The following is a 44,427-nucleotide window of genomic DNA, read 5'->3' as shown; positions in this document are numbered from 1 at the left end:
TGGAATGGTAACACTAAACTAGACACTTTTTTTAAGGTGTGTTTCTTTAAACTGAACGGGACTTAAATATCCCAATGTTTCGTGAATTCTGAAATGGTTAAACCAATGGACATAATCATATAGTTCAGAACGTAACTGTTCGAGTGTTTCAAATGTTCGTCCTCTCACAAACTCTGTTTTTAAGATTTTGTAAGTCGCTTCTGCCACTGCGTTATCATAGGGACATCCTTTCATACTTAATGACCGCTTAATTTCAAAAGTTTCAAGCGTTTCATCCAAATGCTTATTTTTAAATTCGCTGCCTCGGTCTGTATGAAATAAGGTGATCAATCGCAGATCATGTTGCACAGTAGACAGTGCTTTACTCACCAGTTTGGCATCTTTTTTCGGTCCTACACTGTGTCCAATCAACTCACGGTTATATAAATCAATCAATAAGCAGATATAGTTCCAGGAATCCTTGACACGTACATACGTCAGGTCACTGACAACGACAGCCAGCTCTTCTTGTTGGTGAAAGCTCCGATCTAACTCGTTACCCACTTTTTCTTCGTTACATTGGGCTTTATGGGGTTTGAACTGGGCTAATGTATAAGACGATATCAATCCTTCTTCCTTCATAATCCGTCCGATTCGGCGGCGGGACACACGATGGTCTTGCTTTTTCAATTCAATCTTAATCTTGCGCGCTCCATAGTTCTGGCGGCTTTTCTGAAAGATTTCAATGATCAGTGACCGAATACGCTCTTCCTGCTGATTATCCTGTATTTTCGCTTCATAATAATAAGAAGAACGGGAAATGTTGAGGACGATGCACATTGCTGATACCGAGTATTTGTGACGGTTATTTCGAATCACTTTTACTTTCGTCCCATGATCAGCGCGGCTTGCTTTAAAATGTCATTTTCCATTTGTAGCTGTTTCAGTTCTTTGCGTATCTTCATTAATTCAGTTTGTTCAGGTGTACGATTGTCTGCTTCCTTAAAGGAACCAGCCGTTCTGCTTTGCTTCACCCACTTATCTAGGGCAGACGGGGTCAGCTCATATTCAGCGATAATCTCTTTTCGTGGTTTTCCATTCTCATATAGTAATACAATTTGTTTCTTGAAATCTTCGGTAAATGTTCGTCTCGATCTGGTCATATACAACGCTCCTTAACTGAATAGGTAATGGCAGACTTGTTAAATAGAGTGTTCACACCGTCACTTGACATGGAGCCTCTACTGGCATGGCTGAAAAGCCAGACTGCCAGTTTATCAAACTGGCAAGCCACGTCAGGCTACCATGCCAGAACCTCCATATAAAGTGACTAGTACAGCTTTTTCCATCTTATAAGGAAGCTATACTCAAAATGAGGATTTTGTCCGCCACACCTTAATTTTTTTGTCCAGTTAAGTGTTGCCTATCCAATTAGTTGCTTAATATAAAACTCTAACTTTTGGGGGTCACCTCATTTTTTATGTCCTTTTTTCTTACCGGGGGGTCAGAAAATTAAAGGAGATGAGTTGAATGGAGGAAGGCGCATTGCTAATCCAAGCCAGCAATTTAGAAATTGTCCAAGCATATCTATTCGGGAACGTGAAATATTTGGATCTGCTAGTTATCGCAGTTATATGCGATATTTTTACAGGGGTCCTTGTAGCCATTAAGGAAAAACGTTTGAGAAGCAGGACGGCTTTTTATGGATATGCTCGTAAACTGGGCATTTTCATTATCATTATCTTGGCAAATATCATCGATAAAATAATGGGGCTGAATGGATCGATCGCATTTGTGACGGTCCTTTTTTATATTGCCAATGAAGGATTGTCCATCTTAGAAAATCTTGCGATAGTCGGGCTTAAAATACCGTCTGTCATCACAGAAAAATTGCACGTTATTGAATCAGAACCAGATAAAAAGGAGGAAAAATAATATGGTAAAAATCTTTCTAGATCCAGGACACGGTGGCAGCGACCCAGGTGCAGTAGGTAACGGTATTCAGGAGAAAGACATCACTCTGGCGATTGCCACGCGTATCAAAAATCTCCTGGCTAAATATAATGTGGAAGTAAAAATGAGCCGGACCAGCGACACGTTCCCATCTCTCTCTGACCGTACTAATGCGGCGAATGCTTGGGGAGCTACATTCTTCATGTCCGTCCACGTAAACTCTGGCGGTGGGACGGGCTTTGAAACTTTTGTTTATCCAGGCAGCGGGGCGCCAACTACAACCTATCAAAATTTGATCCATGCCGAAATCATGAAGCTGCTTGATTTTAATGACCGTGGCAAAAAACAATCCAACCTGCATGTGCTGCGTGAATCTAATATGCCGGCCATATTAACAGAGAATGGCTTTATTGATAACGCTACAGATGCGGCAAAGCTTAAGAATGGAGCATATCTGGATAAAATCGCTCAGGGCCATGTGAACGGTCTAGTGAAAGCTTTTGGCCTGACTCTTAAGAACATAGCAGTTTCTGAGGAAGAGGCTGCTGACAATAAGCTATATCGTGTAACCACAGGAACCTTTAAAGATGTAGATAGTCAAAAGCAAGCCATTAAAAACTTGCTTACACTGTTTAAAAATGCCTATCCATACGATACAAATGGGCTGCGGGCAATCACTGGCACCTTCGTTGGCAAAGCTTCAGCTGAGACGGCCGCGGCTAAGATCAAAGCCAAATTTGGCTATCTCACATATATAAAAGCAGAGTAACAAAGCAAAAGCCCTTCCTTAATTGGAGGGGCCTTATTAAGAAGAACTTATACATCAAATTCAAGCGTGGGGCTGGCTTTTTAAATAAAGGTTGGTTTAAAGATGGGAACGGCCTAGATAATAATTACACGATAAAAATGGGGTTAAAGTTAAGGATAAAAAAATACACTATTATTTTCGTAATATTTACTTTTGTAATCTATAGTGATACTCTATCAATATGAATTGTAAAAAAATGTAAAGGGGGTTTGTATTGTATGTTGAAGTTTAAGAGTGTCCTATTTTTAAGTGCAGTAATCTTATTGTTTTCTCTTTTTATGGTTAACACTAATTCTTTCGCATCTGAGCAATCTAGTAATGGAGAGACCTCAGTATCTAGTAGTATTAAATCTGATGACTCTCAATCGTCGGAGGAAGAGGAAAATAACTCGGAAGATCCATCGGTAGAGGTAACCGGATTAGTTGGTGGAGGAGTATTAAAATGTGAAGGTGATGGATATGCTGCAGCATTATGTAATATTAGTTTAACTTCAGTTGAGCCTCTTTCATATGGTAACATTACAATCACATATTACAAGGTAGAAAGTAATGGCTCTCTAACAAACGTTGGTTACCATATTCTTGAACATTATCCTCAAGGAAGTAGTCATTCTTTTTATGACCAAGATTCAAAAATATTGCCTGGTGGCGGAAAATATCAGGCAAAAGCTACGGGTTGGTTGGAAACAAGTTATGGTAAGTCATTGACTGTTAGTAGTATATGGTCAACAAAATTCACAGTTGAAAATTAAACTCTTGGAAATTGGTAATAAGTTTATTAAGTAAAGTATCTATTGAACGTTCGAGGTGTTGAATGGAAATATTAATCAAACAATATATGGGCAGCCCTTCTAATTATGAAGTTTACCTTAATAATAATGATGAGGTTTTAACTTCGGTTAAAGGGTTGAGCTTTTTAGAAGTAGTACTTAGAATAAATTACTTAATCAAAGAGAACAAAGTATCAACATCAGATTTGATAAAGTATAAATTTTATAATAATTCAAGTGAAGAAGTCCTTAACAATCAAATATCAGTAAGTCAATTTATAAAAAGAAACTAAAAATAACCTGATGTCCACTTACAACTAATGTCTTGAAAAAAGCCCTTCCGAAATTGGATGGGCTTTACTTCTTTTTCTTTCTTTAGCCCCTTTACTTTTATTTATATCAGAATAATTTAGGTAATTTGTAGTATTTTTTCTTTTTTGTAAATCTGAACAATATTGTTTTAAAAAAATAAAGTAACATTTAAATATTTTAGGAAGAAGGAGGCAACTTAAAATTTGTTATTATGCGTGTAACGGAGCGATTTAACAGCATAAGATTTTGCTAAAAAAGAAGAAGCCCCTGATATCATTCTCTTTCTTTTACATATTTATAAGTTTATTTCAACTTATGTATTTATAAGTATTTTTTAGATAAATAGAGTAATATAAAGGATATAGATAAATATTTTGGGAATTTAACTTTATTAAAAGTATATGAACATTTTTGTAAAATAGAAATAACTGTTACCATAAAGAAGGAAACGTTCCAATAACATCCAAGGGAGAGGTTGAAAAATGAAAAAAGTTTTAAAAAGTTTGATTGCTGCTGCTTTTTTATTCATCTTTACTGGTAGTGCATTCTCACTTAATGCAAGTGCTGCAACAGAAAGTCTAGATCAAATATTAAAAAGTAAAGGCTATTCTGATGAAGAAATTAGCATGATGTCTGATATTGTTAAAGAAAGACAGGCTAATTCAAAAAATAAACGAGCTGATTATAGTCTTGAAGTTACTGAATACTATAACAGCCCTGACGGTAAAAAATACGAAGTTACAGACAAAAACAGAGAACAAATTAGACAAATTATGGCGAGAGATATGCAAAATTATGCAAATAAAAATGGAATCTCAGTAATGTATTTACCATCACCGATTAGCGGAATAGCTCCTCTTTCTGCTGGAGATTCATACCAAGACAGTAAATTATCTGTTTCTGCAATGGTTGATAAAGTACCATCAAGTAATCCAACAAAGGAATATCAATATAAAGCAATGATGGATTTTTATTGGAATGCAGTACCTTCGATTGCTTTAACAGATACTATGGCCTTATCATGGGATAGAAATTTCACAGGATTAGCTAGTACATTAGACGGGTACCATACTACTCCAACTACCATGAATGTGTAATGCAAAATAAAAGTGCAGACTTGTGCAACGTTTTTGTACAGAGTCTAGCACTTTTTTTAGTGCCATAAAAAAAAGACTTGCCAGTCACCCCAAGTCCCTCTACTGTATAGGTGTCTAATCAAACAGTGGAGGTAAGAAAGGATGCTAGCAATGTCTGAGGTTCATTGTATCAAATTAATGAGAAATCAAAAAGGGTTATCTATTTCCAAAATCGCAAAAACCATGAATATCAATTGGCGGACCGCAAAAAAATATGCGGATAAAGATCAGGTACCCACTTCTAAAATTCAATCTAAAAAAGGAATGATGTATGAAGAACGTTGGGGAGAGATGGTATGTGATTGGTTGGAAGAAGATGCTCGCTTAAAAAAGAAACTTCGTAGAACAAATAAACAACTTTTTCAAGAATTATTGAAGTATGGCTTTCCCGGTTCTTATCGAACCGTTTGCCAATTTATTTCGGATTGGAGGGCGACTGAAGAGAGTCAAAAGGATAAAGGATATGAGCGATTGAATCATCCAATTGGAGAAGCTCAGGTTGATTTTGGAATCATGGAGGCTGTGCTGGAGGGGGAAATAGTCGATATACATGCATTAATTATGTCTTTCCCCTATAGTAATGTGGCTTTCTCTGTCCCACTTCCTTCAGAAAATCAAGAATGCTTTTTAAGTGGATTAAAGCAATTGTTTGAACAAGCAGGTGGCGTACCAAAAAGTATACGAATTGATAATCTAACGCCAGCTGTCAAAAAAGTAAGGGATTCAAATGGAGAAGCTCAATTAACAGATGAATTGATGGCTTTTCAAAACCATTATGGATTTGACGTACAAGTATGTAATCCCCGAAGTGGACATGAAAAAGGAAGCGTGGAAAGAAAGGTTGGTTATATACGATACAACTTTTTTAGCGTCCCTCCAGTAATAAAGGATTTTGATGACTTGACTGAACAATTAAAAGAAGTATTACAGAAAGATCGACAAAGAGAACATTATAAGAAACAAGAATCAATAGAGTATCTGTGGGAAGAAGAACAAAAGAAGTTATATAAGCTGCCAGAAGAAGATTATCCTGTGTTTAAGGAAACATTGATTAAAGTAAATAAATACAATGAATTCAAATTGGATCAACATCTTATTCATATTCCTAAAGCCAAAAATTATTATCCTTTATACTGTATTCTATATTGGGATCAATATCGGATTGTGACCGGTAATGGAGAAATATTACTAACGGACTTCCGTCCGTACATGAAGAAGAGAAGATTAATCCCATGGAGTGACATATTGAAAGATTGGATGCATAAACCGCGTGTTATTGGACATTCACGATATAAGGAATACTTACCGGCTAGGATTCGTGAGTATCTTTTGGTTCCCTCATTAGCTATTCGTAAACAACGAATCAATGAAATAATTAGTCTGTTATTACAGCATGATATGAAAGAAATTGAAGAACATTTTTATGAGTATATTGGCCAACGGGATAACGAAATCAATCATCCTTATGAAGTGGAGTGGTCTAGCTATGATGCTTTACAACCTACTCCGGAAGGAGTGCAACAAGAGTGAATGAGGCCATTTTAAAGTTATGTAGGCAATTAAAATTGCCTTATATGGCAGAAGGATATGAAGACATTCCTTTTACGACTCGGGAAGAATTCATTTATCACCTTTTATTAAAAGAACAAGTCGGAAGAGAACAAGCAAAAGCGATAAGAAATATAAAAAAAGCTCGTTTTATTGATCATAAAGTATTAGAGACCTATCAATGGCACAAGGATATCCATTTACCGGCCCATCTGACAAAAGAGGAACTAATGGATCTATCATTTGTTTCGAGGAAAGAAAATGTGATTCTAGTAGGAGCTCCTGGAACAGGGAAAACCCACTTAGCTTCCGCCTTAGGTAGACGTGCGTGCGAAAAAGGATATGATGTGAGATTTTATAGGGTATCTCATTTAGTAGAGGAATTAGAGAAAACGTTAGCAAATGGTCGATTTGCTTCTTTCCGACGAAAATTAGAGAAAGTAGATGTATTGATATTAGATGAAATGGGCTATGTCCCTTTTGGCACAGAAGGTGCCGAATTACTGTTTCAACTCATTTCAGAGTGCTATGAACAAAAAAGTTTAATTATTACTTCTAACTTGGAGTTTAGCCAATGGAATCGAATCTTTTCCGATTCCCGATTAACAGCAGCTTTAGTAGATCGTTTAATTCATCACGCTCATATTGTTTCATATACCGGAAGTAGTTTCCGTTTGGCTAATGCCTTATCAAAAAAAGCATAAAAAATACTGGGTGGCAATACTCTGTATTTTCCGCTGCAATACTCTGCACTTTTTTCTTGCAAAATACAACGAATCACAGAATGGACCTTAGCCAAGAGTTATACGGAATTGTTGGTGAATACTTCTTAGGGAAATCAACGTGGCAAGCAGGAGGAATTTCACAAGATATAAGAGTCCCAATAAGTAAAAATGGATTAACATCAAAATTTCAAGGTAAATATGTCCACGTATTAATTCCTTTTACCGGTAGTGTTAGTCTAGGACCAGCATCTGTTGATGTTCCTTCAGCTTGGTCAACTCAAGAATTTGTATTAGATTTCAACTTAAAAATTGGTTCATAAACAATAAGATAATTTATAAGGGTAACTATTATAGTTGCCCTTATAAATATTTAATCCCTAGTGAACGTTTAAAATATGTAACTTGAATAATAAAAAAAAATTGCCCATCTCGTAAATAGAAGGGCTTTTTTATTTATTGACAGCTATTATAATAATTAAGTGAAATATAGTATGTTTATCTTACATTTAATTATATTTAGTAGATTTACCAAGGAGGTATAAAATAACTTGAAGAGAATATTTATTGCCACTTCTTTTGTGTTAATTTTTTTAATTTGTTTTTCTATGTTTATCGTTAAGAGCTATACCATTGAAAATAATAATCAAGATATTCAAAAAAGTTTAACTGAATGGGAGAAGAAAAATGATTCAACAAAAACAGATATAAAAAAGATAGATAAAATAATCGATGTACCTAATGTAAAAGAAGAAAACCCAAAATTATTAAAAGTTGTTCAATTAGGTGATTCAAATATCTATGTAGCACACTATCTACTAAGAGATCAAACAGCATTTGCTGTAATGAAAAAAGGGTTAAATGGAAAATTAAAAATAAAATTTAGTAAAACTGGTAGTAGTAGGCCTATGTATGATTCATACGATAGTATTAAAACAAATAAGGGTTATTTTTTGGTAATTAGCGGAAAAAAAGAAAATAATATTAAAAATATAAACGCTAAAATCCATGATATTGATATGAATTATAAGTTAAAAATCCCGGATGATAAGTATTACTTAATAGTTAAGAAAATGCCTGAAAGTATTAAAAAGAGACCAAACGTAGAATTACTTTTTTAACTTGAGAATAAAGTAGTAAAATATAAATAAGATCAAAAAATTGCCCTCTCAATGTGAGAAGGGCATTCTTCTTGTTCAATTGTTCAATGCTACTTCACAGTTAGAATTTGAGTCTTTTCCTTATTCCGTAGCTTTTTTGATTTCATACTTTGCTTCAGTATAAGTTACCGGTGTTTTAGAAGGATTGTTATCTTCAAACTGAACGGCAGCAATTGTATAATTACCCGGCTTTAAAAAATTGCCTTCTAATCCTTCTGAACTTTGAGTTAAACTTGCGTATTGCTCTGTATGGTGATGTTTTTTATTGATATAAACAAAAGTTTCTTTATCTCCCTGAAAGTTCTCGTAATCAACTCCGATACTTTCTGATAAGGAATCTTTGTTTACAAATAAAACTGGAACGTTACCATCCTTTGAATTGCCGGCAGGTGTGCTAACAGTTATAGTTGCATTCCCAATTGGTTTAGTGTTTTCAGGAAAAGGAATTTTACTATCTTCATCCTTACTATTTTGCTTGTTTTCTACTTTTGAATCAGTTGCTTTTTCCTTTGTCTCTTCTCCATCACAGGCAGCAAGAGCAGTAGCAATAATAATAGTCATGCATAGAAGTAATAATTTACTCTTCATTCTTTCTCCTCCCATTCATACAGATCATCTACTTTAACCCCTAATATATCGGCAAGATCGAATAACTCTTTAACGCTAGGAAAGCTTTTTCCAGTACACCAATTTGATATGGTGTTAGGTGTTTTTTCGTAGCGATTGCTCAGAGCTATCCTTGTGTATCCTGCCTTATTCATCAGCCAACCGATATTTACCTTTTTTAGTTCCTTCATTTACATCACCCTATGTATATTTCTCTATACAAGCTATAATTCCTTTTCGTGTCAATTACATCGTTGTTAATCCAAATTAAATTTTGCTGTACACGCATTAAATTAGGCCGGTATCCATACATTGAAGTATACAAAGAAAAGGGAGCGTGAAGCGAATGCTATTAGTGGGGGCATTTGGAGCAACAATGTTGGGAATCAGTTTATTGGAAAGCTCAGGCATGGAAATTAACCACGGCCTTTTGACTTTAACCATGGAAACGGCAAAAATCGGAGGACTTATTTATTTGATCAAAATGGCAGCTGGGATGTTCCTTTAATTGATTACACAATTCAATTATTTGAAAATTTCGCTCTCGCGTATGACGGGAATGGAAAGGTGGGGAGATCAGTATCTGTCGAAGGTAAAATGTAAGGCTTAGTACAAGATCAATCTAGTGGTATATAAAGGACTGTAAATTACATTGTAAATTACAGCTGATGAAAATTACCTTGAACACTACAAGGAGGATTACAATGATAGAAATCTTAGCTTTGCCGGTGCTTGCCCTTACAGCAGCGCTTGTCCCAAAACGGAGGATGAAGGACAAGGTAAAGATCCAACAGGTCTTTGAGAATCGTGGGCTTGGCATAAAAAAAGATGATGAAATGCTATATCCGATCCTGCTCAATGATACCCACAAGGATACACACTCCACTTATATTTACTCACTTCCACTCGGCTTATCCTCAGACCATTTCGAAGCACTCCTGCCGGCGATTGAAGAAGGAATCAATAAAGACTGTGCCACTGAGTTTGCGGACGGCGTAATGAAGCTGAAGGCATATAGGGAGGCCTTACCTAAGAGCTGGAATTATGATGATGGATTACTGCGACCAGGTAAGTGGCTGGTGCCGATCGGCAAAAACCAAGAAGGGATCCTTTACCACGATTTTGAAAAATACCCTCACATGCTTGTGGGCGGCGTTACCCGGTTCGGCAAGACGGTTTTCATCAAAGAAGCTTTCTACACACTTTTGTTAAACCAAATGGAACATGCCGAATTTTATTTTTTGGACCTTAAAGGCGGCTTGGAGTTTGGGAAGTATATCGGCCTGCCTCAAGTGAAAGGAGTGGCTGCTGATCTATATGGATCGGTTGAGCTTCTGTCCACCATTCACGAGGATTTAAAACGGCGAGAAAAGCTGTTCAGAAAGAACGGCTACACCAATATTATCGATACGCCAATCAAAAAACGCACCTTTATTATTGTCGATGAGGGTGCCGAATTGTCGCCAAACCTTTTAACAGGGGAACTAAAGAAATACGCTAATTACTGCCAGCAGACGTTATCTGAGATAGCGCGAATTGGCGAAGGTATTGGGTACCGAATGCTTTTCTGTACGCAGTATCCCGTGAAAGAAGCCGTGCCTATGCAGATAAAAATGAATATTGTCGCCAGATTATCCTTTATAGCTGCAGCACAAATATCCAGCCGTGTGATTTTAGACGAAAACGGGGCAGAGGAACTGCCAGCCATCCCCGGACGCGCCATTTATAAGGTTGAGAAAAAGCGCACTGTCCAGGTGCCGTATATCACCGATAAATACATGTTTGAGAAAATGGGGGAGAGAGAACATGACATCCTTAATGCAGCAGTCCCGAACGGAGATGTTGTTAACGACGATAGACCAGTTGGGTATGGCCACGATCAGGCATCTTCGTGGAATACACGATCTTAAGAGCTACCGGAATGCCTGTTTCGCACTGAAGAAGATTGAGCCATACACATCGACAACCTTCTATAATAAAGAGAAAGTATTTTATCTGAATCGGGCGGGGCGGTCATTAATCGGATCATATAGGGAAGTGAAGAAATCATCCAACATGGAACATACCCTTTTGAGGAACGATGCCTATCTATATTTAAGATGCCCCGTTGACTGGCAAATTGAATCTGTATTGGAGTACACGGTAGAGCAACCGAAGACCCTTGGGATTATCATAAAGGGCATGTCTGTTACATCTAAGCATAGAATTGTGGCAGATGCCATTTATAGAAGGAACGGGTATTCGCATGTGGTAGAAATCGATAACACGCGTGATATGAAGGACAATCGGAAGAAGCTGCAGGAATACAAGGAGTGCTTTAAGCAGCTGGACACACCGAGACTTGAAATCTTCACGACTACTCTGGATCGTAAGCGGAAATTTGAAAAGTGGCTGCTGGAGTTTAAGTTGAGGGGAGAAGTGGTTTTATTGGTTCTTTTTCAAGTGTTGGGGTAGAGAACATTTCTCTGCCCCTTTATCCTACTGAATTGCCTATTGATTTATAGTGGTGATGCAGGAGGATTCGCGCCCTAAAACGAGCGAAGTTCCGGAACCCAAAGGCATTCCGTTTCATGACCTTTGTCAAGTTGTTCAACCCTTCCACAAACCCATTGGAGTACCCAAATTCAAAACGGTTAAGGATTTCCGTTTCCCAATTTCGATAGGTCTGGACGGTTTTCACGAACTCAGGAATCCTGCTTTCTTCCACCTTTTCATAAAACGCATGCAGCGCTTCTTTTGTCTTCTCGATATGGCCTGGCCCCCGCCGTTTGGCTTCGTTAAACCACTCATAAAAGGCCTCTTTCAACCCATACGCTATTTTTAATTCAGGGGACAGCGCAAAGTATCTTTCCAGATACCATTTATCTGTTTTTGTAAGCTTGTGGGAAGCTTTATGAAAGACGTAACGGACCTTCTTACACTTTTTACGGTCGTATGCATGCCACTCGTTTTGTTCCCTCACACGGATCTTGTCGAGCGCCCAATTCATATACCGGACGAAATGAAACCCATCCGCCACGATCACAGGACCGTCCAAGGCCTGTTTGACAGCTGCCTTGAAGGCGTGGCTCATATCCATGACAACCACTTCCACCTTGGCCCCATGTTTCCGCAAGTACTCTTTAATTGTGTCTTTCCGTCTGTTTGGCAGGATGTCGATCGGTTCGCGGGTCACGGCATTGGCAATGATCAATTGATATTTTTCCTTTCCGGAATCCCCTTTGAATTCGTCGATGGCAATCGCTTTGGGCAAGGCCTTCTCTCCCTTGATTGATTGGGGGATAATCCGGTCAAAACGCCGTATGATCGTACTGACGGATGTATGGTATTGGGCCGCAATTTCGGTGAATGTCTTGGCTTTGACGGTACGGATCTGGACCTGTTGATTCCATTCCTTCGAATGGTGTTGATACCTCTCCACAAAAGGATTTTCCTCATAGAAACGTTTCCCGCACAAGCAGGCATATCTCCTTTTCCGATAGATAATCATGGTGGGGCGTTCCGCCATTTTCAGATGCTTAATCTTTTGGATACGGTAGTCATGGACACGCTTGGTCTCCTTCGAACAGGAAGGGCAGGCATGGTCCTTAATCGGCATTTCAATATATATTTGGTAGATTCCTTCATTGATGTCGGTTTTGATGATGGTTGCCCCTTCAAGTCCGGGCAGAATCATGTTAAAATGCAAGAGCACACATCTCCTTTTCTATCTTGTTTCTCGTCAATTCAAGTATAAGAAATTAGGAGCTTGTGTGCTCTTTTTTTGCCCATTTTTAAGTGGACACCCCAACATTTAGTATAGAACCAAAGTTTTTCGTATCTGAATGAAGTGGAAAAGCGGGTAGTTTTATCCATAGTACTAATTAATAGTTGCGTTATCAACTATTTATAATTATATTAATATAGTGTTTGAGGAACCGACATACGATATTAAATCCATAAAAACCGCCTAAATAGTTGCGCTAACAACTGTTTTTAATCAAATTTTTCCATGAAAGGTAACCAGACAATATGAATAACAACCACGATGAGAAGATGGGACGTTATATTGCACAAATTTATTGCAAAGGTTCAGCGATTATTTCTAAAGAGCTTCAGGAATTCGGAATTGGCTCCGGACAATACAGGTTTCTTTTGCAGCTTTACCGCCAGGACGGCATCAGTCAAGAGGAGCTATCGAAGCTGCTTTTAGTGGACAAAGCGACCGTCGCCAGAGCAATGAAAAAATTAGAAGAGGAGAACTTAGTTTATCGGGTTCGTGATCAAAAAGATAATCGCTATTATAAAGTTTTTATTACAGAAAAAGCATTGGACATTAAAGAAGAAGTATTTAATAAAGTTCATGCTTGGGACGAAACCATCAAACAGAGTTTAACTAAAGAAGAAGAAGCACAAATGATTTATTTATTGCAAAAAATCACGAATAGCTTAATGAGAGGAGAAAACAATTGNGGTTCTTTTTCAAGTGTTGGGGTAGAGAACATTTCTCTGCCCCTTTATCCTAATGAATTGCCTATTGATTTATAGTGGTGATGCAGGAGGATTCGTGCCCTAAAACGAGCGAAGTTCCTGAACCCAAAGGCATTCCGTTTCATGACCTTTGTCAAGTTGTTCAACCCTTCCACAAACCCATTGGAGTACCCAAATTCAAAACGGTTAAGGATTTCCGTTTCCCAATTTCGATAGGTCTGGACGGTTTTCACGAACTCAGGAATCCTGCTTTCTTCCACCTTTTCATAAAACGCATGCAGCGCTTCTTTTGTCTTCTCGATATGGCCTGGCCCCCGCCGTTTGGCTTCGTTAAACCACTCATAAAAGGCCTCTTTCAACCCATACGCTATTTTTAATTCAGGGGACAGCGCAAAGTATCTTTCCAGATACCATTTATCTGTTTTTGTAAGCTTGTGGGAAGCTTTATGAAAGACGTAACGGACCTTCTTACACTTTTTACGGTCGTATGCATGCCACTCGTTTTGTTCCCTCACACGGATCTTGTCGAGCGCCCAATTCATATACCGGACGAAATGAAACCCATCCGCCACAATCACAGGACCGTCCAAGGCCTGTTTGACAGCTGCCTTGAAGGCGTGGCTCATATCCATGACAACCACTTCCACCTTGGCCCCATGTTTCCGCAAGTACTCTTTAATTGTGTCTTTCCGTCTGTTTGGCAAGATGTCGATCGGTTCGCGGGTCACAGCGTTGGCAATGATCAATTGATATTTTTCCTTTCCGGAATCCCCTTTGAATTCGTCGATGGCAATCGCTTTGGGCAATGCCTTCTCTCCCTTGATTGATTGGGGGATAATCCGGTCAAAACGCCGTATGATCGTACTGACGGATGTATGGTATTGAGCCGCAATTTCGGTGAATGTCTTGGCTTTGACGGTACGAATCTGGACCTGTTGATTCCATTCCTTCGAATGGTGTTGATACCTCTCCACAAAAGGATTTTCCTCATAGAAACGTTTCCCGCACAAGCAGGCATATCTCCTTTTCCGATAGATAATCATGGTGGGGCGTTCCGCCATTTTCAGATGCTTAATCTTTTGGATACGGTAGTCATGGACACGCTTGGTCTCCTTCGAACAGGAAGGGCAGGCATGGTCCTTAATCGGCATTTCAATATATATTTGGTAGATTCCTTCATTGATGTCGGTTTTGATGATGGTTGCCCCTTCAAGTCCGGGCAGAATCATGTTAAAATGCAAGAGCACACATCTCCTTTTCTATCTTGTTTCTCGTCAATTCAAGTATAAGAAATTAGGAGCTTGTGTGCTCTTTTTTTGCCCATTTTTAAGTGGACACCCCAACATTTAGTATAGAACCAAAGTTTTTCGTATCTGAATGAAGTGGAAAAGCGGGTAGTTTTATCCATAGTACTAATTAATAGTTGCGTTATCAACTATTTATAATTATATTAATATAGTGTTTGAGGAACCGACATACGATATTAAATCCATAAAAACCGCCTAAATAGTTGCGCTAACAACTGTTTTTAATCAAATTTTTCCATGAAAGGTAACCAGACAATATGAATAACAACCACGATGAGAAGATGGGACGTTATATTGCACAAATTTATTGCAAAGGTTCAGCGATTATTTCTAAAGAGCTTCAGGAATTCGGAATTGGCTCCGGACAATACAGGTTTCTTTTGCAGCTTTACCGCCAGGACGGCATCAGTCAAGAGGAGCTATCGAAGCTGCTTTTAGTGGACAAAGCGACCGTCGCCAGAGCAATGAAAAAATTAGAAGAGGAGAACTTAGTTTATCGGGTTCGTGATCAAAAAGATAATCGCTATTATAAAGTTTTTATTACAGAAAAAGCATTGGACATTAAAGAAGAAGTATTTAATAAAGTTCATGCTTGGGACGAAACCATCAAACAGAGTTTAACTAAAGAAGAAGAAGCACAAATGATTTATTTATTGCAAAAAATCACGAATAGCTTAATGAGAGGAGAAAACAATTGATTAATCAAAACGTATTAGGTACAGAATCAATAGCAAAACTACTAATGAAGTATTCGATTCCTGCCATAATCGGAATGATTGTGAATGCACTATACAATATTGTCGATCGTGTTTTTATTGGGCATATCCCTGATGTCGGTTCAATGGCAATTACAGGTGNGGTTCTTTTTCAAGTGTTGGGGTAGAGAACATTTCTCTGCCCCTTTATCCTAATGAATTGCCTATTGATTTATAGTGGTGATGCAGGAGGATTCGTGCCCTAAAACGAGCGAAGTTCCTGAACCCAAAGGCATTCCGTTTCATGACCTTTGTCAAGTTGTTCAACCCTTCCACAAACCCATTGGAGTACCCAAATTCAAAACGGTTAAGGATTTCCGTTTCCCAATTTCGATAGGTCTGGACGGTTTTCACGAACTCAGGAATCCTGCTTTCTTCCACCTTTTCATAAAACGCATGCAGCGCTTCTTTTGTCTTCTCGATATGGCCTGGCCCCCGCCGTTTGGCTTCGTTAAACCACTCATAAAAGGCCTCTTTCAACCCATACGCTATTTTTAATTCAGGGGACAGCGCAAAGTATCTTTCCAGATACCATTTATCTGTTTTTGTAAGCTTGTGGGAAGCTTTATGAAAGACGTAACGGACCTTCTTACACTTTTTACGGTCGTATGCATGCCACTCGTTTTGTTCCCTCACACGGATCTTGTCGAGCGCCCAATTCATATACCGGACGAAATGAAACCCATCCGCCACGATCACAGGACCGTCCAAGGCCTGTTTGACAGCTGCCTTGAAGGCGTGGCTCATATCCATGACAACCACTTCCACCTTGGCCCCATGTTTCCGCAAGTACTCTTTAATTGTGTCTTTCCGTCTGTTTGGCAGGATGTCGATCGGTTCGCGGGTCACGGCATTGGCAATGATCAATTGATATTTTTCCTTTCCGGAATCCCCTTTGAATTCGTCGATGGCAATCGCTTTGGGCAAGGCCTTCTCTCCCTTGATTGATTGGGGGATAATCCGGTCAAAACGCCGTATGATCGTACTGACGGATGTATGGTATTGGGCCGCAATTTCGGTGAATGTCTTGGCTTTGACGGTACGAATCTGGACCTGTTGATTCCATTCCTTCGAATGGTGTTGATACCTCTCCACAAAAGGATTTTCCTCATAGAAACGTTTCCCGCACAAGCAGGCATATCTCCTTTTCCGATAGATAATCATGGTGGGGCGTTCCGCCATTTTCAGATGCTTAATCTTTTGGATACGGTAGTCATGGACACGCTTGGTCTCCTTCGAACAGGAAGGGCAGGCATGGTCCTTAATCGGCATTTCAATATATATTTGGTAGATTCCTTCATTGATGTCGGTTTTGATGATGGTTGCCCCTTCAAGTCCGGGCAGAATCATGTTAAAATGCAAGAGCACACATCTCCTTTTCTATCTTGTTTCTCGTCAATTCAAGTATAAGAAATTAGGAGCTTGTGTGCTCTTTTTTTGCCCATTTTTAAGTGGACACCCCAACATTTAGTATAGAACCGTTTTATTTAAGGAGGTATAACAAAAGACGGGTAAAAAACCCGCCTAAAGCCCGCCTGAAACTAAATCTATTTCAATATATTTCAATGAGTTAATTTTTCCCTAACACTTATATATCAACGTTTTAGAGTCATTTCAATCTGTAAAAATCCATCAGCCGTTATGGTATTTGTACATCCACAGGATGCCGGACTTAAGGAGGCGGGCTACCCGTCCTGTTATCGGGCGGTCAGCAACAAGCCCGAAGCCCTGTTTCTTGCCCAGTGAGCCCAATGTCCCTTTTAGCTTAATCGGAGGGAAACTTTCAGGCAGCGGTTCGTTCTTCCATTTCTTTTCGAGTACTTCTACAATCTGCTCGGCTTGGCCCTCAGCCAATTGCGCACTTGGGGCATAATCCAGGCTGGCACAGTCGCCTACAACGAACACATTGTCATAGCCAGGTATAAAATGCTGCGGAGTCAGCTTGATGCGGTTCTGTTTATCCTTCTCGACAGGGAGTTCCCTTACAACGCGGCTAGGTTGAATCCCGGCTGTCCATACGATCACATCACTTTGGATGCGGTCTTGGTGGTTATATAAATAATGTTCTTCCACTGCTGTTATATTAGAGTGGTTGATTACTTCCACATTATGTTTTTTGAACCAATTTTCTATATAGGTGCTAAGCTTTGGCGAGAATGATGAAAGGATATGCTCGCCGCGGTCAAAGATCCTAATTGAAAGATCAGGGCGGCTCTCTATCAGTTCACTCGCAAGTTCCACTCCGCTCAGTCCGGCTCCGACGATACTGACAGTGGCTCCCTTGCCTAGATTATTCAATGCTTGATAAGTACGACGGGCTTGGTGGATTGTCTGGATGCTGTAAGTCAGTTCTTTAGCTCCTGGTACATTATGGTATTTATCCACACATCCTAGACCGATGATCAAGTCATCATAATGGATTGATTCTCCATCCTCTAAGGTGATAGTGGCTTCATCAAGTGAAATGGCCGTAACATTGCCTGCCTTATAAGTAAGGCGGGGATGTTCCGGAAAAGAAACACGGACATGTTGGTCGGAGATGGTGCCTGCAGCAAGTGCGTAGTGTTCTGTTTTCAGACTATGATATGGGTTGCGGTCTATTAGTGTAATCGATCTATCTTCGGGGAGGTTGTTTGGCAATAATCGGTTCAGCGCCTTCATTCCGCCATATCCCCCGCCCAAAATAACTAGTTTTTTCATCACATATATCCCCTTTGTTTATGCTGGATTGCTAGTTTTTGTACTGATGGTGATGAGTCTTATTCTACGTTGGAAGGCAATCGTATTATTGAGATGTTTATCCCAGAACATCAGCAGAAATAACCCGACTATTGTCTTCCATACCATAGGCTAGTATATCGAAAATGTGTCAAAACTACAACAATATTATGAAATATCAAACATAACACGATTCACCTGGTGTAAAATAATCTTTAGATTTAGTAAAAAACGTACTTCTGGATTTTGGGAAACAGAGAGGTGAAAAGGATGATTAGACCGGTTGTTGAATTTTGTGTAAGTAATCTGGCAAACGGATCCTATCCAGCACTGGAAAAGCTAGAGAATGATTCTACTATAGATATCCTTGAATATGGCTGTTTGAACCATTGCGGTATATGCGATCAACAGATGTATGCATTGGTGAACGGAGAAATGATTACGGGTGAAAATCCAAGTGAGCTGGTGGATCGTATATATGAATTCATCGAAGAAAATCTGATCTACTAAAAAAGCACAAGAGATTCTTGTGTTTTTTGTTTGGCAATTGTTTTTAAACGCTAGGAACTTTATTTCTCGTTTCTCTGATTGTAAGCCAGCGATCCTTGGCCATCTCGATGATGCCGGTTTCCATAGTATACTTTTGCTTTTCGATGACCTTTGAGAGAAACATTGTCGCTTCTTCTAACTTGCCGCATCGATAAGCGATTTCTCCCAACAAATATAATAGGCGCGTCTCAGACATGCTGGTACTGCTGAAATCCCCTGTTGAATAACTTTCCTTATATTCGTGAAGCGCTGCCGACAGAAAACGGTTCTCTTGTTCTGTATTTAGGTTCATCCTGTACAGCCAGGCCATCCTCATTGATATGCCTGCAAGGATAATATGTTTTTCCTTTTTAAGAGAGCCAGTATAGAAGGCTAGTTTCAGTGTTTTAATGGCTTCTGTTGCAGTTCTTTCCTTTCCAAAATTATGGGGTACCCAACGGTCGCAGATATTTGATTGAATTTTTTCCTTTACGCCGGGCGCAAAAAAAGGACTGAAATCCTCCGAATAGGAATACCCACAGTGCGGGCAAACAAAAATGTGGTAAAGCAGCCCGTTTTCTGAGCCGGGCTTATATATAGGGCAAAAATCGGTATCGTATTTTTCTACTTTAATGAATTTGGATCTAATTTTATAGGTGGTAAAAGGTGTTCGGCACATGTGGCAAGTTTGTTTATGTTCATATAATGGAGGAATCTGTTCCAAAGTGATGCCTTCTTCCTGGATAATATTTCTTGATATTGTAATTATACAAGAAATATATGTAAAATAGGTAAAAAGTTCTGGTTATTTTATCATGCTTAATATTTTTCCGACATGTTAAGTAGCAGTGAAGCTATGTGGAGGACTGCCAGGATCGGTCAGGAAGAAATCCAGAAAAGTTGAGCAAAAGCGGCTCTTTTGTATATACTTATAAAGAGTTAGAATGCTTCCCACAGTTAAAATAGGAGGTTCATAAGATGGAACAATTGATTACAATTACAGAGTCAGCGGCACTTCAAATAAAAGATATGATGAAAAATAATGAGGAGGAAGGTTCCCTTTTGCGCGTAGCAGTCCATGGCGGCGGCTGCAGCGGCCTATCGTATGGGTTAGGTTTCGCGCTTGAAGTCAACGAAGATGATATGAAAATTGAACAGCACGGCATTGAAATCGTTATCGATCAAGAAAGTGCTGCCGTGCTTAAAGGCACAGTGATTGATTACAAGCAGTCCATGATGGGCGGCGGCTTCATCATCGATAATCCCAACGCAATCGCCTCTTGCGGCTGTGGTTCTTCCTTCAGAACAGCAACAAATGCCGGCAAGCCTGAGGAATGTTAAATAAGCGGTTGAACCTGAATGACAAAAGCCCTCTCGGTAGCTAATAACAACCGAGAGGGCTTTTTATAGGTCATTAATAAAGAACTTGAGGAGAAACGCTCCAGTTTGTACGTCGCTAAACGGGCGTTCTCCGCTTTTCNTCCCCTGTTGAATAACTTTCCTTATATTCGTGAAGCGCTGCCGACAGAAAACGGTTCTCTTGTTCTGTATTTAGGTTCATCCTGTACAGCCAGGCCATCCTCATTGATATGCCTGCAAGGATAATATGTTTTTCCTTTTTAAGAGAGCCAGTATAGAAGGCTAGTTTCAGTGTTTTAATGGCTTCTGTTGCAGTTCTTTCCTTTCCAAAATTATGGGGTACCCAACGGTCGCAGATATTTGATTGAATTTTTTCCTTTACGCCGGGCGCAAAAAAAGGACTGAAATCCTCCGAATAGGAATACCCACAGTGCGGGCAAACAAAAATGTGGTAAAGCAGCCCGTTTTCTGAGCCGGGCTTATATATAGGGCAAAAATCGGTATCGTATTTTTCTACTTTAATGAATTTGGATCTAATTTTATAGGTGGTAAAAGGTGTTCGGCACATGTGGCAAGTTTGTTTATGTTCATATAATGGAGGAATCTGTTCCAAAGTGATGCCTTCTTCCTGGATAATATTTCTTGATATTGTAATTATACAAGAAATATATGTAAAATAGGTAAAAAGTTCTGGTTATTTTATCATGCTTAATATTTTTCCGACATGTTAAGTAGCAGTGAAGCTATGTGGAGGACTGCCAGGATCGGTCAGGAAGAAATCCAGAAAAGTTGAGCAAAAGCGGCTCTTTTGTATATACTTATAAAGAGTTAGAATGCTTCCCACAGTTAAAATAGGAGGTTCATAAGATGGAACAATTGATTACAATTACAGAGTCAGCGGCACTTCAAATAAAAGATATGATGAAAAATAATGAGGAGGAAGGTTCCCTTTTGCGCGTAGCAGTCCATGGCGGCGGCTGCAGCGGCCTATCGTATGGGTTAGGTTTCGCGCTTGAAGTCAACGAAGATGATATGAAAATTGAACAGCACGGCATTGAAATCGTTATCGATCAAGAAAGTGCTGCCGTGCTTAAAGGCACAGTGATTGATTACAAGCAGTCCATGATGGGCGGCGGCTTCATCATCGATAATCCCAACGCAATCGCCTCTTGCGGCTGTGGTTCTTCCTTCAGAACAGCAACAAATGCCGGCAAGCCTGAGGAATGTTAAATAAGCGGTTGAACCTGAATGACAAAAGCCCTCTCGGTAGCTAATAACAACCGAGAGGGCTTTTTATAGGTCATTAATAAAGAACTTGAGGAGAAACGCTCCAGTTTGTACGTCGCTAAACGGGCGTTCTCCGCTTTTCTCTTCTACGATAAGTCAACTATGAAATGCTGAACCGGTCTGCTTACCCCCGACAAGCATAAGAACCCTCTCTACAGGAAACATGGGTTTCGTTTCCGAAAGAGAGGGGCTTATGACTCGAGGGGGTGACCGGTGAAGCTAGACACATCGGCTCGTACCTCGCCGTGTTTCCTTTATCTCAAAGAAGAAACACTCCAGTCCCTACGCCGCTAACCGGCGACTTTCCGCTTTTCTATCTGTCTAGCTGCAAACGCCCAGCGACTAGCAAACTTCACGTTTCTCTCTTCAATAAGTCAACATCGGTTCGTACCTCACCGTGTTTCCTATATTTTGAGGAGAAACGCTCCAGTTTGTACGTCGCTAAACGGGCGTTCTCCGCTTTTCTATAGTTTCATGGCTGTGCTGTGCATTGGTTGTACGCGGGCTTTTGGATCGATATAGGATTTGGCGTTGTTGACGGCTGTTGGAGCTTCGCCGAATCCGGTTGCGATTAGTTTAACCTTGCCGTCATATGTGCAAATGTCGCCTGCTGCATAGATGCCTGGAATGTTTGTTTCCATTTTGGAATTGACAACGATGGAGTTTTTTTCAATTTCCAATCCCCAGTCTTTGATTGGTCCCAGTGAGGAGACGAAGCCGAAGTTGACGATCAGTGAATCGATTTCAATCGTTTCTTTTTCTCCGTTATCAGGGTTTTCAAGAACAATTTGCGTGATTTTTTCATCATCGCCCAGTATTTCTGCAGGAACAAATGGCGTTTTGACATGCACCTTTGAAGCATGCAATTTTTCGACGCTATGTTCATGGGCACGGAATTTATCGCGTCGATGGACGATATAGACTTCTTTGGCGATGTCTTCAAGCATCAAGACCCAGTCTACTGCTGAATCTCCGCCTCCGCAAATCACTACCCTTTTGCCAGCAAAGCTGTTTAAATCATCGATGAAGTAGTGAAGATTTGATTTTTCATACTTGGAGGCTCCTTCAAGCTCAAGGCGACGCGGCTGGAATGCGCCGTTCCCGGCAGTGATAATCAATGCCTTTGTATAGTGCACCTCTTTATCAGTTGTCAGTTTCAGGGTTCCATCGGCTTGGGTTTCAACATTTTGCAATGTTTCCTCCAAAGCAATGACAGGGTTGAACATTTTCATTTGTTCTTTTAGATTGTCCACTAATTCCTGTGCTCGGATTGTGGGAAATCCTGCAACGTCCAATATATGTTTTTCGGGGTATAAAGCCGTTAATTGTCCCCCCAGTTGAGGAAGGCTTTCAATTATTTTAACAGAGGCTTGTCGCATTCCTCCATAAAAAGCAGTAAACATCCCAGTAGGGCCGCCGCCCAAAATAGTTATATCAAATACTTGTTTTTCCTCACTCACAACATTTCCCCCTTTGTGATATAGACATCATGTTTTATCTATTTTAACACACACATATATGTTATCCCCTAATAATACGCAGTTTTTCGGAAATTTCAAAGAAATTAATAGAATATTCAGCTAATTAAATACGTGTATTCGCTTTCTTCAATAGAAAGAAACATAATAGTGTGCTAGTAGGAATTTGCTTGAAAACTAGGTGGAAAGGAGATAATATAATTGAAGTCAGATTGTTAACATTCTGTGTCAAAAAATAAATTTTATACGTATGTATATTTACGTGAAAAAATTCACAATATTTGTGGATTTTATGAAATGATGATTGATCATCTGCTGCGTTTCGCCTGAAATAGCAGCGGACCATTTATAACTTTTTAAAGGTGGATGTATGCTCGTGAATAAACCAAAAATCGTTATACTCGGTGCTGGGTATGCCGGACTTACAACAGTAGCGCGTCTGCAAAAGTCGATTAGTGCGTCTGAAGCGGAAATAATCTTAATTAACAAAAATGATTACCACTATGAAACAACATGGCTTCATGAAGCTTCTGTCGGTACACTTCATCATGATCGTGCGCGTTATGAAATCGCATCTGTTATTAAGAAAAACAAGGTAACGTTCATTAAAGATGATGTGGTTGAAATTAAAAAAGACGAACAAAAAGTCATCCTTGCGAACAGTGAAGTGGCATATGATTATCTTGTTGTTGCAATCGGTGCGGTTCCTGAGACATTTGGAATCAAAGGACTCAACGAATATGCCTTTATGATTACAAACATTAATGGCGCCCGTAAAATCCGTGAACATATTGAATCTCAATTTGCTAAGTACCATGACAAAGACAAGAAGGATCCTTATATCACGATTGTGGTAGGTGGAGCTGGCTTTACGGGTATCGAATTCCTGGGTGAACTTGTGAATCGCGTACCTGAGCTCTGCAAGGAATATGACGTCGATCCTGCCAATGTAAAAATACTTTGCGTGGAAGCAGCGCCGACTGTATTGCCAGGCTTTGATGAAGAACTGGTTGACTATGCAGTAAAACTGTTGAAGAAAAAAGGTGTTGAGTTCCATATCGGCACAGCAATCAAAGAATGCACTGAAACAGGCATCATTGTCAGCAAAGGAGAAGAAACAGAGGAAATTCCTGCAGGAACAGTCATTTGGGCTGCTGGTGTGAGAGGAAATCCAATCGTCGAAAATGGCGGGATTGAGACAACGAGAGGCCGTGTCAAAGTGGACAAGGACCTGCGTGCTCCAGGAGAGTCCAATATCTTTGTCATCGGGGATAGTTCATTGGTGATCAATGAAGAGAATAATCGCCCTTATCCTCCGACTGCCCAAATCGCGATGCAGCAGGCAGATACATGCGCAAAGAATGTAAAAGCCTTGCTGCGTGGGGAACAACACCTTGCTGCGTTCAAACCGGACATTAAAGGAAGTGTTTGTTCGTTGGGTGAGCATGATGCAATCGGCCTGGTTTTCGGCAAGAAATTAATGGGAACCCCTGCTTCATTGATGAAGAAGGTCATTGATAACCGTGCTTTATTCATGGTAGGTGGAGCTCCTTTAGTAGTGAAAAAAGGTAAATTTAATATATTATAATAGATAGAAACAACTTAAAGCGCCCACTGCCAGCAGCAGGGCGCTTTTTCTTCAATAACAGGAGGGATAAAATGGGGGAACGTTGTCAAAACGTATGGCTGGCTGTAGCAGGATTGGTTATCAATAAAGATGGGGATTGGCTAGTCGTGAAGAAGAAATATGGCGGCCTGGAGGGGAAATGGTCGCTGCCTGCCGGATTTGTAAAGTATGATGAGACGGTGGATGAAGCTGTGGTCAGAGAGGTGCTTGAAGAGACAGGGATCCATACAGAAGTGAAATGCTTGTTGGGCCTGAGAAGCGGTGTATTATCATCAGGAGTAAGCGACAATATGCTTATATTTCTTCTGGAGCCCTTAAACGATCAACCTGTCGCCCAGGAAAAGGAATTAATGGCAGCGGCTTTTATGGCGCCAGAAGATTTAAAGAAAGACCGTGACTGTTCTGTTCTTCTGATTGCTTTAATGGGTGAAAAGAATTTGAAGGGCCAATTATTGAACGACCGCATGGATCCGGGGAAACAATTCGGCTATCTTTCTTATAAGGTTTTTTTATCGGATTCTAACTGACGTTAAAACTCAGGCTTCAACCTGGGAGTGAAGACAAGAAGGATAAACGGGAGAGCAAACGCCCATAAGAAGCCGAACGGTCACCTAACAATCGGGGCGAGGAATGGAACCCTTTTTTATAAGAAAGGGATATAAAGAGCAAATAGAAGAATAGGATTGATGTATTCGCTTTCATAAGGGTATTTCGGATAATGCGGATGTTTAAATTATTAGAATTTTCTGTTATATTTAAGCCAGATATTCCATTACCTAAAGGAGCGAATGAATATGAATGCAACTGAAAGTAGAATGTGTGACTATTGTTCAGGCCATGGGTATACGAATTTATTGGTAGGCGGGACAGAAACCTGCTTATGCTGCCAGGGAACCGGTATAGAAAAAGATTAAAACTCCTTTCTCAGGAGTTTTTTATTTCTTAATATTTCTTTATCTTACATTTATTGGTTGACTGTATTTTCTTCATTCAGTAAACTTAAGATGATGCTCCAAAGGAGGAATAGAATCCATGCCTTTAACTGTACCCACACTCATTTTATCGATTATATTATTTTTTGTACTTTTCTTTGGAATCGGTTTTTTGCTTAATATGCTTTTTAGGGCTTCATGGATTATGGCCATCCTTTTTCCGCTTGTAGCCCTCTATATGATCAATAATATCAAATTGATTCATTATGTAACACAGCCTGGTTCGGCGTTTTCGCATCTCGGCGACCGGCTTGCAGGGATTGCTGTACCGGACATCCTTGTTTTAGGATGCGGGTTTCTTGGTGCTGTAGCATCCGGGTTTACGATGAAAACACTGCGAAAAAAAGGGTATCAAATGTTTTGATACAAGCTGTGGCCTATGTGCCGCAGCTTTTTTTGTGGGCTAAGCCCCCCGCTTCAACAAAAAAGTGAAGATAAAGAAGTGTGAGACTTAGCACTAGTAAGAACACGATCAAAGTTTTGCTTTATCTTTTGTTTTGCACGGGCGGCCAAGTCCGCTTTGTATAGATCTTTTCGGATTGGACAGAATAGAATCCGAGAGGAGCGATCAATAGATGAAGAGAAAGCTAATGATAAAAAAAGCGGTGCTGGCCCTGTTGGTTTTAGGAGCGCTACAGTCAACGTATTCCCAATTGACAGGTGTTAAAGCAAGCCAACTTATTCCCAGCAAAGATGATGACGTATTTTCCAGGCATGTTTATATGGACATGAGGTCTTTGCATGTTTCACGCCCGACGACTACTTTGTCATCACAGACGGAAATGGCCGAACCTAAATCGATTGAATCCATGTTGGCGGATAACCAATATGAGAAAGTCCGGGTGATGGCGACTGGCTATACGGCAGGCGTTGAGTCAACTGGAAAACATAAGAACGACCCATCCTATGGAATTACATATTCAGGCGTAAAAGTGAAAAGAGATTTGTATAGTACAATTGCGGCCGATCTTTCTATTTATCCTATCGGGACCATCCTTTTTATCCCGGGCTATGGATATGGCGTAGTGGCGGATAAAGGGGGAGCCATAAAAGGCCATCATCTTGATTTGTACTATGAAAACGTGGAAGATGTCTATGCACAATGGGGCAAGAAGTATGTCGATGTTTATATTGTCTCCAAAGGCAATGGAAAGCTGACAGAAGCAGAATTGACGGCCCTTAATGAAAATAAAGACATGCAAGTGTTCCGCGAACAGTTCACATCGAGCCAAAAGAAATAAAATATACATCAAAAGGGCCATTTATCCTTTCAGGACATGGCCCTTTTCACATTCAATAAACGAAATAATGCAGAAAAATTGAGATCAGAATGCCTGTGATGGCACCGAAAAAAACCTCGATTGGCTTATGACCCAATAATTCTTTTAACTGTTTTTGTTTTTGCTGATTTTCTTGATGGGGCCATTTCTTCGCTTCATTAACAAAAAGGGTGAAATCGTGGACCAGTTGGTTTAAAACCGCTGCTTGTTCACCGGCTTGGCGGCGTACGCCTTTAGCATCGAACATGGTAATGACAGCAAATATGACAGCTATAGCAAATAGGGGCGATTGCAGCCCGCTTTCGTAGGCTATAGCCGTGGCAAGGGCGGTGACTGCAGCGGAATGAGAACTGGGCATGCCGCCCGTGCTTGTCAATAAGGACCAATCAATCCGGCGTGTGGCCAGGAAGGTGATTGGCACTTTTACGAATTGGGCGAAAAAGATGGCCACGAATGCAGATACCAACGGAAAGTTCTGGAATATTGCCATTTCATCAACCTCTCTCTGATTGTTTAGAGATTATTTTGACTTTTACAAACCTTTTAGGGGCAGTATAAAATGAGTGTGTGCGGTTCAGTTCATTAAGGCAAGAACTGCCTATATATATCTTCTCATATTGGCGGTTTTTTATCGACAGAGAAGATGGTAATGGATCTGTTAAATGAAATAGTAGATAGATTCAATAATTGAAGGAGGAACCAAATGGTTACATTAAAACAAAAGTGGAACCCGGACATCGAACTGGAATGTTTGGTGGTGGGCGTGCACTTTCCTGGGTTTATGTTAAAAGGGGCAGTATCAGCGCTTGATGACGAATTGAATGGTAAAATAACGGAATTGCTCAGAAGCAATGATATTTCTCCCAAAAAGAAAAGCATAACAGTCATCCCGACTTTTGGACAAGTCAAAACAAAAAGAATCCTATTTGTTGGTCTTGGCAAAGAGAAAACGGTAGCGGAAGAAGATTGGAAAGAAGGCCTTGCCAAAGCGTTTCGCAAAGTGAAGGAAATGCGATTGTCTTCTGTTGCAGTCGATTTGGAATCATTAAGCGGCCAGCTAGACCCTGAACGTGCAGCTTCTCTTTTGGGAGAAGTGTATATGGAATCATTGTATACCCTTCAGACATATAAACGGAAACCGAATAAACCGATTGTACATATAGAGAAGATGTATTTGTACAGTGAATATGACAGTGTAAAGATACAGAAGTCCATCGATAAAGGATTTGTTTATGGGAAGAGCACTAATTACGCCCGCACCCTTGTGAACATGCCGCCCAACCTGCTGACTGCGCCTGTGCTGGCTGATTATGCTCAGAAGCTGGGCGATACATACGGTATGGAAGTGGAAATTCTGGATAAAACGCAAATGGAGGAACTTGGAATGGGTGCGTTGTTGGCCGTTAACCAAGGTTCCACTGAGCCTCCGGCCATGATTGTTCTGAAATACCAAGGGAAAGACGAGTGGAAAGATGTCATCGCTTTAGTCGGAAAAGGAGTGACATATGATACGGGCGGTTATTCGTTAAAGCCGAGGGACGGCCTGATCGGGATGAAAGGCGATATGGGGGGCGCTGCGGCAGTTCTTGGTGCCATGCAGATTATAGGAGAAATGAAGCCGGCCCAAAACGTGGTGGCAGTTATTGCTTCGACGGATAATATGATTAGTGCAGCTGCTTTTAAGCCGGACGATGTCATTACTTCATTAAGCGGCAAAACAATAGAGGTCCTTAATACAGACGCTGAAGGAAGGCTGGCCTTAGCGGACGCAGTAACGTATTCAAAACAGCACGGTGCTGATTATATTGTTGATATAGCTACATTGACAGGTGGCGTCGTTGTGGCGCTCGGAAAAGAGATGACAGGCGCTTTTACCAATAACGAACAACTCCTTAAACAGGTCCAGGCAGCTTCACTCATGACTGGGGAACCAATGTGGCAGCTTCCGATTACCAAGAAAGACCGTGAACGGGTAAAGAACAGTTTGATGGCCGATTTGAATAACTCTCCAGGGCGTGAAGGGCATGCGATCATGGGCGCTGCTTTTGTAGGTGAATTTACCGAAGGAACGCCATGGGTCCATTTGGATATAGCCGGAACATCAATGACTAAACAGCCGAATGAACAACAGACATATGGAGCAACGGGAGTGATGGTGAAAACGCTGGCACAGCTTGTACTAGATTTTGTACCATTCAGTTAACCCATTTTTCATCAATGCTGGATTGCTGCCCAAGCCAAATCGGACGATTGAACATATGCAATAGGGTAAGGCCTAAAGAAGGAGTGATCCTATGTATCATGTTCGCAGGTCCGGCCCATACGGAAAAGGGTATGGTGGCCCTGGGCCGGGCGGCAATCCATTTTTCTTCGGCGGTGGTTTTGGCGCCCCATTTTTGGGAGGGGTAATAGGCGGCCTCGTAGGCAGTGCCCTTGTGCGGCCCCGTCCTCCCTATGCACCGGTATATGGAGGGAACTATTCTCCCTTCCAGTCCGCCCCTGGTTATCCGTACGGCGGAGGCTACTACTATTACTAAGAAAACAGCCCTCTTTTTTGCAAGAGGGCTGTTTTCTTATGTCCTTCTCATTTTCTTTCCTGAATCGGATATCCTTTTTTATGAAAAGGTTCTATTTTTATATCCAGAGGATCAGCACTTTTTTCATCAGGTGCAATAGCAAAAGATTAAGGCTGTCAAATTGGCGGTCTTTTTTTGCTAGAAAGCTTTGTATATTTATGGAGTAAACAAAAGGGGATAAAATATTGGTTGCCATTAACAAGCAAGTAATATAGATGATGTGCCTCCGATATATTTTATGATAAAGCTTCCGCAAGAATTGATTAAAGGGCACCTGTAGTATAATGGAGGTACATCTGGGATAAAGGCTAAAAACAAAAAGAGGAGGATGGAAAATGAATCTGGAAAACACGTTAATCCATGCGTTGGGCATGGAGATTACTAGTCTCGAAAAAGGGAAGGTAATCGCGACAATGCCTGTGAATGACCGAACTCGCCAGCCATTTGGTTTGTTGCATGGAGGGGCGTCTGTCGCTCTTGCGGAAACGGTGGCAAGCATCGGCGCATTACAATTGGTCGATCAAGAAAAAGAAGCGGCAGTCGGGCTGGAGATCAATGCCAACCATATCCGTGGCAAGAGAGACGGAATCGTTACAGCGCATGGGTCTTTGCTTCACCAAGGGCGTACAACTCAAATCTGGGAGATACGTATTGTCGATGAACAAGACAAGCTGATCTGCATGTCAAGATGCACCATGGCAGTCATTAAAAAATAGGCTCTGTTACATTTTAATATTGATATTGCATAAAAATAAAAGGAACCTTAATAAATTGGGGTTCCTCTATTCCTGTTACCTAACGTTTCCTGATCATTTAAGTGTAATTTTTCACGATCTTTATTTGTAAAAGAACCTCTTTAGGTGATTTAGATAAGATTTTTTGCAAATCCAATACTTTTTTCTACATAACCCATATTTTTATAAAATCTATGTGCTTGCACTCTTTCTGGCCGATTTCCGCTATTTAATCCGATTCCAGTAGCCCCAATTCTTCTTGCCCAACTTTCTGCCCCCTCTAAAAGTTTTTTCCCTATCCCCTTACTACGATAATGAGAATCTACAACAAGGGCTACAATACGAACATAGAAGCCATCCATCTCATAATAGTATTCTTTAATCATTCCAATCATCCCAACTACTTTGCCTTCATAAGAAGCTAGTATGGTACGATAATCAGGACTTGACTCAATATTACTAAAGCGTGTTTTCATATTTTCAATTGTAGTAGGATAACCAAGTTGTTCAATCAATGAAGTTAATTCCTCAATATCATTTATTGTTGCGTCTCTGATTTCCATTTTTAAATCCCCCTAAATTTTTACCGTCATATCGTTGCCGACCATTATATTTTCCGAATCGGCCTACGTGTTCAGATGAACCATGAGGGCACTCAAATCTTTCATTGATGCGAGTTTCTCTTATTTTATTTATTAAATGACAACCAGTAGAGAAAGAAGGTTCAACATATCGTTTAACCCATTGGTATCTTATTTCTTTTTTAGTATGGGGTAATTAAATACAAAAAAGTTGTTAAACGAGAGCCAAAAGGCCGCGCGGGTTGGCGGCCGCTCTTAGGGAAGTTCTATTTGGCGCTAAGTCAAGATGTTTGTACGGAAAAGAGATCTTTCAGCTTTTTCGTGTGGATGGAATCAGGGGCCAGTTCGATCATCTTGTTGCGCAATGTGCATAATAATGGAGCTTCGAGCTGAGCTACCTTCCCGATCATCCACGAGTCCTTGACTACTTTTCGTGTCCGGTCCATCCTGATTTTTTCATATTCAAGGAATGCCTGCCTGATTTCTTGTTGGCGATCAAAACATAGAGCCAAAATCAAGGCGTCTTCAAGTGCCTGGCAGGCTCCTTGTGCCATATTGGGCGTGGTGGCATGCGCTGCATCCCCTATAAGCAGAATCCGCTGAAAGGCGAATTGCTTGATGGGAGGCAAATCATAGATATTCCGATAAAAGATGTCAACTTGTTCGGTTTTATCTAGTAAAACAGGTATCGGTTCATGGTAATCTATGAAATGGTAACAAAGATCTTCCTTGCTCCAATATCTTAATTCCTCATTATGTTCGTGGCAATTCTTCAGGGCATACCAATATATGCGATCCTGTGCCAATGGGACAATGCCAAATCTTCCTTTAGGCCCCCATGTTTCTGTAAAACGCTTAGCGATGTGAGCCGGACAGTGCCGGACAATTCCCCTCCAGCAAGCATAGCCGGCAAAGCGAACAGAATGTCCAGGAAGCAAAGTCTCTCTGATCGTTGAAAAGATCCCATCACTGGCAATCATATAATCGGTTTCTGCACAGGTACCGTCTTCAAATGCCAGCCTTACATGATCGCCATCCTGCTTGAAGTGAATCAATTTCTTTTGGTAGACAATGGTGCCTGCTGCCAAGGCGGCAGACAGAATCCGGACGAGTTCAGAACGCAAGACGAATGTATACGGGACATCTTGCTCATTCTCTATAGATGCAGCTTTGTCAACTGCTTCCCTTTTTCCGTTAAAATCGAACAAAATTTTTCTGTCCAACCGATTTCCCGGATGGCATCGCCAAGCTGCAAAAAATCCAGTGCAACCATTGCGTTAGCACCCAGAATGATACCGGCTCCCAACTCAATGGTTTTCTCTTGCTTTTCATAAAGAGTGACAGAATAACCCAGCTTCTGTAAAGCGAGGGCCACCCCCAACCCTCCGATGCCTCCGCCTATCACTGCAATACGCTTATTCACGTGTATTCCCCCTCTATCCCCTTTCTCTTACTATAGCGCTTCAAAAAGAGAAAAAAAGTTAACATTAAGGGAACTTTTTACATCTATTGGCATTTGACACGATCATTCCGACATTTTTAGGAAGAAAAAAAGCTAGGAATTAATCCCTAGCTTTTTTTGCGGCCCGTTCACGTGCTGTCTTTAAATCATCGCGGCATGTCTGGCCGCATACTTTTACACCGGTATTATATGCAGCTCTGCTGATCAGGTGGCCTGATACAGGAGCTGTAAAGAAGATGAAGAAGATCCCGAGCAAAACCCGAGAATTGAAATGGCCGTGCGCACCGTAAAAGTAAATGAAGGTTCCGAGCAAAATGCTCATAATCCCGAGTGTGGCGCTTTTTGAAGCGGCATGGTTGCGTGTATATATATCAGGCAGCCTGATCAATCCGAAGGCGGTCACCATTGACAGGAATGCACCTAAAAGGATGAAGATGGCGGCTATGATTTTACTTATTTCGATCATATTCGATAATTTCCCCCTTCTCCAAGTATTTGGCGAAAGCAATCGTGCCGATGAAGGCAAGGATGCCGAGCAGCAGGATTACCTCGAGGAAGGCATATGTGTCAAGTAGGATTGAAATCAAAGCGATAACAGCAATCAAGTTGATCCCCATTGCGTCCAACGCAATCACCCGGTCGGGGATGGATGGCCCTTTAATAACGCGATAGAGAAGGGCAAGCATGGAAAGCGAGATGCAGGCCAAGGCTATTAAAATAATAATTTGGAACATTATCTGCTCACCTCCATAATTGCTTTCTCAAGTGTATTTTTAATGCCGGCCACTTCTGCTTTCATATCCTCTAAATGCATGGCATGGATGTAAAGCGTAGAGTTATCCTCCGAGACTTCGATGACAAGCGTACCCGGTGTTAACGTGATCAGATTAGAGAGAAGGGTGATTTCCCAATCAGTCTTCAACTCGGTCTCCAAGGCAAAAATGCCAGGCTGGATATCGAGCTTCGGCTTCAAGATGACCTTTAAAACGGCAATGTTCGAAAGGATCAGTGCCTTGAAGAAGGTAAAGATCAGCTTAATGACTGCCACGACTCGAATCAAATAAAAGCTGGACCGGAAAAAACGCCGGAAGCTGTACAGAATCAGCAAGCCAAGCAGATACCCGGCAACGAACGAGGATGGCTGCGATGAAGTCGACAGGAACATCCAGATGAAGGCCAGGAATACATTCAATAGTATTTGAAATGCCATTAGTCCATTACTCCTTTAACACCGCATTTATATATAAATCCGGATTCATTAATGTTTCAGTGGCTTGGGAAAGGTAAGGGAATATTCCTTCCAATCCTGAACCAATCGCAAGTGACACGGCCACCAGAACCATGGCAGGCCCTGCCATGCTGTACAATGAACGGGCGGGCATTTCAAATGCTTTCTTAGGTGTGCCCCAAAACCCGTGGATAAAAATCTTCATGACGGAATAAAGGACGAACAGACTGGATGCAATGACGATGAAAGTGCCGATGTAGGCTTTGGCTTCGATTGAACCTTGAATAATCAGCAATTTTCCCGGGAAACCGCTGAGAGGCGGAATGCCAGCCAAGGAAATGGCGGCAAGGAAGAATGTCCAGCCGACCCATGGATAGGCTTTGATTAATCCGCCCATTTCGCGCAAATCGTTCGTCCCTGTAATTTTGGCCATAATTCCGACAAGCAGGAACAATGCCGCCTTAATAATCATATCGTGTACGAGATACAGCAAGGCGCCCATTGTGCCAGCATCATTGTTCAATGAGATGCCGAAGACAATGACACCGACCGCGATCACAATATTGTAGATGATGATTTTTTTGATATCCCAATATGCAATTGCCCCAATGACCCCCACGACAATGGATAGCAGGCCAATGGCCCCAAGGAATGCATGCGTGTAACTGACATCATGAGTAAAGATCAGTGTATACGTGCGGAAAATCGAGTAGATTCCCACCTTTGTCAATAACGCTCCGAATAAAGCAAGCACTGGCGCCGGAGCTGCGTAATATGAACCTGGCAGCCAAAAGAATAACGGAAAGACGGCGCCCTTTAGACCGAATACAATCATCAGTAGGACAGCGATGACTGTCAGAATGCCAGGCTGTCCCGATTCAGCCACGCGGCTTGCGATATGCGCCATATTAAGCGTACCGACAATCGAATACAGATAAGCCACAGCTATAACAAAAATGGCTGAAGAAATGACATTGACCAAAATATATTTAAGTGTTTCGCGCAATTGGACTTTCGTGCCTCCGAGCACAAGCAGCACATAGGAAGCCATCAGCATTACTTCAAAGAAAACGAACAGGTTGAAAATATCGCCTGTCAGGAATGCTCCGTTTACGCCGACAATCAAGAAATGGAAGACGGCATAATAATAGAATTTTTCCCGTTCAAGCCCGATTGATTTCGTTGAATAGATGCTGACGCAATAAGCGATGATGTTGGTTGTAAGGACCAATAAGGAAGACAGCATATCCGCGGCAATCGTGATGCCGAACGGAGCTTTCCAGTTGCTTACATCAAGTGTCAGCATGCCGCTTTCAGCGACCTGTTGGATTAAATAAAGGCTGATTCCTATTCCGATTGCGAATGAAATGACTGACAGCATACGCTGCACTTTCACATTGCGGAAGAAAAGCAGGAGAATGCCAGTCAGGAGAGGCAATAGAACAGGGAAAAGCACGATGTTATGACTATTCATTCGATTCGCTTCCTCTCAATAGATCCATATTATCTGTTCCCAGTTCCTGATACGCTCTGTAAGCCAATACAAGAAAATAGGAGGTAACACCGAAGCTGATGACAATAGAAGTGAGGATCAATGCTTGCGGAAGCGGATCGACGTATGATTTGGCGTGTTCGCCAAGAAGCGGAACCGCTCCACGTTTCAATCCTCCCATTGTCAATATTAGTAAATGGGCTCCGTGGCTCAATAAGCCGGTACCAATAATGATGCGCAAGATACTTTTTGAAAGCATAAGGTAGGTTGCGCAAGTAAACAGAATACCAATGATAAACGCCATTAAGATTTCCATTATTCACTCTCCCCTATACTTTGGATAATGGTCATCGTAACGCCCACAACAACCAGGTAAACGCCCAGGTCGAATAATGTGGCTGTATGCAGAGACGTCTTCCCGATGATCGGCAACTGATAGTAGCTGTAAAAATGGGTCAGGAACGGTTTTCCAATCAAAACCGGAAATAATCCGGTAAAGGAGGAAACCAGTAACCCGGACCCGATGAGATAGCGATAATTGATGGGTACGATTTTTTTTGCCGTCTTTAAGTCGAAGGCAATCATGATCAAAACAATGGCTGCCGATGTAATCAGTCCGCCGACGAAGCCGCCGCCGGCAAAATAATGGCCGGAGAAGAACAGGCGGACGGCAAACATGATGATGATGAATACGGCAACTTTTGTGGCTGTCTGTAAAATGATATCATTTGTTTTCATTCGCTTTTTTCCCTCCCCGTTTGGTCAGCCGAAGTTTAATCATACTGTAGATGCCGATTGCCGCAATGCCAAGGACAGTGATTTCGAACATTGTATCAAGGCCACGGTAATCCACTAATGTAACGTTAACGACGTTTTTCCCGCCTGCTTCTGTATAGGCGGTATCCAGATAGTATTTAGAAATCGTGTCAAATAACTTGGTGCTGTGGGCCGATAAGGCAATCAGCGTAACCACTGTCCCAACCCCAAGAGAAATCAGCAGATTGGTGCCGCGGAATTTTAACCGTTCTTCTTTACGGAACTTCTTCGGCAAATGATAGAAGCACAATAAGAAAAGTGCTGTAGAGACAGTTTCGACAACCAGCTGGGTCAGAGCCAAGTCAGGCGCTCTGAATAAAACAAAAAATAAAGAAACGGTATAGCCCACTGATCCTAGGACGATAATGGACGTTAACCGGGATTTTACAAACAGAATAGATACAGCGCCAATAGCAATGACGGCAGCAAGAACGACTTCATAGAAGCCGATCGGGGCTGTATCGATGGTACTGTAGTTGAACGCATTCTTCAGGTAGATGGTAAATCCTAACGATCCAATGAAGAAAATGAAAATATAGACTAAATAGTTTCTGATGAAACCTGTCATAAACAGCTTTACCAGATTGAACGAGCCGTTTTCCATGGCAGGGAGCGCATGGTCGTATAAATTCGTAAATGAAAGCTTCTCCGGAAACGCTTTGTAGAGGCCTTTCCATTTTGGCCACAGTACATAAAGAAGCAGGCCGACGGCAATAATGCCAATCGTCATAAACAATGCCGGCGTTGCTCCGTGCCAGAAGGCAATATGCAGCTCATAGTCTGCAGGCAAGACATCTCCAAGAACAGACGCGGCTGCAGGTTTGATGAGCGTTTCAGTCAACATGTTCGGGAATAATCCGAAGAGGATGACCAACAATGCCAAAATGATTGGTGAGAGCAGCATACCGAAAGGTGCTTCATGCGGTTTTTTCGGCAATTTCTCCGGTTGGTACTTCCCTGTAAATGTCTTAAACACAACCATCATACTGTAGACAAAGGTAAATACGCTGGCAATCCAGGCCAGTACCGGGAAGAGCGAACCCCATGTCGACATATTGAATAAATCGAGCGACAGAACAGATACCATGCTTTCCAGGAACATTTCTTTACTTAGGAATCCATTGAAAGGCGGCAATCCGGCCATTGAAAATGTTCCGATAACGGCAATGGTAAAGGTGATAGGCATAAACGACATTAGTCCGCCCAGTTTGCGGATATCACGCGTACCTGTCTCATGGTCGACAATCCCGACCATCATAAACAGGCTGCCTTTAAATGTAGCATGATTGATCAAATGGAAAATAGCTGCCATAGTCGCAGCAATGTAGATATTTTCATTGCCTAGCTGTGGATAATGGACAGCTGCTGCTCCTACGCCCAACAATGACATAATGAGCCCAAGCTGGGAAACGGTAGAATAAGCTAGTATCCCTTTCAAATCTGTTTGCCGGATGGCATTGAAGGAGCCCCACAATAAAGTCAAAAGCCCGATGCCGCCGACAAGCCAGAGCCAAACGCCGGATTGGGCAAATAGTGGGCTTAGGCGGGCAACTAGATAAATACCAGCTTTAACCATTGTGGCCGAATGCAGATATGCACTGACAGGAGTCGGCGCTTCCATTGCATCAGGAAGCCAAATATGGAACGGAAATTGTGCGGATTTTGTAAAAGCACCAAGCAGAACCAACAGCATGGCAGCAAGGAATAACGGGTGATCCACAATTGTTCCGGCTTGCGCGATCAATCCACGGATGCTGAATGTTCCTCCCATGATGTATAGCATAACAATCGCACCAAGCATGCTGAGGCCGCCAAACACAGTGATCAGCATGGATTTTTGTGCTCCATATCGTGAGCGTTCGCGGTTGTGCCAATAGCCAATCAGCAGGAAGGAAGACAGGCTTGTGAACTCCCAGAACATATACAGAACTATCAGGTTATCGGATAAGACAACTCCAAGCATAGCTCCCATGAACAATAGCAAATATACATAGAAATTATGTAGTTGTTCTTTTTTCTTAGATAAGTAAAAGATGGAGTACAGGACGACCAAAGAGCCGATTCCTGTGATCAGCAGGGCGAATAACAAGGATAGTCCATCAATAATCGTGGTGAAATTGATATTGAGTGATGGAATCCATTTCAACGTTTCCTTGATTTCTTGTCCTTGCCGGACTGCGGGAATTTTCAGGAAAAAATAAGAAAACAATACAACTGGCAGAGCAAGTACGAACCAGCCCGTGTGGACACGGCGGAACAGTTTGTACAGTACAGGTATTATGACAGCTAACAGAAAGGGCGAAAGGATGGCCCAATGAAGCAATGACATATGATCCCTCCCTTTTTTTGTGTAAGTATAGTTGCATGAAAAGGCCCTATTGGATTCCTTAATAGGGCCAATTATGCATTCATACGAATAAAAAACCTTTTTCCTAGTATTTCCGAAACGGTACAAATACATGAAAGAAAGGTTCAAAAGTAAAATAGCAGTTTCCCGTTTTTTTGTAAATGGAAGTCCTTGCATGGCTGCATATGCTATTATTATAGCTCAAATAATACGCTTATGCATGGCTCCAATGGGAATCAACCGAGCTTCACCTTTTGCTAATAAATAAGAAGAAACACATCAAAATAGCTCCATAAATTTTTATGAAAATGTTGAAAATGTGATAAAAGAAAGGCTAATGCAGGTCGATTAAATAGAAGGAATTGGTTAATTACTCAGAGCCATTCATCTTTTTAGAACGGAAAAGAAGTGGGGGATGGATAGAAATGGTACAATGATTATTATGCATGGGCATTGATTGTGGAAATTCAATCACAACATACTAACATCTCTAAGAGGATGAATGATGAAAAATACATATTTCACAGGCTATTTTCCGTTTATATCAATCGTGTTATTCAGCTTATCCTATTCACTTTTTGCCCAGAAATGGGCCATTCGCCAGTTCGTCGCATTTGGCTTATATGATGGGCTGCTTTCTTTCTTTTCAAGTGGAGGTATAAGACTGACGGTGCTTTTGCTCATATTTTTCATGGTACTAGCTGCTTTAAAGCTGATTTCGGATACAGTTATCCGATTATCGATGCTGCTTTTTTCAAAAGACCATGAAGGAGCCGTATTGAAGAGTGCCCGGATGGGATCGGTTATCTTTCTTTTCGGAGGAGGGGCTTCTTTGTTGTGCAGCTTCTCTATCCTGGCGATCACTCTTGTTTTTTTCATAACAACCATGTCGGCATTCATTTATTTTGTTTATCAGGCAGGTTCTTATATGACGACAGCAGGCCTCTTTGGCATGGTTTCCTTTCTGGTGCTTTTCTGGAGCAGTCTGCTCACTGTGACTGCTTTTGCCATCTTAAAGCTGTACAATGGCTTGGCTGCCAGTATACCAGTTTAAAGCCGCCAATATCACAAGCTTTGCACCGGAATGCGACAAGGCGATCATAGCCATTGGATCAGGCCAAAGAAGCTGGGGGAAGATAGATCATCCAACAGCTTCTTTAATGTATTTCTGACATGATAGCTTTCCAGACGGCCAGGTGGGGCGCTTTTGTATATTGAAGGCTGCCTGGGCTGTCTTTTCCTACCCAAACGCCAGCGGTATAATGTTTGTCCAGACCGACCATCCATAAATCTTTATAATCGTTGGTTGTTCCCGTTTTTCCTCCAATATAGCCGGCACTCGGAATATTCGCTTTTACAGCCGTTCCTTCTGTCATGGGACTGTGTAAAAGGGTCCGCATTTTTTGCAGTGTCTTATCGGACCAAACACGCGTCCTTGGTTTATGCCAAGAATAAAGGGTATGGCCAGAAGAATCCTTCACATACTTGATCGCGACAGGCTGCTGATAGGAACCATCGGCGAAAGAGGTATAGGCGCTGGTCAATTCCAGCGGGCTCATGCCGTACGTGAAACCGCCGATTGCTGCAGGAAGGGCATAATCTGCGGCAGTTATTTTCTTGAAACGGAAGGCATTTAAATAGGCAAAACTTTTTTGGATTCCTGCTTTCTGGAACAGGCGAACAGCCGGCGTGTTGTATGAATGCGCAAAAGCCTGTCTGATGGTGACATATCCATAACGGGCATGATTGTAATTTTCCGGGCAGTAGCTTTTGCTGCAAAAGGGCCCTGCATTGATAAGTTCATCGATTCCTGCTCCTGTCAGCTCTAGGTAAGGGGCGTATACCAATAGCGGCTTGATTGCCGATCCCGGCTGCCGATAACTTTGGTATCCGCGATGGAAAGAATATTTTTTATACTCTTTTGCCCCAGTCAAAGAGACAAGCTCATGCGTATCATGTAATATGACCGCAGTGGCACCTTCCGTTTCTTTGTCGGGGAGATAGGTCTGCAAAGCATTCTGGGCCCGTGTTTGAATCCTTTGATCCAACGAAGTATAAATGGAAACGCCAGAAGCCAGCACGTCCTTCACTCGTATGTCCAATCTCTTTTCCGCCTTTGCCCGGATTTGCAAATCATTGCTATTCAGAGCTTGGGTAAAACCTTCTTGGTCGGCGACAAGCTGCTTGAATTCTCTTTCCACGTAGGCGGCATAGTCAGGATAGAGATCGACAATGGTACCCTTTTTTAAATGGATGGGAGAGGCTGCAATAGCACTGCCTTGTTGTTTGGTCAGTTTGTTTTGCTGGACCAGCTGGTTTATAAGCCGTTCCTGGCGATGTTTGGCCTGTTCCGGATGACGGAAAGGGTCGTAAAGAGAAGGATTATTCGGTATGGCTGCAAGCAGGATGATTTGCGCAGGAGAAAGTTTGCCCGCTGTCGTATCAAAATAATAGCGTGCCGCTGCTTCTATCCCATAGACACTATTATCGAAATAAATTGCATTTATATATTGTTCCAGTATTTGATTTTTTGAATATCGTTTTTCTATTTGATAGGCGTATAAAAGTTCCGAGAATTTCCTGTTGTATGTTTTTTCCTGAGTCAGATAAAGATTTCGTGCCAATTGCTGTGTAATCGTGCTCCCGCCTTCTTCAATGGAATTGTGTCTGGCGTTTTCAATGAATGCCCTGGCAATAGCGCTAACATCTACACCATCGTGCTTAAAGAAAGAGCGGTCTTCGGAAACGACAAAAGTGTCCTTAGCCAACTGCGGAATTTTTGCGAAAGGAAGGTAGATTCTTGTTTCGCCGGTTGAAATGGCCGAAAACGTTGTACCGTCATCGCTTTTAATCATACTCAATGTAGATAAGGGATTTGCAGATAACCGCACTTTATCCTCAATCATTGAGGTAACGGGAATAACATTTTCCCATTCAACGTGAAATAATTGAACAACCAAAATGAATAGAGGGAGCATAAGTATAACCATCAGATAGCCGAAAAACGTCCGCATCCATTGACTCTCCTTTAACCAGCGTTAATAAGGATCGGCGACGCTAAAAGAAAAGCATCCCTTCCTTATTTGTCGGCCTTCTGGCGAGGATGTTTAAGTACGATGGACAAGTTTATTCTATTCAATCTAGCGTTAAGAGTTCGGGTTGGTTCCACAAATGATCAGCGGATGCGGCAATGGTCAAAGTTTCACTTTACCGCTGCTGAAGAGCAGAAGAGAGAAAAACCGCTTTCATAAAATAGCGGTTTTTGCAGGAAGAATCTGATATACTACTCTAAAAGTAAACCAGTACATTAAAATGACCAGGCAGGAGGGGGAAAACTTGGAGAGTAACCAGCAATATTTGTTTATTGATTTTGAGTTTACGATGCCGGAAGCCAAAATGAAAACGGAAGGCTTCTATCCGGAGATTATAGAGGTCGGTTTAATCTCTGTGTTGAATGAAGAAATACAGCATACATTGTCTGCTTATGTGAAGCCGCAACGGTTTCCCATTCTTTCCGAACGGTGCAAGAATTTCCTTGGGATCAGCCAGCAAAAGGTGGATGAAGGAATTGCCTTTGAAGAATTGGTTAAACAACTGAAGGATAGTGAACTCAAGGATAAGACAAGCCATATTGTCACCTGGGGCAATATGGATATGAAGGTCCTAAGGCAGAATTGCCAGGCCAATCATATTGCGTTTCCTTTTAAGGGAGAGTTTATCGATTTGTCGATGGAATACAAGCGTTTTTTTGGAGACCAGAATCAGACGGGCCTATGGAAGGCTGTAAAAGCCTATGGCAAGGATGGGGTTGGCAGCCATCACCGCGCTTTGGATGATGCGATGACAACCTATAATATTTGTAAGCTCGTGGATAACGATAAAAAATATATGAATAATTATGAGCCTACGACGATAGGGGATATGATTGATATATCCGGAGTATGGGATAAATTTGCATAAAACAGCCAAATCTTTGTTCAAGATTTGGCTGTTTTATTTTTAGAAAATAACCTTATTTAAAATAATCTTTCTCCAATTCTGCTGCCGCTGCCTTACTGTATGCGGTCCATTCATCATTGCCTTCTTGGAGAGAATCTTTTAGTTGTTCAAATGCTGCTTTCAAAGACTCTTTGTAGTCAGGCACTTCACCGTCATAGGGCTTTACAAGATTTTTTGGGGCGTTGATCTGTTCGCGGTAGGCAAGAGCTTTGCGGATATGGAACATTGCGACATCCACTTGCTTTGGGTTATGCAAGTCGCCCTGCATCGGGTGTTTCAGGACAGCAGCAATTCTAACCAAGTAACTTTGTTCAGTCACTGCGGTGATCTCCCCTATGTATTTGCCTGTTTTATTCAGTACTGTGACAGTAGAACCTACTTGCAGTTCAGACATTGATTTACCATCCTCTCTTCTTCCATTCCATTATTCCTTTATCATACAAAAACAAGGAGATGAATGGCAATTTTTAAGAGTTTCATTGCTAAAAAGGAGAAACGGAGGACGAAAATGGAAAATATAGCTTGTGGGAAGGGGGGATGTTCATCTATTATGGCGATAGAGATTCCCTATCTGAGGGTGTTTGAAGGAGGAAAAAAGGATGAAGAAAAAAGTTTACATAGTGCTCATTGGCCTTTTACTGGTCCTAGCCGGCTGTACCAAGGATAAAAGTGAGCCTAAAAAAGAAGCGGAAAAGAACAGTTCTAAGCAGGAACAAGCCGCACCGGCAAACTTGGAGGGCTACCCTCAGTTCTCTGGTATTTCGGAGGACGAGGACGTAGTCATCATGCATTTGAACAATGGCGATATCAAGATTAAATTATTTCCTGCATACGCACCAAAAACGGTCGAAAATTTTATGAAGCATGCAGAAGATGGCTATTATAACGGGCTTACCTTCCATCGTGTGATCAATGACTTTATGATCCAGGGCGGAGACCCTAAAGGGAACGGTACGGGTGGTGAGAGCATCTGGGGCAAGCCGTTTGAGGATGAGTTTTCCGACAAGCTGTTCAACGTGAGGGGAGCACTGTCGATGGCTAATGCAGGGCCAAATACGAATGGCAGTCAGTTCTTTATTGTACAGGCTCCTGCCATAGATGATTCTTGGGTTTCCAAGATGAAAGAAGCCGGTTATCCTGAGCCAATTATTAAAGCGTACCAGGACCAAGGAGGCACCCCTTATCTGGATCAGCATCATACCGTCTTCGGACAAGTGGTAGAGGGGATGGAAACAGTGGATGCAATCGCCCAAATGGACGTCGGTCAGGATGACAAGCCAAAAAAGGATGTTGTGATTAAAAGTATAGAGATCGTTCAAAAAGCAAAATAATGAAACCTTGTAACAAGCTTTATGAACGTCAATGCGCTCTATTTTTAAAACTGTTATAATATGTAATAACAGGATAAGAAAGGATGCGTTTTCCGTGAGTTTCTTTACTAACAGTGTAATTGGCCTGTTTCTTTATTTTCCTAAAGATAAGCGTGAGTATATACCTGCAGGCATTACATTCGCTCTTTTTTTGGCCGCAGCCATCGTGACAATGATCTTAATCATCAGGCATTCGAGAAAGGAAGAAGCCAACATGAAAGAGATTGAACAGACTTTAATCGAGACCGAAACAAAGCACAGCAATAGGTAGTCCATGGTATAAAAGATGCTTCCTTGGGCAAAATAACCATTAAATTGTCTGATGGAGGCATCTGTAATGAGAATAGCATTGTTCTTGGCTTGTATCATGATATTATTAGCGGGCTGTGCAGAGAAAAAACCTACAAATCTAACCGTTAAAATGTATAATCGATCTGGAGATCAATTGGGGGATATCAAGCTTGCCCAGCAAAGCAAAGGCTTGGAGGTGGATATTGATCTTGAAGGCCTGCCGCCAGGGAACCATGCAATCCATTTTCATAATAAGGGTTCATGCAAAGCCCCTGATTTTAAATCGGCCGGCGATCATTTCAATCCCGATAGCAAGGAACATGGCTTAATGAATGAAAAGGGCGCCCATATCGGTGATCTGCCCAATATTACCGTCGATGATAAAGGAAAGGCTAAAGTGACGCTTCAATCGGAAGCAACACTTAAGAGTAATCGGAATAGCCTGTTGACGCGGGATGGAACAAGCATCGTTATACATAGCAAGCAGGATAACGGTATGACCCAGCCCGCCGGCGATTCCGGTGAGCGGATTGCATGCGGGGTAGTCAGCAAAGAAAAGAAAGCTAAATAAGTTTCGTAAAAAAAAGCATCGCCATTCCGGATAGGAGGCGGTGCTTTTGGGTCTTTCTGAAGCAACAAAGGGTTGTCAGTCTGCCTTTAAAGCAGCATAGATTCTTTGGAGTCCATCGTTTAATGTTTTGGTGGTGCAGCCTATGTTTAGCCTAATAAACCCCTC

Annotated in this window: 54 protein-coding genes and 1 pseudogene (1 of these 55 only partly in view); 30 read left to right on the top strand and 25 right to left on the bottom strand. The window is 41.4% G+C overall.

Translation table 11 applies throughout. The features are described from left to right. Positions 1 to 18 precede the first annotated feature (18 nt). A protein-coding gene (locus BN1765_RS17170) for an IS3 family transposase (protein WP_147554130.1) occupies positions 19 to 1,142 on the bottom strand; the annotation gives its coding sequence in 2 pieces (ribosomal slippage) (positions 19 to 896 and positions 896 to 1,142; 1,125 coding nt in all). 367 nt (positions 1,143 to 1,509) lie between these two features. Here BN1765_RS17170 and BN1765_RS17160 point away from each other — a divergent pair. From BN1765_RS17160 to BN1765_RS17125, 9 genes are all read left to right on the top strand, one after another. Next, entirely contained in the window at positions 1,510 to 1,914 is a 405-nt protein-coding gene (locus BN1765_RS17160; RefSeq protein WP_050616259.1) for a phage holin family protein, read from the top strand. A gap of 1 nt (position 1,915) precedes the next feature. Further along, complete coding sequence (locus BN1765_RS17155; RefSeq protein ID WP_050616258.1) at positions 1,916 to 2,701, top strand: N-acetylmuramoyl-L-alanine amidase family protein; 786 nt, start codon at positions 1,916 to 1,918, stop codon at positions 2,699 to 2,701. Positions 2,702 to 2,958: 257 nt separating this feature from the next. Continuing rightward, positions 2,959 to 3,492 (top strand): hypothetical protein, encoded by a 534-nt coding sequence (locus BN1765_RS17150; RefSeq protein WP_050616257.1) that lies wholly within the window; start codon positions 2,959 to 2,961, stop codon positions 3,490 to 3,492. Positions 3,493 to 3,554: 62 nt separating this feature from the next. Continuing rightward, a complete protein-coding gene (locus tag BN1765_RS17145) occupies positions 3,555 to 3,803 on the top strand; it encodes a hypothetical protein (RefSeq protein ID WP_050616256.1) in 249 nt (82 codons plus the stop codon). A gap of 501 nt (positions 3,804 to 4,304) precedes the next feature. Then, positions 4,305 to 4,919 (top strand): hypothetical protein, encoded by a 615-nt coding sequence (locus tag BN1765_RS17140; protein ID WP_050616255.1) that lies wholly within the window; start codon positions 4,305 to 4,307, stop codon positions 4,917 to 4,919. A 141-nt stretch (positions 4,920 to 5,060) separates the two neighbouring features. Further along, complete coding sequence (istA, locus tag BN1765_RS17135; RefSeq protein WP_050613671.1) at positions 5,061 to 6,488, top strand: IS21 family transposase; 1,428 nt, start codon at positions 5,061 to 5,063, stop codon at positions 6,486 to 6,488. Further along, positions 6,485 to 7,210 (top strand): IS21-like element helper ATPase IstB, encoded by a 726-nt coding sequence (gene istB, locus BN1765_RS17130; protein WP_147554134.1) that lies wholly within the window; start codon positions 6,485 to 6,487, stop codon positions 7,208 to 7,210. The genes istA and istB overlap by 4 nt, the downstream gene beginning before the upstream one ends. Before the next feature lie 80 nt (positions 7,211 to 7,290). After that, the gene (locus BN1765_RS20190) at positions 7,291 to 7,551 is read left to right on the top strand and encodes a hypothetical protein (protein WP_147554224.1); all 261 of its coding nucleotides are present in this window, start codon (positions 7,291 to 7,293) and stop codon (positions 7,549 to 7,551) included. Between the two features lie 228 nt (positions 7,552 to 7,779). Then, positions 7,780 to 8,349 (top strand): hypothetical protein, encoded by a 570-nt coding sequence (locus BN1765_RS17125; RefSeq protein WP_050616254.1) that lies wholly within the window; start codon positions 7,780 to 7,782, stop codon positions 8,347 to 8,349. A gap of 120 nt (positions 8,350 to 8,469) precedes the next feature. Here the strand turns inward: BN1765_RS17125 and BN1765_RS17120 are convergent, their stop codons facing one another. Together BN1765_RS17120 and BN1765_RS17115 are read right to left on the bottom strand one after the other, a co-directional pair. Beyond that, the gene (locus BN1765_RS17120; protein ID WP_050616253.1) at positions 8,470 to 8,976 is read right to left on the bottom strand and encodes a hypothetical protein; all 507 of its coding nucleotides are present in this window, start codon (positions 8,974 to 8,976) and stop codon (positions 8,470 to 8,472) included. Continuing rightward, positions 8,973 to 9,185 carry a helix-turn-helix transcriptional regulator gene (locus BN1765_RS17115; RefSeq protein WP_050616252.1) on the bottom strand — a complete coding sequence of 71 codons (213 nt, stop codon included), beginning with the start codon at positions 9,183 to 9,185 and terminating at the stop codon, positions 8,973 to 8,975. The genes BN1765_RS17120 and BN1765_RS17115 overlap by 4 nt, the downstream gene beginning before the upstream one ends. A gap of 155 nt (positions 9,186 to 9,340) precedes the next feature. On the opposite strand from BN1765_RS17115, the gene BN1765_RS20185 reads away from it, so the two are divergent. From BN1765_RS20185 to BN1765_RS20180, 3 genes are all read left to right on the top strand, one after another. Beyond that, complete coding sequence (locus tag BN1765_RS20185) at positions 9,341 to 9,502, top strand: hypothetical protein (RefSeq protein ID WP_154666096.1); 162 nt, start codon at positions 9,341 to 9,343, stop codon at positions 9,500 to 9,502. 196 nt (positions 9,503 to 9,698) lie between these two features. After that, complete coding sequence (locus BN1765_RS17110) at positions 9,699 to 10,904, top strand: FtsK/SpoIIIE domain-containing protein (RefSeq protein ID WP_050616251.1); 1,206 nt, start codon at positions 9,699 to 9,701, stop codon at positions 10,902 to 10,904. Further along, a complete protein-coding gene (locus tag BN1765_RS20180; protein WP_147554223.1) occupies positions 10,801 to 11,448 on the top strand; it encodes a replication-relaxation family protein in 648 nt (215 codons plus the stop codon). Before BN1765_RS17110 ends, BN1765_RS20180 begins: the two co-directional genes overlap by 104 nt. Before the next feature lie 19 nt (positions 11,449 to 11,467). Here BN1765_RS20180 and BN1765_RS17100 read toward each other — a convergent pair whose 3' ends face one another. Next, complete coding sequence (locus BN1765_RS17100; protein WP_082195512.1) at positions 11,468 to 12,688, bottom strand: ISL3 family transposase; 1,221 nt, start codon at positions 12,686 to 12,688, stop codon at positions 11,468 to 11,470. Positions 12,689 to 13,005: 317 nt separating this feature from the next. On the opposite strand from BN1765_RS17100, the gene BN1765_RS17095 reads away from it, so the two are divergent. Next, complete coding sequence (locus tag BN1765_RS17095; protein ID WP_050616248.1) at positions 13,006 to 13,521, top strand: MarR family winged helix-turn-helix transcriptional regulator; 516 nt, start codon at positions 13,006 to 13,008, stop codon at positions 13,519 to 13,521. Here BN1765_RS17095 and BN1765_RS17090 read toward each other — a convergent pair. Further along, positions 13,491 to 14,711 carry an ISL3 family transposase gene (locus tag BN1765_RS17090; protein ID WP_082195441.1) on the bottom strand — a complete coding sequence of 407 codons (1,221 nt, stop codon included), beginning with the start codon at positions 14,709 to 14,711 and terminating at the stop codon, positions 13,491 to 13,493. The two genes, BN1765_RS17095 and BN1765_RS17090, sit on opposite strands and share 31 nt — an antisense overlap. 317 nt (positions 14,712 to 15,028) lie before the next feature. Here BN1765_RS17090 and BN1765_RS17085 point away from each other — a divergent pair, with 317 nt between their 5' ends. Continuing rightward, the gene (locus BN1765_RS17085) at positions 15,029 to 15,469 is read left to right on the top strand and encodes a MarR family winged helix-turn-helix transcriptional regulator (protein WP_050613695.1); all 441 of its coding nucleotides are present in this window, start codon (positions 15,029 to 15,031) and stop codon (positions 15,467 to 15,469) included. Between the two features lie 204 nt (positions 15,470 to 15,673). Here BN1765_RS17085 and BN1765_RS17075 read toward each other — a convergent pair whose 3' ends face one another. Together BN1765_RS17075 and BN1765_RS17070 are read right to left on the bottom strand one after the other, a co-directional pair. Continuing rightward, positions 15,674 to 16,894, bottom strand: coding sequence for an ISL3 family transposase (locus BN1765_RS17075; RefSeq protein WP_082195441.1), 1,221 nt, complete (start codon positions 16,892 to 16,894; stop codon positions 15,674 to 15,676). Positions 16,895 to 17,158: 264 nt separating this feature from the next. Beyond that, positions 17,159 to 18,226 carry an NAD(P)/FAD-dependent oxidoreductase gene (locus BN1765_RS17070; RefSeq protein ID WP_050616246.1) on the bottom strand — a complete coding sequence of 356 codons (1,068 nt, stop codon included), beginning with the start codon at positions 18,224 to 18,226 and terminating at the stop codon, positions 17,159 to 17,161. Between the two features lie 288 nt (positions 18,227 to 18,514). Between BN1765_RS17070 and BN1765_RS17065 the strand changes: the two genes are divergently transcribed. Beyond that, positions 18,515 to 18,754 carry a YuzB family protein gene (locus tag BN1765_RS17065; RefSeq protein WP_050616245.1) on the top strand — a complete coding sequence of 80 codons (240 nt, stop codon included), beginning with the start codon at positions 18,515 to 18,517 and terminating at the stop codon, positions 18,752 to 18,754. A gap of 43 nt (positions 18,755 to 18,797) precedes the next feature. On the opposite strand, the gene BN1765_RS17060 is transcribed toward BN1765_RS17065, so the two are convergent. Further along, positions 18,798 to 19,496, bottom strand: coding sequence for a DUF2225 domain-containing protein (locus tag BN1765_RS17060; protein WP_050616244.1), 699 nt, complete (start codon positions 19,494 to 19,496; stop codon positions 18,798 to 18,800). 254 nt (positions 19,497 to 19,750) lie between these two features. Here BN1765_RS17060 and erpA (BN1765_RS17055) point away from each other — a divergent pair, with 254 nt between their 5' ends. Further along, a complete protein-coding gene (gene erpA / locus BN1765_RS17055; protein WP_050616242.1) occupies positions 19,751 to 20,113 on the top strand; it encodes an iron-sulfur cluster insertion protein ErpA in 363 nt (120 codons plus the stop codon). A gap of 115 nt (positions 20,114 to 20,228) precedes the next feature. Here erpA (BN1765_RS17055) and BN1765_RS20830 read toward each other — a convergent pair whose 3' ends face one another. Next, complete coding sequence (locus tag BN1765_RS20830) at positions 20,229 to 20,744, bottom strand: DUF2225 domain-containing protein (RefSeq protein WP_050616243.1); 516 nt, start codon at positions 20,742 to 20,744, stop codon at positions 20,229 to 20,231. Between the two features lie 254 nt (positions 20,745 to 20,998). Between BN1765_RS20830 and erpA (BN1765_RS17045) the strand changes: the two genes are divergently transcribed. Next, a complete protein-coding gene (gene erpA, locus BN1765_RS17045) occupies positions 20,999 to 21,361 on the top strand; it encodes an iron-sulfur cluster insertion protein ErpA (protein ID WP_050616242.1) in 363 nt (120 codons plus the stop codon). 521 nt (positions 21,362 to 21,882) lie between these two features. On the opposite strand, the gene BN1765_RS17040 is transcribed toward erpA (BN1765_RS17045), so the two are convergent. After that, positions 21,883 to 22,878 (bottom strand): NAD(P)/FAD-dependent oxidoreductase, encoded by a 996-nt coding sequence (locus BN1765_RS17040; protein WP_050616241.1) that lies wholly within the window; start codon positions 22,876 to 22,878, stop codon positions 21,883 to 21,885. Between the two features lie 394 nt (positions 22,879 to 23,272). Here BN1765_RS17040 and BN1765_RS17035 point away from each other — a divergent pair, with 394 nt between their 5' ends. The 5 genes from BN1765_RS17035 (at position 23,273) to BN1765_RS17020 (ending at position 26,756) form a co-directional block, all read left to right on the top strand. Further along, positions 23,273 to 24,484, top strand: a complete 1,212-nt coding sequence (locus tag BN1765_RS17035) for an NAD(P)/FAD-dependent oxidoreductase (RefSeq protein WP_050616824.1) — start codon at positions 23,273 to 23,275, stop codon at positions 24,482 to 24,484. Positions 24,485 to 24,555: 71 nt separating this feature from the next. Then, the gene (locus BN1765_RS17030; RefSeq protein ID WP_050616240.1) at positions 24,556 to 25,050 is read left to right on the top strand and encodes an NUDIX domain-containing protein; all 495 of its coding nucleotides are present in this window, start codon (positions 24,556 to 24,558) and stop codon (positions 25,048 to 25,050) included. A 267-nt stretch (positions 25,051 to 25,317) separates the two neighbouring features. Then, positions 25,318 to 25,437: a YuiA family protein gene (locus BN1765_RS20310; protein WP_187119464.1), complete on the top strand. Its 120-nt coding sequence runs from the start codon at positions 25,318 to 25,320 to the stop codon at positions 25,435 to 25,437. A 118-nt stretch (positions 25,438 to 25,555) separates the two neighbouring features. Continuing rightward, positions 25,556 to 25,879, top strand: coding sequence for a YuiB family protein (locus BN1765_RS17025; RefSeq protein WP_050616239.1), 324 nt, complete (start codon positions 25,556 to 25,558; stop codon positions 25,877 to 25,879). Between the two features lie 211 nt (positions 25,880 to 26,090). Continuing rightward, positions 26,091 to 26,756 carry a 3D domain-containing protein gene (locus tag BN1765_RS17020; RefSeq protein ID WP_050616238.1) on the top strand — a complete coding sequence of 222 codons (666 nt, stop codon included), beginning with the start codon at positions 26,091 to 26,093 and terminating at the stop codon, positions 26,754 to 26,756. A 52-nt stretch (positions 26,757 to 26,808) separates the two neighbouring features. Here the strand turns inward: BN1765_RS17020 and BN1765_RS17015 are convergent, their stop codons facing one another. After that, positions 26,809 to 27,285 carry a divergent PAP2 family protein gene (locus BN1765_RS17015; RefSeq protein ID WP_050616237.1) on the bottom strand — a complete coding sequence of 159 codons (477 nt, stop codon included), beginning with the start codon at positions 27,283 to 27,285 and terminating at the stop codon, positions 26,809 to 26,811. A gap of 213 nt (positions 27,286 to 27,498) precedes the next feature. Between BN1765_RS17015 and BN1765_RS17010 the strand changes: the two genes are divergently transcribed. The 3 genes from BN1765_RS17010 to BN1765_RS17000 all read left to right on the top strand — a co-directional run bounded on the left by BN1765_RS17010 (position 27,499) and on the right by BN1765_RS17000 (position 30,087). Then, positions 27,499 to 28,998, top strand: a complete 1,500-nt coding sequence (locus tag BN1765_RS17010; protein ID WP_050616236.1) for a leucyl aminopeptidase — start codon at positions 27,499 to 27,501, stop codon at positions 28,996 to 28,998. A 91-nt stretch (positions 28,999 to 29,089) separates the two neighbouring features. After that, on the top strand, positions 29,090 to 29,332 hold the full coding sequence (locus BN1765_RS17005; protein ID WP_050616235.1) for a hypothetical protein: 243 nt from the start codon (positions 29,090 to 29,092) through the stop codon (positions 29,330 to 29,332). A gap of 374 nt (positions 29,333 to 29,706) precedes the next feature. Next, entirely contained in the window at positions 29,707 to 30,087 is a 381-nt protein-coding gene (locus BN1765_RS17000; RefSeq protein WP_050616234.1) for a hotdog fold thioesterase, read from the top strand. Positions 30,088 to 30,236: 149 nt separating this feature from the next. Here the strand turns inward: BN1765_RS17000 and BN1765_RS16995 are convergent, their stop codons facing one another. The 11 genes and pseudogenes from BN1765_RS16995 to BN1765_RS16950 form a co-directional block, all read right to left on the bottom strand. Then, a complete protein-coding gene (locus BN1765_RS16995) occupies positions 30,237 to 30,668 on the bottom strand; it encodes a GNAT family N-acetyltransferase (RefSeq protein WP_050616233.1) in 432 nt (143 codons plus the stop codon). A 28-nt stretch (positions 30,669 to 30,696) separates the two neighbouring features. Continuing rightward, positions 30,697 to 30,861: pseudogene (locus BN1765_RS20175) on the bottom strand (IS1595 family transposase); the annotation flags it as partial. Between the two features lie 106 nt (positions 30,862 to 30,967). Next, positions 30,968 to 31,909, bottom strand: coding sequence for an FAD-dependent monooxygenase (locus BN1765_RS16990; protein ID WP_082195511.1), 942 nt, complete (start codon positions 31,907 to 31,909; stop codon positions 30,968 to 30,970). Next, the gene (locus BN1765_RS20615; RefSeq protein ID WP_050616231.1) at positions 31,843 to 32,109 is read right to left on the bottom strand and encodes an FAD-dependent oxidoreductase; all 267 of its coding nucleotides are present in this window, start codon (positions 32,107 to 32,109) and stop codon (positions 31,843 to 31,845) included. Before BN1765_RS20615 ends, BN1765_RS16990 begins: the two co-directional genes overlap by 67 nt. A gap of 139 nt (positions 32,110 to 32,248) precedes the next feature. Continuing rightward, complete coding sequence (mnhG, locus tag BN1765_RS16980; RefSeq protein ID WP_050616230.1) at positions 32,249 to 32,614, bottom strand: monovalent cation/H(+) antiporter subunit G; 366 nt, start codon at positions 32,612 to 32,614, stop codon at positions 32,249 to 32,251. Further along, positions 32,598 to 32,834: a Na(+)/H(+) antiporter subunit F1 gene (locus BN1765_RS16975; RefSeq protein ID WP_390621210.1), complete on the bottom strand. Its 237-nt coding sequence runs from the start codon at positions 32,832 to 32,834 to the stop codon at positions 32,598 to 32,600. Before BN1765_RS16975 ends, mnhG begins: the two co-directional genes overlap by 17 nt. Positions 32,835 to 32,881: 47 nt before the next feature. Beyond that, positions 32,882 to 33,358: a Na+/H+ antiporter subunit E gene (locus BN1765_RS16970; protein WP_050616228.1), complete on the bottom strand. Its 477-nt coding sequence runs from the start codon at positions 33,356 to 33,358 to the stop codon at positions 32,882 to 32,884. A gap of 7 nt (positions 33,359 to 33,365) precedes the next feature. Beyond that, positions 33,366 to 34,850, bottom strand: coding sequence for a Na+/H+ antiporter subunit D (locus tag BN1765_RS16965; RefSeq protein WP_050616227.1), 1,485 nt, complete (start codon positions 34,848 to 34,850; stop codon positions 33,366 to 33,368). Further along, positions 34,843 to 35,184: a Na(+)/H(+) antiporter subunit C gene (locus BN1765_RS16960; RefSeq protein ID WP_050616226.1), complete on the bottom strand. Its 342-nt coding sequence runs from the start codon at positions 35,182 to 35,184 to the stop codon at positions 34,843 to 34,845. The genes BN1765_RS16965 and BN1765_RS16960 overlap by 8 nt, the downstream gene beginning before the upstream one ends. Beyond that, the gene (locus tag BN1765_RS16955) at positions 35,184 to 35,606 is read right to left on the bottom strand and encodes a Na(+)/H(+) antiporter subunit B (RefSeq protein WP_050616225.1); all 423 of its coding nucleotides are present in this window, start codon (positions 35,604 to 35,606) and stop codon (positions 35,184 to 35,186) included. Before BN1765_RS16955 ends, BN1765_RS16960 begins: the two co-directional genes overlap by 1 nt. Beyond that, entirely contained in the window at positions 35,593 to 38,013 is a 2,421-nt protein-coding gene (locus BN1765_RS16950) for a Na+/H+ antiporter subunit A (RefSeq protein ID WP_050616224.1), read from the bottom strand. The genes BN1765_RS16955 and BN1765_RS16950 overlap by 14 nt, the downstream gene beginning before the upstream one ends. 520 nt (positions 38,014 to 38,533) lie before the next feature. Here BN1765_RS16950 and BN1765_RS16945 point away from each other — a divergent pair. Next, complete coding sequence (locus BN1765_RS16945) at positions 38,534 to 39,085, top strand: DUF5366 family protein (protein WP_230199545.1); 552 nt, start codon at positions 38,534 to 38,536, stop codon at positions 39,083 to 39,085. A gap of 103 nt (positions 39,086 to 39,188) precedes the next feature. Here BN1765_RS16945 and BN1765_RS16940 read toward each other — a convergent pair whose 3' ends face one another. Then, complete coding sequence (locus BN1765_RS16940) at positions 39,189 to 41,045, bottom strand: transglycosylase domain-containing protein (RefSeq protein WP_050616222.1); 1,857 nt, start codon at positions 41,043 to 41,045, stop codon at positions 39,189 to 39,191. 322 nt (positions 41,046 to 41,367) lie between these two features. On the opposite strand from BN1765_RS16940, the gene kapD reads away from it, so the two are divergent. Beyond that, positions 41,368 to 41,991 (top strand): 3'-5' exonuclease KapD, encoded by a 624-nt coding sequence (gene kapD, locus BN1765_RS16935; RefSeq protein ID WP_082195510.1) that lies wholly within the window; start codon positions 41,368 to 41,370, stop codon positions 41,989 to 41,991. Between the two features lie 52 nt (positions 41,992 to 42,043). Here kapD and BN1765_RS16930 read toward each other — a convergent pair whose 3' ends face one another. Continuing rightward, positions 42,044 to 42,424: a kinase-associated lipoprotein KapB gene (locus BN1765_RS16930; protein ID WP_050616220.1), complete on the bottom strand. Its 381-nt coding sequence runs from the start codon at positions 42,422 to 42,424 to the stop codon at positions 42,044 to 42,046. A 205-nt stretch (positions 42,425 to 42,629) separates the two neighbouring features. Here BN1765_RS16930 and BN1765_RS16925 point away from each other — a divergent pair, with 205 nt between their 5' ends. The 3 genes from BN1765_RS16925 (at position 42,630) to BN1765_RS16915 (ending at position 44,262) form a co-directional block, all read left to right on the top strand. After that, positions 42,630 to 43,361, top strand: coding sequence for a peptidylprolyl isomerase (locus BN1765_RS16925; RefSeq protein WP_050616219.1), 732 nt, complete (start codon positions 42,630 to 42,632; stop codon positions 43,359 to 43,361). Positions 43,362 to 43,455: 94 nt separating this feature from the next. Next, positions 43,456 to 43,671 carry a hypothetical protein gene (locus tag BN1765_RS16920; protein WP_050616218.1) on the top strand — a complete coding sequence of 72 codons (216 nt, stop codon included), beginning with the start codon at positions 43,456 to 43,458 and terminating at the stop codon, positions 43,669 to 43,671. A 66-nt stretch (positions 43,672 to 43,737) separates the two neighbouring features. Continuing rightward, the gene (locus BN1765_RS16915) at positions 43,738 to 44,262 is read left to right on the top strand and encodes a superoxide dismutase family protein (RefSeq protein ID WP_050616217.1); all 525 of its coding nucleotides are present in this window, start codon (positions 43,738 to 43,740) and stop codon (positions 44,260 to 44,262) included. A gap of 75 nt (positions 44,263 to 44,337) precedes the next feature. Here the strand turns inward: BN1765_RS16915 and BN1765_RS16910 are convergent, their stop codons facing one another. Beyond that, positions 44,338 to 44,427, bottom strand: the 3' portion of a protein-coding gene (locus BN1765_RS16910) for a MalY/PatB family protein (protein WP_050616216.1). It continues 1,086 nt past the right edge of the window; only the last 90 of its 1,176 coding nucleotides appear in the window; its start codon lies beyond the right edge, outside the window; its stop codon occupies positions 44,338 to 44,340.

Source organism: Bacillus testis (assembly GCF_001243895.1).
Lineage (GTDB): Bacteria > Bacillota > Bacilli > Bacillales > DSM-1321 > Bacillus_AD > Bacillus_AD testis.
This window is presented reverse-complemented; position numbering and strand designations above follow the sequence as displayed.

Coding starts and splice junctions, on each gene's coding strand:
- BN1765_RS17030 (WP_050616240.1), top strand. CDS start 24,556: ATGGGGGAACGTTGTCAAAACGTATGGCTGGCTGTAGCAGGATTGGTT.
- BN1765_RS16950 (WP_050616224.1), bottom strand. CDS start 38,013: ATGTCATTGCTTCATTGGGCCATCCTTTCGCCCTTTCTGTTAGCTGTC.
- BN1765_RS17160 (WP_050616259.1), top strand. CDS start 1,510: ATGGAGGAAGGCGCATTGCTAATCCAAGCCAGCAATTTAGAAATTGTC.
- BN1765_RS17020 (WP_050616238.1), top strand. CDS start 26,091: ATGAAGAGAAAGCTAATGATAAAAAAAGCGGTGCTGGCCCTGTTGGTT.
- BN1765_RS17065 (WP_050616245.1), top strand. CDS start 18,515: ATGATTAGACCGGTTGTTGAATTTTGTGTAAGTAATCTGGCAAACGGA.
- BN1765_RS16960 (WP_050616226.1), bottom strand. CDS start 35,184: ATGGAAATCTTAATGGCGTTTATCATTGGTATTCTGTTTACTTGCGCA.
- BN1765_RS17085 (WP_050613695.1), top strand. CDS start 15,029: ATGAATAACAACCACGATGAGAAGATGGGACGTTATATTGCACAAATT.
- BN1765_RS17140 (WP_050616255.1), top strand. CDS start 4,305: ATGAAAAAAGTTTTAAAAAGTTTGATTGCTGCTGCTTTTTTATTCATC.
- BN1765_RS20310 (WP_187119464.1), top strand. CDS start 25,318: ATGAATGCAACTGAAAGTAGAATGTGTGACTATTGTTCAGGCCATGGG.
- BN1765_RS17005 (WP_050616235.1), top strand. CDS start 29,090: ATGTATCATGTTCGCAGGTCCGGCCCATACGGAAAAGGGTATGGTGGC.
- BN1765_RS16915 (WP_050616217.1), top strand. CDS start 43,738: ATGAGAATAGCATTGTTCTTGGCTTGTATCATGATATTATTAGCGGGC.
- BN1765_RS17000 (WP_050616234.1), top strand. CDS start 29,707: ATGAATCTGGAAAACACGTTAATCCATGCGTTGGGCATGGAGATTACT.
- BN1765_RS17025 (WP_050616239.1), top strand. CDS start 25,556: ATGCCTTTAACTGTACCCACACTCATTTTATCGATTATATTATTTTTT.
- BN1765_RS16995 (WP_050616233.1), bottom strand. CDS start 30,668: ATGGAAATCAGAGACGCAACAATAAATGATATTGAGGAATTAACTTCA.
- BN1765_RS16975 (WP_390621210.1), bottom strand. CDS start 32,834: ATGCTTGCCCTTCTCTATCGCGTTATTAAAGGGCCATCCATCCCCGAC.
- BN1765_RS17145 (WP_050616256.1), top strand. CDS start 3,555: ATGGAAATATTAATCAAACAATATATGGGCAGCCCTTCTAATTATGAA.
- BN1765_RS16945 (WP_230199545.1), top strand. CDS start 38,534: ATGATGAAAAATACATATTTCACAGGCTATTTTCCGTTTATATCAATC.
- BN1765_RS17070 (WP_050616246.1), bottom strand. CDS start 18,226: ATGAAAAAACTAGTTATTTTGGGCGGGGGATATGGCGGAATGAAGGCG.
- erpA (WP_050616242.1), top strand. CDS start 19,751: ATGGAACAATTGATTACAATTACAGAGTCAGCGGCACTTCAAATAAAA.
- istA (WP_050613671.1), top strand. CDS start 5,061: ATGCTAGCAATGTCTGAGGTTCATTGTATCAAATTAATGAGAAATCAA.
- erpA (WP_050616242.1), top strand. CDS start 20,999: ATGGAACAATTGATTACAATTACAGAGTCAGCGGCACTTCAAATAAAA.
- BN1765_RS17150 (WP_050616257.1), top strand. CDS start 2,959: ATGTTGAAGTTTAAGAGTGTCCTATTTTTAAGTGCAGTAATCTTATTG.
- BN1765_RS16970 (WP_050616228.1), bottom strand. CDS start 33,358: ATGGCATTTCAAATACTATTGAATGTATTCCTGGCCTTCATCTGGATG.
- BN1765_RS17115 (WP_050616252.1), bottom strand. CDS start 9,185: ATGAAGGAACTAAAAAAGGTAAATATCGGTTGGCTGATGAATAAGGCA.
- BN1765_RS17155 (WP_050616258.1), top strand. CDS start 1,916: ATGGTAAAAATCTTTCTAGATCCAGGACACGGTGGCAGCGACCCAGGT.
- BN1765_RS16955 (WP_050616225.1), bottom strand. CDS start 35,606: ATGAAAACAAATGATATCATTTTACAGACAGCCACAAAAGTTGCCGTA.
- BN1765_RS20190 (WP_147554224.1), top strand. CDS start 7,291: ATGGACCTTAGCCAAGAGTTATACGGAATTGTTGGTGAATACTTCTTA.
- BN1765_RS16925 (WP_050616219.1), top strand. CDS start 42,630: ATGAAGAAAAAAGTTTACATAGTGCTCATTGGCCTTTTACTGGTCCTA.
- mnhG (WP_050616230.1), bottom strand. CDS start 32,614: ATGATCGAAATAAGTAAAATCATAGCCGCCATCTTCATCCTTTTAGGT.
- BN1765_RS17110 (WP_050616251.1), top strand. CDS start 9,699: ATGATAGAAATCTTAGCTTTGCCGGTGCTTGCCCTTACAGCAGCGCTT.
- BN1765_RS16965 (WP_050616227.1), bottom strand. CDS start 34,850: ATGAATAGTCATAACATCGTGCTTTTCCCTGTTCTATTGCCTCTCCTG.
- BN1765_RS17010 (WP_050616236.1), top strand. CDS start 27,499: ATGGTTACATTAAAACAAAAGTGGAACCCGGACATCGAACTGGAATGT.
- BN1765_RS17120 (WP_050616253.1), bottom strand. CDS start 8,976: ATGAAGAGTAAATTATTACTTCTATGCATGACTATTATTATTGCTACT.
- BN1765_RS17015 (WP_050616237.1), bottom strand. CDS start 27,285: ATGGCAATATTCCAGAACTTTCCGTTGGTATCTGCATTCGTGGCCATC.
- BN1765_RS16930 (WP_050616220.1), bottom strand. CDS start 42,424: ATGTCTGAACTGCAAGTAGGTTCTACTGTCACAGTACTGAATAAAACA.
- BN1765_RS20185 (WP_154666096.1), top strand. CDS start 9,341: ATGCTATTAGTGGGGGCATTTGGAGCAACAATGTTGGGAATCAGTTTA.
- BN1765_RS16940 (WP_050616222.1), bottom strand. CDS start 41,045: ATGCGGACGTTTTTCGGCTATCTGATGGTTATACTTATGCTCCCTCTA.
- BN1765_RS20180 (WP_147554223.1), top strand. CDS start 10,801: ATGACATCCTTAATGCAGCAGTCCCGAACGGAGATGTTGTTAACGACG.